The organism is Agromyces sp. NPDC055661, assembly GCF_053618135.1.
This window is the reverse complement of sequence record NZ_JBSHHC010000001.1, coordinates 1,739,612-1,794,709: the sequence shown is the minus strand read 5'-3', so window position 1 is coordinate 1,794,709 and position 55,098 is coordinate 1,739,612. Positions and strand designations below refer to the sequence as shown.

The window sequence follows — 55,098 nt, the reverse complement described above, 5'->3', positions numbered from 1 at the left end:
CCGCCACCGTACGCGAGGGCGCCGAACGTCGCGAGGAGCGCGACGGCGAGGAGCACGGCAGGGCCGAGCACGCGGAAGGAGCGGGGCACCGAACCAGCCTAGACGGCGCGACCCGTGCGCTCGCTCGGAGCGGGCCGCCGCGGCATCCGCCCCACTCCCCCACTCCCCCGCCTCCGACCGCTTCGTCGCCCCAGTGGAATCCCGGTCGCGATTCCGCTGCGCGGCAGGAGCCCGGGCACGGCGAAGGGGCGCACGGCCACGCCGTACGCCCCTTCGGAGGTCGGATGCTACTTGGCGGCAGCCTTGAGCTTCGAACCCGCCGACACCTTGACCGAGTAGCCGGCCGGGATGTCGATGGTCGCACCCGTCTGCGGGTTGCGGCCGGTGCGCGCGGCACGGTGCGTGCGCTCGACGGCGAGCCAACCCGGGATGGAGACCTTGGTGCCCGAACCGACGGACTCGGCGAGCGTGTCGAAGAGACCGCCGAGCACGGCGTCGACGGTGGCCTGGCTCTGGCCGGTCGACGCAGCGATCTTCGCGACGAGCTCGGTCTTGTTCAGCGACTTGTCAGCCATTGAATGTCCTCCTCGGACTTTCCGCTGTTTCGGTACAGCTATCGATGAGTACTCGGGAACGATCGTTCGACCGCCCCGTGGCCGATCAGGCCGCCTTCAAAGTAGCAGAGAACCGCGGAAACACGCGGATTTCCGGGGCGTTCGGCGTCATCGGGGCACGGCGTGTCGCGCCGTCGAGTCCGCTCGGCGGCCGAGTGGATGCATCGACATGCTTCCGAGGCCGTCCGGGGGACGACGAAAGGGGCGCCCCGTTCGGGACGCCCCTTTCGCTCGAGCGATGGTTACCAGCTCGACTTCGTGATGCCGGGCATCTCGCCGCGGTGGGCCATGTCACGGAAGCGGACGCGCGAGACGCCGAACTTCGTGAGCACGCCACGGGGGCGGCCGTCGATCGCGTCGCGCGAGCGGACGCGGACCGGCGATGCGTTGCGGGGGAGCTTCTGCAGGCCGACGCGGGCGGCCTCGCGGGTCTCGTCGGTCCCGTTCGGGTCGACGAGCGCCTTCTTCAGTTCGAGGCGCTTGGCCGCGTAGCGGTCCACGACGGCCTTGCGCTGCTCGTTGCGCGCGATCTTGCTCTTCTTCGCCATGTCTTAGCGCTCCTCTCGGAAGTCGACGTGCTTGCGCACCACGGGGTCGTACTTCTTGAGCACGAGACGGTCGGGGTTGTTGCGACGGTTCTTGCGGGTCACGTAGGTGTACCCCGTGCCGGCCGTCGAACGGAGCTTGATGATGGGACGGATGTCCTGCTGCTTCGCCATTAGAGCTTCACCCCACGAGCCTGGATGTCCTTGATGACGGCCTCGATGCCACGAGCGTCGATCACCTTGATGCCCTTGGCGGACACGTTCAGGGTGACGTTACGACGAAGCGACGGCACGTAGTAGGTCTTCTTCTGCACGTTCGGGTCGAAGCGGCGCTTCGTCCGGCGGTGCGAGTGCGAGATGTTGTGTCCGAAGCCGGGAACGGCTCCGGTCACCTGGCACACTGCTGCCATTGGTCTTTCCTCCAATACCGAGGGGCGGATGCCCCTCCCAAGGTCTCTTGTCTGCTGACGATCCCCATGCCGAAGCCCGCGATCGCTCGCGTTCTCGGTTCGGGATTGTCGCGGTCTGGGCAGTGGAAGTACCCAGCCAAACGTCGAGTCTAACAGACGGGCTGGTCGCGGCCGTAATCGAGCGGATGCCGCGGGCCGGCGGCCGGGCGCGCAAGGTCAGTCGAAGTCCTGCACCGTCCCGTGGAGCGGGTACACCTCCTGCAGGGTCCCCGAGGCCGGCGTGATCACGAGGCGGTCCCCCTCGGAGGCGTCGAAGTCCAGCGTGCCGACCATGGTGAACTCGTCGATCACGAACGGCAGGCTGCGCCCGGCGAACAGGTCGGGACGGTCGAGCAGGCCGAAGTGCAGGTGCGGCCCGAGGGAGGGTCCGGTGTTCCCGAGCTTGCCGATGACGTCACCCGTCGCGACGGTGTCGCCGACCGCGACCGTGATGCTGTCGGCCTGCACGTGCTCGTAGGCGGCGTAGACGTCGTCGTCGATCTCGATGATCACGTAGTTCCCGCCGAAGCCCGTCTTCGCGTCGGGCGACTGGGCGACCAGCGGGGCGGACTCGGCGACGCCCTCGTTGATCGCGACGACGGTTCCGTCGGCGACCGCGTAGAGCTCCTCGCCGAACGTGTAGTACTGCTCGTTCCGGCTGCCGTCGCCCTCGTAGAGACGGTCGTCCACCATCCGGGCCCAGTCGACGGCGAACGTCTCGGCCGTCGCGATGCGGCGTCCGTCGATCGCGAGGCGCAGGTCGCGGTGCACGTTGGGCGTGCAGCAGGCGGTCGTGACCACCCAGTCGTCGCCCGCGACGGGCGGACTGATCACCGTGGCATCCGCGCGGTCGATCGCGACCTCGGGGCCGTGCACGACCGTGTCGTCGACGATCACGGCACCGGCCGAGTCGTCGGGGAGCGTGTAGTCGATCCGGTGCGTCACGCGCGCGGGCACCTCGCCCGGCGGCAGGATCAGGTCGACGTCGACCGAGACCGCCGCCGACGGTGCGACGACTGACGAGGCCGCCTTGGTGAACAGCTCCTGCGTCGCCGCCTCGAGCGTGTCGCCCTCGACCTGCTGGAGCTCTTCGCCGTCGGGACCGATGACCGTCACCCCCGTCAACGTCACCGGATCGCTGAACACGTTCACGACGAGCAGCTCGTACTCGACGTGCTCCATCTCGTCGCTGCCGAGCACCACGAGCGCATCCTGGATCGGCTGGACGAGGATCGCACTGACCTGGTCGGTCGGTTCCGATGGCGGTGCGGATGCCTCGGGCGCCTCGGACGGAGGCGGCTCCGACGCGTCGGTCGTGCCGAAGAAGCCCGTCTGGTCGAACCCCGTGCAGGCAGTGCCCGTGAGCATCACCGCCGCGGCGACGGACGTGATCAGGATCGATCGAGCGCGCATCAGATCATCCCCCAACGAGTGACACGACAGTCGTCATGATACGCGCGCGTCCCACGGGGCTGCGGCGGGGCATCCCCCGGCGTAGCCTCATCGCCATGGCGACGTGGGAGGACGTGCGCGAGCTGGCACTCGCCCTGCCCGAGGCGAGCGAGCACGTGTCGCGGGGCAATGCGCAGTGGAAGGTGCAGGCGAAGGGCTTCGTGTGGGAGCGCCCGCTGCGTCGCGCCGACCTCGAGTCGCTCGGGATCGCCGAGCAGCCGGGCCCGGTGCTCGGCGCGAAGACCGAGGACGAGGCCGTGAAGCTCGCGCTCGTCGCGGAGGATCCGACCGTGTTCTTCACGACTCCGCACTTCGACGGCTACGCGGCCGTGCTCGTGCACCTCGACCGGATCTCGCGCCGACGCCTCGGCGAACTGGTCGCCGAGGCGTGGGCGGCGGTCGCGCCGGCGCGGCTCGTCTCCGAGCACTTCCGGCAGGAGCCCGACTAGCCCTTCGGGATCGTGCGCCGCGAGAGCAGCGCTGCGACGAAGAAGCAGACCGCGCCGAGGGCGGTGCCGGCGTTCGCCCAGATCTCGTTGAGCAGGGTGCCCGAGTCGGGGATCACGTAGGCGCCGACCGCCGAGATGCCGAAGAACACCGACCCCGCGAGGTTCAGCCACGTGCCGTGCCACGTGCGCGCATCCCGATCCCAGAGCTTTCCGCGATCCTTCGTGGCGACGACGGCGAGCGAGCTCGCGACGAGGAACGCGATCGAACCCCAGGCGTCGGGGCGCCAGCCGATGCCCACCGCGTCGGGTCGCGCGATGGCCGCGGCGAGCGCGGCGCCCGTCGAGATGTTGAACAGGAGGGTGCCGGCGAACTGCACGGCCGCAGCCCACCAGTCCGCCCGGTCGGCCTGGTTCATCTTCGCGTGCGGCGCGACGCGCCCGCTCAGGCTGAGCTGGATGAACGCGGCGAGCGTGAAGAAGATCGAGCCGACGAAGAACGTGACGTTCGCGCCGACGACGCCGACCCAGTCCGCGTACCACGGCAGCGCGCCGACGAAGAAGCACAGCGAGCCGACCGCGAAGCCCCAGGCCTCGCGACGCAGCCGTCGCACGGTCGTGACCGGATGCCGCGTGGCGCCGCCCGCGGCATCCGGTGCAGTGGCGCCATCGCGCTCGCCCACCGCGCCTCCGTCGCCCGTCGAGCCCGGATCGCTCATCGAACCTCCGCGATCAGTGGTGGAAGGTCGGACCGATGCCCGGGTGCGGCATCGGCTCCTGGAGCGCGTCGAGGTACGCGGTCTCCGTCTTGATGTCACGCATGAGGTCCTCGGCGAGGTCCCGGCTGAGGCCGTTGCGGCAGACGATGCGCATGACCGTCTGGTCGGCCTGCTTGCCCGACAGCGGGTAGGCCGGTACGAGCCAGCCGCGGATGCGCAGCCGCTCCGAGAGGTGGTAGAGGTTCCACTTGTCGGTGTATCCCGGCTTCAGCCGCCACGCGAACACCGGGATGTCCGAGCCGTCGGTGATGAGCTCGAAGGGGTCGAGCTCGCCGACGCCGTGGGAGAGATAGCGCGCGACATCCTGCGAGGCCTGCTGGATGGCCGTGTAGCCGTCGCGGCCGAGGCGCAGGAAGCGGTAGTACTGCAGCAGCACCTGTGCGCCGGGACGGGAGAAGTTCAATGCGAAGGTCGGCATCGAGCCGCCGAGGTAGCTGACCTTGAAGACGAGGTCGTCGGGCAGGGCGGCGACGTTGCGCCAGACGATCCAGCCCACGCCGGGGTAGACGAGGCCGTACTTGTGGCCCGACGTGTTGATGGACTGCACGCGCTTCACGCGGAAGTCCCACTCGAGGTCGGGCTGGAGGAAGGGCGCGACCATGGCGCCGGATGCCCCGTCGATGTGCATCGGGATGTCGAGGCCGGTCTTCGCCTGGATCTCGTCGAGCTTGGCGGCGACCTTCGTGACGGGCTCGTACGCGCCCGTGTAGGTGACGCCCATGAGCACGACGACGCCGATCGTGTTCTCGTCGACGACGTCCTCGAGTCCCGTGCCGTCCATGAGCGGGTGCTCGTCGGAGGTGTCGATGAACCGCATCTCGACGTCGAAGTAGTTGCAGAACTTCTCCCAGCACACCTGCACCGCGGAGCTCATGATGAGGTTCGGCGTCTCGGTGGACTTCCCCGCCGCCCGGCGGGCGTGCTGCCAGCGGCGCTTCAGCGCGAGCCCGCCGAGCATGCACGCCTCGGACGAGCCGATCGTCGACGTGCCGATGACGTCGTTCCGGTCGGGCGCGTTCCAGAGGTCGGCGAGGATGCGCCAGCAGTACTCCTCGATCGCGGCGGTCGCCGGGTACTCGTCCTTGTCGATCATGTTCTTGTCGAACGCGTCCTTGTAGAGACGGTCGGCGTGCTCGTCCATCCACGTGCCGACGAAGGTCGCGAGGTTGAGTCGCGCGTTGCCGTCGAGCATCGTCTCGTCGCGCACGATGCGGTAGGCGGTGTCGGGGAGCATCGCGCCCTCCGGGATCCGCGTGTAGCGCGCGGTGGTGGCTTCGCCCTCGCGCGTGAAGGTCGGCTCGAGCGCCTCGTCCTGCATGACCATGTCCCCTCCAGGGTCGCTCGGCTCCCGGTCCCGCGTGCACGCGGAACTCGGAAGACTCTCGACCCCGGGAGGTGCCGGAGCCCCCCGGGCCGGTCACCGTCTACAGGGGTGACACTACGCCGCATGTCGGTCGAGCGACATCACGCGTTCTGGGTGGAAACAGCCGGTGAAGCGCGGTGACGCGCTCCTCAGCGCGCGTCGGCGCCGAGCGCCTTCGTGCAGTTCGCGCAGAGGCCGAACACGTCGACGACGTGGGCGGCCCCCGTGAACCCGTGCTCGGCGGCGACCCGCTTGGCCCACGACTCCACCTCGTCGGCGGCGATCTCGACCGTGAGCCCGCAGTTGCGGCAGATCAGGTGGTGGTGGTGGCCGGTCGTGCTGCACGCGCGGTAGAGCGCCTCGCCCTCGGGCGACTGCAGCGAGTCCGCCTCCCCGTTGGCGGCGAGGTCGCCGAGTGCGCGGTAGACCGTGGCGAGGCCGATGGGCGACCCGTTCGCGTGCAGCGAGGAGTGCAGCGCCTGCGCGCTGATGAAGCCCTCGGTCTCGTCGAGCGCCTCGCGAACGGCTTCGCGTTGCCAGGTGTTGCGTTTCATGCGATGCGTGCGTCCTCTGCGGTCTCCACGGGGATGGCGACTCGGTTCAACGGTAGCCCGCGCAGCTTTGAGATTCCCAGCGCGAGCGCGAAGAAGGCGGTCGCCGCGAGCACGATGCTCGGGCCCGCCGCGACGGCGAGCGCCCGCGACGCGAGCACCCCGATGACGCCGGATGCCGCGCCGATGAGCGGCGCCGTCCAGAGGATCGCCCGGTACGTCGGCACGACCATGCGGGCCGCGGCGGCGGGCGCGGCGATGAGCGCGATCGCGAGGATCGCCCCGACGGCCGGCAGCGCGCTCACGACCGTCGCGGCGATGAGCGCGAGCACGAGCAGCTCGATCGGCCACTCGCGGTAGCCGGCGGCGCGGAAGCCCGACGGGTCGAACGTCGAGAACGCGATCTCCTTGCCGAACATGGCGACGAGTGCGACGGCGATGAGGGCCACGGATGCCGCGAGCACGATGTCGGCGTCGGTCACCGTGAGGATCGAGCCCACGAGCAACGACTCCGCCCGCACGGGCAGCCCGGGGACGACCGCCTGCAGGATCGCGCCGATCGCGAACCCGCCGGTGAGCACGATGCCGGCGGCGACCTGCGCGCCCTGCCGCCGCACGCGCGCGATGCCCGCCATCACGGCCACGAGCACCACGGATGCTGCGGCAGCCCCGAGCGGCACGCTCACGCCGAGCGCCGCCGCGGCGACCGCGCCCGGGTACGTGCCGTGGGTCAGGGCCTGCGCGAAGAACGTGCGGCGACGGAGCACGACGAGGGCGCCGACGAACCCGGCGCCCGCGCCGATCACGATCGCCGCGACGAGGGCGCGCTCGAAGTAGCCCATCAGCGCCCCTCCCCCGCGACGACGGCGCGCGCATCGTCGAGCGGCCGCTCGTCGTCCGCTCGAGGCGCGAGCGTCCGCGTCCGCCCGCCCGCCCAGGCGGCGAGCAGCACGAGGGCGTAGCCCAGGACGAAGACGACGACGACGGTGCTGCCGGCCGGCAGGTCGATGCCCCAGCCGACGGACCCCCAGAATCCGACCGCGAGTCCGAACCACGCGCAGAGGCCCGCGAACACCGCCGCCGCCGGGAACAGCAGCCACAGCCGCTGCGTCGCGAGCCGCGCCACCGCGCCCGGCACGATCAGCAGCGCGAGCACGAGGAGCGTGCCGACCGTGCTCGCCGCCGCGACCACCACCAGCGCGACGGCGCCGTTGAGCACGAGGTCGAGCACGAACGCGGAGTTGCCGGCTGCGCGACTGCCGCCCGCGTCGAACGCGCGGAACAGCTGCTGCTTCAGGGTGAGGCCCACTGCGAGGAGCGCGACCGCGCAGACCGCGACGAGCGGCAGCACCTGGTCGGGCGGGATCGTGAGCACGCGGCCGAAGAGGAGCGCCTCGAGCTCGCCCGCGTAGTCGTCGCTGCGCGACACCACGATCACGCCGACGCTGAACGTCGCGGTGAGCACCACCGCGATCGCCGCGTCCGACGTGACGCCGGCCCGATCCAGCCAGGTCAGCACGAGCGCTGCCGCCAGCGCGGCGATCGCGGCGCCCGGGATCAGGCCCGCCGTGCCGCCCACCGCCAGGCCGATGGCGAGGCCGGGGAAGACCGCGTGGGTGAGTCCGTCGCTGATGAACTCGAGGCCGCGCAGGTTGACGAGCACGCCGACCACGCCCGCGACGACGGCGAGCACCAGCATGACGAGCAGCGCCCGCGCCATGAACGGCACCGCGAACGCGCCGAAGAGGGCGTCGAGCAGGCTCATCGACCACTCCCCCGGCCTCGGCGGACGCCCGCCCCGGCAGCTGCAGCGACCGTGCATTCCGCGTGCGGCATCAATGGCCCTCGTGTCCGGGCACGACGAGGGTGTGCTCGTCGATCTCGACCTCGACGCCCTCGAAGCACTCCTGCACGTTGCCCAGGGTCAGCACGTCGTCGACGGGTCCGAATGCGAGTTGCGTGCCGTTCACGAGCACCACGGCGTCGCACACGAGCTTCGCGAGCTCGAGGTCGTGCGTCGAGACGAGCACGGCGACGCCCTGCGCCTTCAGCGCGTGCAGCGTCGCGATGAGCGCATCGCGGTTCGGCTGGTCGAGGCCGTTGAACGGCTCGTCGAGCAGCAGCAGCGCGGGTTCGGAGGCGAGCGCCCGGGCCAGGAGGCCGCGCTGGCGCTGTCCTCCCGACAGTTCGCCGAACCGGCGCTTCGCGAGGTCGGCGAGGCCGACGGTCTCGAGCGCTTGGCGTACTGCCATGCGATCCGCCCGTCGGGGCCAGCGGAGCAGGCCCATGCGGCGGAACCTGCCCTGCATCACGACCTGCTCGAGGCTGATCGGGAAGTCGGGGTCGAGGTCGGCCGACTGGGGCAGGAAGCCGATCATGCCGTTGCGGGCATGCGCATCGCCCTGAGCCTCGCTCGCGGCATCCGACCGGCTCGAGCCGATGACCATGCGGCCGGCCGTCAGCGGCACCAGGCCGAGCACGCCCTTCAACAGGGTCGACTTGCCCGCCCCGTTGGGCCCGATGAGCGCCACCGCCTCGCCCGACGCGATCTCGAGCTCGAGGTCGGCGACCCCGCCCCCGCCCGGATGGGTGAAGGCGGCATGCTCGAGCCGCAGCACGGAGGAGTCGGTCATGCGGTCATCCTCGCAGCAGGGCGGGGAGCGGGGAAGGCGTGACGCCCCACGACTCGAGGATGAGGCTCGCGTTGTGGACCTGGCTGCCGAGGTAGGTCTCACCGGGCGAGCCCGCGACGCCGAGCGAGTCGCCGTAGAGCGCGTCGTCGCCCGAGTAGACGGTCACGCCCGCCTCCGATGCGATCGTCGCGGCGGCCTTCGGCGAGATCGACGCCTCGGAGAACACGGCCTGCACGCCCGTCGCGCGGATCTTCGCGACGAGGTCGTCGATCTCGGCCGCACTCGGCTCGGCGTTGTCGTCGAAGCTCGGGATGACGCTGCCCACGAAGGTGAGGTCGTAGGCGTCGATGAAGTAGGTGAACGCGTCGTGGTTGGTCACGAGCAGGCGCTGCGCCACCGGGACGGTGTCGACGTTCTCCTCGATCCAGTCGTCGAGCGCCTCGAGCTTCGCGAGGTAGGCGTCCTCGTTCGCGGAGACGGCGCCCGCGTCGATGCCCGGCACCGTCTCGAGGCCGTGCGCGATGGTGTGCACCATGTGCTCGGCGAGCTCGGGGTCGGTCCAGATGTGCGGGTTGCCGTCGCCGTGGTCGTGGCCCGCATGGTCGTCGGATGCCGCGTGGTCGTCGTCGTGCGCGTCGTCGTCGCTGGACGCAGCGTGGTCGTCTTCCGCGACATCCGCGTCGTCGCCGTGGTCGTGGTCGTCGGTGCCGTAGAGCTCGATGCCGGTGCTCGCGTCGATGAGCACGCCGTCGAAGCCCGAGGCGCTGACGGCGTCGTCGAGCCAGCCCTCGAGGCCCGCGCCGTTGACCACGAGCGCGTCGGCGTCGGCGAGCGCGAGCAGCTGCGCGGCCGAGGGGTCGAAGCTGTGTGCGCTCTGCGCCGGCGCCAGCAGCTGGGTGACCTCGGCCGTGTCGCCGACGAGCTCGCGGGTGAAGTCGCCGACCTGCGTGGTCGTGGCGACGATCGACGGGCCCCGCTCCCCCGCTGCGCCGGATGCCCCGGGGCTCGCGCACGACGCGAGCACGAGCACGCCCGCCGCCAGCACGGCACCCGTCGCGACGGCGGTGACGGCGCGGCGACGCGAAGCGGGCTGGCGTGAGGTCATGGTACGACGGTAACTGTTATTGATAATGATTGTCAAAACCATCTGGCGCCGCGGCTTCGACGGGCGCGTGGCCGGCGACACCCGGCACAACACCGCTGCCGGCAGCGTCATTCCGCGTCATCGTTCACGGCACGGTTGTGGAGCGTTTCGCCGACTGTCGCACCGGCATGCGAGCATGAAGCACGTGGACCTGACGACGACGCCCCTCACGTTGCACCCGTTCACCGTCGCCGACGCCGAGCGCGTGCTGTCCGGCGAGGTCGACCCGCACGACGGGTGGGAGGGCGGCTACGCCTTCACCGACGAGCCCGAACTCCTCAGCGAGTACGTTCGCGCGGTGCGCGAGACCGGTGACCCCGCGCCCTTCGGTCCGTACCTCGTGCGGCGCGAGCGCGACGGCCTGGCCATCGGGGGAGTCAACCTCTTCGGGCCGCCCGACGCCGACGGCGTGGTGGAGTTCGCCTTCGGGCTCGTGCCCGCCGTGCGCGGCCAGGGGCTCGCGGTCGACACCGTGCTCGAGGTGCTCGAGCTCGCCCGATCGGCGGGTGCCGCCGCGGTGCGTGCCGAGGCCGAGATCGGCAACCTGCCCGCGCGCCGCGCGCTCGAGCGGGCCGGGCTGGTCGAGGCCGAGCGCATCGACGACGCGATAACCTACCAGGCCCGCCTCTGACGAGCGGCGCTCGGCGCCTCACTCCAGGAGGAGCGCCGGCTCCTCGATGATCGACGCCACGTCGGCGAGGAACCGGCTCGCGACGTCGCCGTCGACGACCCGGTGGTCGAACGACGCGCCGATCGTGGTGACGTAGCGCGGGCGCACCTCGCCGTCGACGACCCACGGCTTCTGCTTGATCGTGCCGAGCGCCACGATGGCGACCTCGCCGGGATTGAGGATGGGCGTGCCCGTGTCCATCCCGAAGACGCCGATGTTCGTCACCGTGATCGTGCCGCCCTGCATCTCGGCCGGCTGGGTCTTGCCCTCGCGCGCCGTCAGCGTGAGCTGCTCGAGCGCCGTCGCCAGCTCGACCATCGTCATGCCCTGCGCCTCCTTGACGTTCGGCACGAGCAGGCCGCGCGGGGTCGCTGCGGCGACACCGAGGTTGACGAAGTGCTTGATGATGATCTCGTCGTCGGTCCACTGAGCGTTGACCGTCGGGTTGCGGCGCACGGCCCAGATCATGGCCTTCGCCATGATGAGCAGCGGCGAGACCCGAACGCCCGCGTAGTCGGGAGAGGCCTTGAGGCGCTTGACGTATTCCATCGTGCGCGACGCGTCGACGTCGACGAAGACGCTCACATGCGGCGCGGAGTATGCGCTCTGCACCATGGCGTTCGCGATGGCCTTGCGCACGCCCTTCACCGGCACGCGGGTCTCGCGGTCGATGGGGAGCTCGGGCGTCTGGATGTTGCGGAACACGCTGACCTGGCTCGCATCGCGGATCACGTCGTCGCGCGTGATCTCGCCCATCGCGCCGGTCGGCGCGACGCGGGAGAGGTCGACGCCGAGGTCCTTCGCGAGCTTGCGGATCGGGGGCTTCGCGATCACGGGCACGCGCGGCTCGGGGCGCACGGGACTGGTCGCGGCCGCGGTCGCCGCCTCATCGCCGGCAGCGGCGGGAGCGGGCGCGGGGGTCTCGGCCTCGGTGCGCGCCGCGAGGCGCTCGTGGGCGCCACCGGGGATCGGGTGCCGCTTGCGCCGCGTCGGCGCGGGGCCCGACGAGCCGTGGCCGACGAGGACGGCTCCGCCGCCCTCCGACGCCGCAGGCGCGTGCGACGCGACGGTGCCCGACGGGGGAGCGGGCACGGCCGGCGCCGTCGGCGCGGTGGGCGCCGCGGCCGCCGGCGCGGGCGCCGCGGCATCCGCGTCGGGTGCATCGGTCTGGATCACGAGGATCGGGGTGCCGACGTCGACCGTGCGGCCCTCGTCGACGAGCAGCTCGGAGACGACGCCCTCGAACGCGCTCGGCAGCTCGACGAGCGACTTCGCCGTCTCGATCTCGACGAAGACCTGGTCGAGGACGATGCGGTCGCCGGGCGCGACGCGCCACTGCACGATCTCGGCCTCGGTGAGTCCCTCACCGACATCGGGCAACGGGAATCGGATCTCGCTCATCTCACGCCTCTCTCGGGTCGCGGCCGGAGCCGCGGGTCAGTACGCCAGGGCGCGGTCGACGGCCTCGAGCACCCGGTCGGGGCTCGGCAGGAACTCGGACTCGAGCGCGGCGGGCGGGAACGGCGTGTCGAAGGCCGACACGCGCAGCACCGGGGCCTCGAGCGAGTAGAACGCCCGCTCGGCGACCGTGGCGGCGATCTCGGAGCCGATGCTCACGAAGCCGTACGCCTCCTGCGCGACGACCAGCCGGCCGGTGCGCTGCACCGAGTCGAGCAGCGGGCCGTAGTCGATGGGGGAGAGCGAGCGCAGGTCGACGACCTCGATGCTGGTGCCCTCGCCGGCGGCGATGTCGGCGGCCTGCAGCAGCGTCGAGATCATCGCGCCGTGACCGACGACGGTGATGTCGCTGCCCTGGCGGATGACGCGGCTCGAGTGCAGCGGCATGCCCGAGTGGTCGAGGTCGACCGGTCCCTTCGGCCAGTACCGGCTCTTCGGCTCGAAGAACAGCACGGGGTCGTTCGAGGCGATGGCCTCCTGGATCATCCAGTACGCGTCGTGCGGGCTCGAGGGGCTGACCACGCGCAGGCCCGGGGTGTGCGCGAAGTACGCCTCTGGGCTCTCCTGGTGGTGCTCGATCGAGCCGATGTGGCCGCCGTAGGGCACGCGGATGACGACGGGCATCGAGATCGAGCCGTCGTGGCGCACGGTCTGGCGCGCGAGCTGGGTCGTGATCTGGTCGAAGGCGGGGAAGATGAACCCGTCGAACTGGATCTCGCAGACCGGGCGGTACCCGCGCATCGCGAGGCCGATCGCGGTGCCGACGATGCCCGACTCGGCGAGCGGCGTGTCGAGCACCCGCTTGTCGCCGAACTCGGCCTGGAGGCCCTCGGTCACGCGGAACACGCCACCGAGCGGGCCGATGTCCTCGCCCATCAGCAGCACCTTGTCATCGCCGCGCAGCGCCTCGCGCAGGCCCGCCGTGATGGCCTTGGCCATCGAGAGGGTCTGGATGCCGCGCATGCCGCTCTCGGCATGTTCGTCCTGCGACGTCTCGACGTCGTCGGTTCGGGGCGCGGGCTCGGCGGGGGCCACGACGGTCTGCTGCTCGATCGCGTCGGCCACGGCGCGCTCCTCCTCGGTGCGTGCGCTCATGCCGCGCCTCCTTCGAAGCCCGACTCGTAGGACTCCAGCCAGGCCAGTTCCTCGTCCATCAGCGGATGCGGCTCGCTGTAGACGTGGGCGAAGATCTTCTCGCGCGTGGGCGCGGGCAGGTCGAGCGCGCGACGCCGCACGTCGGCGGCGACATCCGCCGCCTCGCCGTCGACCTCGTCGAAGAACGCGGCGGATGCCCCGCGGCCCTCGAGCCACGCGCGGTACCGCGTGATCGGGTCGCGCTCGGCCCAGTACGCCACCTCGGCGTCGGTGCGGTACTTCGTCGGGTCGTCGGCCGTGGTGTGCGCGCCCATGCGATAGGTCTCGGCCTCGATCAGGCTCGGTCCCTCCCCGGCGCGTGCCTCCTCGAGCGACTGGCGCGTGACCGCGTAGCTGACGAGCACGTCGTTGCCGTCGATGCGCACGCCCGGCATGCCGAAGCCGCCGCCGCGCAGCGAGAGCGGGCTGCGCGACTGGCGCGAGACGGGCACCGAGATCGCCCACTGGTTGTTCTGCACGAAGAACACCTGCGGCGTCTGGTAGCTCGATGCGAACACGAGCGCCTCGCTGGCGTCGCCCTGCGAGGTCGACCCGTCGCCGTAGTAGACGAGCACGGCGGTGTCGGCCTCGGGGTCGCCGGTGCCGGAGAGCCCGTCGAACTGCACGCCCATGGCATAACCGGTGGCGTGCAGCGTCTGCGACGCGAGCACGAGCGTGTACAGGTGGAAGTTGCCGTTCTCGGCGGGGTTCCAGCCGCCGAGGGTCGCGCCGCGCAGCAGCGACAGGATGTTCACGGGATCGAGCCCGCGGATCATGCCGACGATGTGCTCGCGGTACGAGGGGAAGATGTGGTCCTGCGCGCGGGCCGCGTGCGCCGAGCCGACCTGCGCGGCCTCCTGCCCGTGGCTCGGCACCCAGAGGGCGAGCTGGCCCTGGCGCTGCAGGTTCGCACCCGCGACGTCGAGGCGACGCGAGACCACCATGTCACGGTAGAACCGCTCGAGCACGTCGTCGGAAAGCGCCTCGACGAGGGGCAGGTAGGGCTCCGCCTCAGGGGTGGGACGGAGTTCTCCGGTGGGGGTCAGGAGCTGGACCGTCGGCGCGGTGAAGGCTCTCTCGCGGGCTGCCACCGTTCCACGCTACCCGCTAGGCCGGGTGCCCTTCTTGTGAGGCCGGTACAAGCTCACCCAGAATCCGGAGGAGGGTTTCGACAGACTCGGGCTCGCCGACCGAGATGCGAATGCCCTCGGGCGGGAACGCCCGCGTGACGAGTCCTGCGTCGAAGAGCCGCTCGGCGACCTCGACCGTGCGGTCGCCCGTGGGCAGCCACACGAAGTTGCCGTGCGCCTCGGGGACCGGCCAGCCCTGCTCGAGCAGGGCCGCACGCAGTGCCTCGCGGCGGCCCGCGATCGTCTCGACGCGGGCAAGCAGCTCCCGCTCGGCCTCGGGCTCGAGCGAGGCCAACGCCGCTGCGGCCGACGCCGCCGTCACGCTCAGCGGGATCGCGGTCGATCGTGCGGCGTCGAGGATGTACGCGGGGCCGATCGCGTAGCCGACGCGCAGGCCCGCCAGCCCGTACGCCTTCGAGAAGGTGCGGAGGATCACGAGGTTGGGGTACCTGCCGAGCAGGGTGCTCCCGTCGACGGATGCCCCGGGCCCGGTCGGCTCGGTGCGCACGAACTCGATGTACGCCTCGTCGAGCAGCACGAGCATGTCGGCGGGCACCCGGGCCATGAAGGCCTCGAACTCGTCGGCGGTGACGATGACGCCCGTCGGGTTGTTGGGGGAGCAGACGATCGCGACCCGGGTGCGCTCGGTGACGGCGTCGGCCATCGCATTGAGGTCGTGCCCGTGGTCGCCTCGGTTCGACACCTGTATGCTCGTCGCGCCCGAGACCGTGACGAGCCCGGGGTACGCCTCGAACGATCGCCAGGCGTACACGACCTCGTCGCCGGGGCCGGCGGCGGCGGCGATGAACTGCGCGAGCAGCGACACCGATCCGGCGCCCACGATCACCTCGTCCGTCGAGACGCCGAACCGCTCGGCGAGCTTCTCGCGCAGGGCGAGCGCGGTCGCGTCGGGGTAGCGGTTGACCTCGTTCGCGGTGGCGGCCACGGCCTCGGCGACGCCGGGCAGCGGCGGGAACGGGTTCTCGTTGCTCGACAGCTTGTAGCCGTCGGCCGGCGCCGGGCGGCCCTGTCGGTACGCGGGGAGGGCGGCGATCTCGGGGCGGAGGCGCACGCCGGCGGGGGTTGGCTCCGTTGCGGTCACGCGTTCCACCGTACCCCTTCGATCGCAGGGCGCCGTCTGCCAGAGTGGGACCCATGCGGTTCATCGTCAAGGTCATCGTCGTCGCCTTCGCGCTCTGGTTGACCACCTTCATCGTCACGGGAATCCGGGTGGTGCCGTACGAGGACACGACCCTCGCCACGGTGCTCACGTACCTGCTCATCGCGCTCATCTTCGGCCTCGTGAACGCCTTCGTCGGCACGTTCGTGAGGATCGTCGCATTTCCCCTGTACGTGCTCACGCTGGGCCTCATCTCCTTCATCGTGAACGGCCTGCTGCTGCTCCTCGTCGCATGGATCAGCAGCCTGATGGGATTCGGGCTCGTCATCGACGGGTTCTGGTGGGGCGTGCTCGGCGCCCTGGTGCTCGGCCTCATCAGCTGGCTGATCGGGCTCATCGTGCGCCCGTCGCGGGACTGACCTCGCGGGTCGCGACCCAGTCGCTGCGCAGGCCGGTGCCGCCGCCGGTGACCTCGTCGACGAGCGCACGCCACTCGACCAGCCGCGGCTCGTCGGAGTCGTCGACGAGGGCGGCGGTCTGCCGGTAGCGGGCGAGCTCGTGCGCCGGGACCGCCGCCGCGTACTCGCGGTCGGGCTCGAGCACGCTGCGGGCCACCGTGACGCGATCGGGTGACGGATGCCCCGCGCCGCCCGTCGCGGGGACGAGGTCCTCCTCGTGCTCGACGGAGAGCACGCACACGCCCTCGCGGGTCGGCGCGGAGGCGACCGGCCCGCCGAGGTTCAACGCGCCGACCGCTCCGAGCTCGGGATCGGCGGCGAGCTTCGCGGCGATGATGCCGCCACCGGAGTAGCCCACCGCGAGGAGCGGTTCGCCCGGCTGCGCACCCGCCTCGGTGAGCGCTTCGCGCACCGCACGCTCGCCCGCCGCCGAGTCGGCACCCGTGAACCGCAGGCGGTCGAGCTTCGCGTCGTCGGCGACGCCGTGCGTGTTGCTCGTCATGTCGGCGGTCTCGGCGCCGGCGATGAGCCCGAAGTCCGCGGTGCCGCCGACGTAGACGATCCAGCGCGGATCGGCCGCGGTGCCGTATCGCTCGATCCGGATCTGCGGCGCATCGTCGCCCGAGGGTACCCGCTCGGCGAGGTCGCGCACGCCGGCGGGCGCAGCCACGACCTCGCCGAGGTGCGATGCCGCCTGGGCCGGATGCCCAGCGGGTGCCCCATCCACGCCGGCTCGATCGGCAGCGGATCCGCGCGCGCCGGCCTCGACGCGCGTCACACGCACGGGGCCATCGACGAGCACCTTGCTGCCCACGACGCCGAGCAAGCCGGTGGCCGCGAGCACGATCGACGCGCTCTCGGGCGCACCGATCACCGCCCCGAGTCCGCCGGGCACGGGCAGGTGGAACGCGGCCGAGAACGCCTCGTCGGCGTGGTCGGCGGCCAGGCGCACGAGTCGCACGAACCCGGGATCGGAGAGGAGGTCGCGGTGCTCGTCGAGCCACGCGGCGAGGGGCGACGGCCCCCAGCCGAGCGCGCTCCAGATCGCCGACCCCGCCCACTGGCCGCCGGCGGCGAGCACGCCGCCGAGCAGGAGCGCCGGCGCATGAAGCCCGAGCCAGGGCGCCGCCACCGCCGCGCCGAGCTGCCAGAGTCCGTCGACGAGCCGTTCGGTGACGCCGTACCGTTCCGCCGACTCGAGCAGCGACGAGTGCATCGTCAGCGCCAGGTCGCGGGACTCCTCGAGGCGGACGCACCCGACGCCGGCGTGCCACGCCGGCGTAGCGGCATCGACCACTGCGATCGGATCGTCGACGTCGAGCAGGTCGAGTCCACGCCGCAGCACGCCCGCGCGAGCCAGCCAGCCGTCGACGATCGGGACCACCGCGCCCAGGGAAGCGGCCGCGACGAAGAGCTCGTCGACCGCGACGGCGAACGTTCCGCCGCCGGACACGACCAGCCCGCCCGCGCCCTCGTCGCCCGGACTCGAGAACGCGCTCACCGGAACCCTGCCGCGGCCTCCGCCTGGGCGTCGAGCTGCTGCTCCAGCCGCCGGATGCGCACCTCGAGCGCGGCTTCGGCCTCGGCGAGCGCGCCCGCCGCTCCCGCGAGGAGTACCCGCAACTCGTCGAGCCGTGCCGCGTATGCGTCGGCCGCGCCGGATCTCCATGTGCGCGCCGGCTCGGGGAGCAGGCCCGGCCAGGCGCTCCGCACCTCGTCGAGCAGCGAGCGGAGCATGAGGAGGTGCCGGCGCGCGCCCTCGACCTGATCGGCGGTGACGGCGCGACCGGTGAGCGCGGCGAGGAGCAGGTCGTCGTCCATGGCGTCAGCGTCCCAGTGGCGCAGGCCGCCCCACGCCGTCGGCGCGGCATCCGTGCGCACCTCGAGAGCTCGGCGGCCTGTGGAGGACGAGCCGACCGCGGGCGAGCGCAACCGACCCGGCTCAGTCGAGCTGCACCTGCTCGAGCACGTACGACGCCACCCGTCCGAAGTCGCCCGACGGGCCGGTCCGGTCGACGACCGCGCTCGCGATCACCAACGCCCAGCCGCGGGCGCGGTCCCACGTCGCTTCGTCGACGCCGCGCCGCGCCTCGAGCTCGGCGCGGAACACCCGTCGAGCGCGGGCGTCGAACGTGAGCCACGCGGTCGCGAGGTCGGTCGCCGGATCGCCCGCCGTGATGTCGCCGAAGTCCACCACCGCGACGAGCGCCGCCGACGGCGCGAGCAGCAGGTTGTGCGGGTGCAGGTCGCCGTGCAGCCACACGGGCGGGCCCGACCAGGCGGATGCCGCGAGCGCCCGATCCCACACGCGGGCGAGTCCTGCGGCATCCGGGATCCGTCCCCGGGCCAGCCGGGCCCGCACGTCCACGTCGCGGTGCGCGAGCGGGACGCCGCGATACGGATTGGCCGGGGCATCCGCCGGCGCCGGGATCGCGCCGAGCTCCGCGACGAACGCGGCCAACCCGTTCACCGCGACCCCGCGCGTCTCGGCGTCGAACGCGAGCCCGCTGGCCCCGTCGAACCACGGCACGATGCTCCACGGCACGTCGTAGCCGAGCTCGGGAGCGGGCCGTCCGTTCCGGACGGGCGCGGGCACGGCGACCGGCAGGAGCGGCGCGAGCCCGGGCAGCCAGCGTTGCTCGTTCCACATGAGCCCGACCGCCTCGCGGCGCCGCGGCATCCGCACCGCCAGCCGTTGGCCGAGGCGGAACATCGCGTTGTCCCAGCCGTTCGCGACGAGGCGCACCTCGCCGGAGAGGTCGGGGTGCTGGGTCGCTACGAGCCGTGCCGCGAGCGCCTCGTCGACGTGCAAGTCGGGCGCCGGGGCATCCGTCATGCCGACCCCCTTCTCGCACCGACGACCCGGCGTGACGCGGGCCCCAACTGCCACTGTGCTGCACTGCTGATCTCGTCCACAATGGGAGGCATGACGCGAGCGGAGCCCGCGGGGGACGCCGCGCAGCCCTTCCGAGTGTCCTTCGTGTGCACCGGCAACATCTGCCGCTCGCCGATGGCCGAGGTCGTGCTGCGCTCCCTCGCCGAACGCGCGGGGCTCGGCGACCGCATCACCATCGAGTCGGCCGCGACGGGGGACTGGCACGTCGGCGAGCAGGCCGACCAGCGCACCATCGACGCCCTCGAGCGCCGCGGCTACGACGGCACCCATCACCGCGCGCGGCAGTTCGACGCGGCGGACTTCCCGGCGCTCGACCTCGTGGTCGCGTTCGACCGCGGGCAGGCCCGCATCCTGCGCAACCAGGCGCCCTCGTCGGTCGACCTCGACAAGGTGCGGCTGCTCCTCGAATTCGACCCCGAGCTCGCGCCGCTGCAGGACGTGCCCGACCCCTATTACTCCGACGATGCGACCTTCGATCGGGTTCTTGGGATGATAGAGCGGTCGACGTCGGCGCTCTTCCGGCAACTCGCCCCCGCTCTCAGACAAGGAAACCGATGACTCCGCTGCCTCCCCAGCCGCTCAGCCCGCTCGACGGACGGTACCGCGCCGCCGTCGAAGCGCTCGGCGAGTACCTGTCGGAGGCGGGCCTCAACCGCGCCCGCGTGCAGGTGGAGGTCGAGTGGCTCATCGCGCAGACCGACCGCAGGTTCTTCGGCTCGTCGCCGCTGTCGGCCGAGCAGCAGGCGCAGCTGCGCTCGATCGTGACGGAGTTCGGGCAGGCCGACATCGACGAGCTCGCCACGCTCGAGGCGACCACGCGCCACGACGTGAAGGCCGTCGAGTACTACGTTCGCCGCCGGCTCGAGCTGCTCGGCCTCGACGACATCGCCGAGCTCACGCACTTCGCCTGCACGAGCGAGGACATCAACAACCTCTCGTACGCGATCACCGTGCGCGACGCGGTCGAGCGCGTCTGGCTCCCGAAGTACCGGGGCGTCATCGACGCACTGAGTGCCCTGTCGGTCGAACTGCGGGATGCCGCGATGCTCTCGCGCACGCACGGGCAGCCCGCGACGCCCACCACCATGGGCAAGGAGCTCGCGGTCTTCGCCTACCGCCTCGAGCGCATCGCCCGCCAGGTCGAGGCGACCGAGTACCTCGGCAAGTTCTCGGGCGCGACCGGCACGTTCTCGGCGCACGTGGTCGCGGCGCCGGATGTCGCGTGGCCCGACGTGTCGCGCGAGTTCGTCGAATCGCTCGGGCTCACCTGGAACCCGCTCACGACCCAGATCGAGTCGCACGACTGGCAGGCGGAACTCTACGGCAAGGTCTCGCATGCGAACCGGGTGCTGCACAACCTCGCGACCGACATCTGGACCTACATCTCGCTCGGCTACTTCCGGCAGATCCCGGCGGCCGGAGCGACGGGCTCGTCGACCATGCCGCACAAGGTGAACCCGATCCGGTTCGAGAACGCCGAGGCCAACCTCGAGCTCTCGAGCGCCGTGCTCGACTCGCTCGCGGCGACGCTCGTCACGAGCCGCCTCCAGCGCGACCTCACGGACTCGAGCGCGCAGCGCAACATCGGCGTCGGCTTCGGCCACTCGATGCTCGCCCTCGACAACATCGAGCGAGGCCTCGGCGAGATCGACCTCGACCGCAACCTGTTGCTGGCCGACCTCGACGTGAACTGGGAGGTGCTCGGCGAGGCGATCCAGACGGTCATCCGCGCCGAGGTGGTCGCCGGCCGATCGACCATCGCCGATCCGTACGCGCTGCTCAAGGACCTCACCCGCGGCAAGCGCGTCGGCGCGGCTGACCTCGCCGCGTTCATCGAGGGCCTCGAGATCGGCGACGACGCGAGGCGCCGCCTGCTCGCGCTCACGCCCGCGACGTACACGGGCATCGCGTCGGGGCTCGTCGACCGGCTCTAGGGATCGGCGGGCGACGAGCACCCCGCCACGCTGCGTCTCCGGCGCCCGCTCTGCGCCACTTCCGCTCGCTCCGCGCCACCCGTCCTGGCGCGGACGGCGCCGAATTGGCGCGAAGCGACCACGTCCGGTGCCGTCGGATGCCGCGTCCGGCGTCCGCTCTTCCGGCGGGCGATGATCCGCGGGAGGATGTGGGGATGGTGACCGTCGAACGGTCGCATTCCCGGCGCACCGGACGGCGCGTGCTGGCATGGTCGGCCATCGGCCTCACCGCCCTCTGCGCGGCCGGGTACGCGGCCCAGCGCGCAGCGGCGACACGTGACGCACGTCGATTCCCGCCTCCCGGCCGCCTCGTCGACCTCGGCAGCGTCCGCCTGCATCTCGACGTCCATGGCGAGGGCCGGGGAGGGCCGACGGTGGTGCTCGAAGCCGGGCTCGGGTCGTTCTCGCCGAACTGGCACTGGGTCCAGCTGGCGTTGGCCGACCACATGCGGGTCGTCGCGTACGATCGCGCCGGACTCGGCTGGAGCGACCCGAGCCCGGCGCCCCGCGACGGGGCCACGATGGCCGTGGAGCTGCACGGAGCGCTCCGCACCGCCGGGATCGACGGCCCGTTCGTGCTGGCCGGGCACTCCTTCGGAGGCTTGGTCGTGCGCTCATTCGCCGAGCTCTACCCGCACGAGACGGCCGGCCTCGTGCTCGTCGACGCGTCGCATCCCGACCAGTGGGCGCGTTGGCCGGTGCCGCAGGCGCATCGACTTCAGGTCGTCTCGCTGACCGTGTCGGCCGCGCTGGCGCGGTTCGGGCTGTTCCGCATCGTCGATGCGTTCGGCGCCGTCTCCGACGGGCTGCCCGAGCGGCAGGTCGCGGAACTGAACGCGGGCTTCATGCGGCCCTCGACCTCGGCGACCGAGGCGGCGGAGATGCGGGAGTGGGAGGCGACCACTCGACCGTTCCTCCACCGCGCCGCTCCGCTCGGCGACCTGCCCCTTGCCGTCCTCGGAGTCGGCGTCCAGCCCATGGGCGCCGAGACACTCACCGCCCTGCAGGAGGAGCTGCCCGGACTCTCGACGAACTCCGCGCGTCGCGTCGTCGCGGACGCGACGCATGAGGCGCTCATCTCCCACCGCGACCACGCCGACGCCGTCGCGGCGGCGATCCTCGCGGTGGTCGACGCGACGGGCGGCGCGCGCGTGGATGACGCGTGGACGGCGCGCGCGGGCTGAGCTCCCGGTCATGGAACGGGCCTGCTCGTGGCAGCCGCCCTCGGCCGGGTCGGGCATGCGCATCGCCCCCGGGTGCAATTCAGGTACGCGCTCGGCGCGTCGCCGCGACACGCCGGAGGCCGACCGCGCGACACACCTCCCGACCTGAATTGCGCACACGAACGAGGTCGGTGCGCGGGGGTCGGCCGCGGCATCCGTGCGCGCCGTAGCGACGCAGCGGCGCCCCTCAGTGCCCGGGCGGCGGAGCCTGCGGCCCGTCGAGGCCCGGGCCGCCGTCGGCGTCGCCCGGCTCGCGAGGCCCGTCGCGCCCCTCGTGCCGGTGCGCCTCGTCGTCGCGCAGCTCGGCCGACTCCGACGCGTCGGGCTTGACGGCCAGCGCGAACAACGCGAGCGCGACGAGCACGACGATGAAGACGCCGCCGGTCGCGATGAGCGCCAGCGTGAGGTCGCGGGTGACCACGAGCGTGATCACGCCCGTGAAGATCGCCGCTATGGCGGAGCCGCCCACGTACTCGACGGGGCGCAGCACGTCTCGCCGGCTGGGCTTGTAGTCGCCGGGACCCTGGGTCACGAGTGCTGCTCCGATCCGGATGCCGCAGCGCCCGGCGCCGCAGCCCACTTCAACGAGAACCCCCCGATGACGAGGTAGACGCCGAGGATCACGAAGTACGCGCCGAGCAGGCCGACCGCCGTGACGGAGTCGGGCGGCAGCAGCAGGAACACGACCGCGGCCACGGCCGTGAACGCGCCGGCGGCGATCCAGTCGCGCGCCGCCGACGTGCGGCCGCGGGCGCGCAGCCCCGCGTAGAGCTCGACGAAGCCGGTGACGGCCGCCCACACGCTCACGAGGTAGAGCAGGTAGGGGAGGCCGCCGGGGATCGTGACGGCGAGCAGGCCGGCCGCGGTGGTCGCCACGGCGTTCACGAGGAACAGCGAGCGGATGCCGCGGTCCTCGACGAGGCGCAGCGACAGCGCGCCGACGACGAGTCCGGACACGATCGCCCAAGCGCCGAACACGACGAGGCCGAGCTCGGGCGCGTGGTTCTGCGAGAACGTGATCACGGCCGCCGGCACGAGTGCGAGGAGTCCGCGCACGACCGGGACGACCCAGTACTGGGTGCGCTCCGGGGCGGCATCGCGGGCGGTGGCCACGGCGACCTCTTTCACATCGGAGGGGGGTACCGACCCATCCTACGTGGGCTCCCCGGCCGTCCCGAATCGGGCGGATTCCCGTCGCGAACGGCCCCTTCGTCGGGGCCGCTCAGCTGTCGTTGCGATCGACGAGCGCGCGCCCGAGCCGCAGGAGCTCCGCGCGGAGCGACGCGGGCTCCTCGACCTCGACGTACTCCGCCCAGCCGGCAAGCCCCCGGGCGAGCAGCTGATCGGTGGGTGCCGTGATCCGTACCCGCGAACGCATCGCGTCGACGGATGCCTCGTGCACCGCGCGCTGGCCGAACTGCGTGTGCAGCAGCGGCACGATCCCGCTGTCGACGATGACCGTCGCCGACGCGGCCGCCCGCTGCTCCTCGACCTCCGCCGTCACGCGCTCCCAGAGCTCGGCCAGGTCGAGGTCGTCGGGTCGCTCGGCCGGCTCGTCGGTCACGGTTGCCTCGAGCATCCGATCGACGCGGTAGGTGCGCTCGGCTCCGTCGACCGCGCCGAGGAGGTACCAGCGGTCGCGCTTGCGCACGAGCCCCCACGGGTCGACGAGTCGATCGACGGGATCGTGGTTCCACGCGACGTAGCGCACCCGCACGCGTCGCCGCTGCACCACCGCCGCCTCGAGCACGGGCAGGAGCTCGGGCCGCTCGCCGGCGTCGCGCCCCCACTCGCCCGGGTCGATGACGACCGCGTCGGCGGCGGCCGCGGCATCCGTTCGGAAGCTCTCGGGCAGCGCCCGCACGAGCTTGCGCAGCGCGGCCTTGGCATCGGGGTCGACGGATGCCGCGGGCCCCACGAGCAGGAACAGTGCACGCGCCTCGGGCGCCGTGAGCCCCGAGAGGTCGGTGCGGGCGCCGCCGAGCAACTGCCAACCTCCGCCGCGGCCGGCCTGCGGGTAGACGGGGATGCCCGCCGCCGACAGCGCCTCGAGGTCGCGGCGGGCCGTCGCGACCGAGACCTCGAGCTCCTCGGCGAGCTGCGCGGCGGTCACGCGGCCGCGCGCCTGCAGCGTGAGCAGGGTGGCCACGAGGCGGTCGGCGCGCATGTTCCGATTCTCCTCGCAAAAGTAGTCAGAGGGTGAGCACTTCTGTGTTCGAAACTGGGATCACCAGCACGAAGACCGCGACACCGGATGATCCGGTCACACGAGAGGAACCGCAGATGCTCAGGGGATTCGCCACCGTCAGCTACTACGCCGCCGACCTCGAGGCTGCTGCCGCCTGGTACGCCGAGGTACTCGGCATCGAGCCGTACTACCGTCGCCCGGGCTACACCGAGTTCCGCGTCGGCGACACCGGCGACGAGCTCGGGCTCATCGACGCGCAATACCGGCCGCAGGGTCCGGCCGAGCCGGGTGGCGAGGTCGTGTTCTGGCACGTCGACGACCCCACCGGATCCTATGAGCGCCTGCTCGCGCTCGGGGCGACGCCGTACCAGCCGCCGATCGAGCGCGGCCCGGGCTTCGTGACCGCGGTCGTCGTCGACCCGTTCGGCAACCTGCTCGGCGTCATGTACAACCAGCATTACCTCGACGTGCTCGCGACCCGCGCGGTCGCCGCCCCGGTCGTCGAGTAGCGGTCCCGCCCGGTTACAGCGCCTTCACCGCCGTGAGCACCTTCGCGAGCGAGTCCTTCGCGTCGCCGAACAGCAGCGTGGTCTGCGGTTCGTAGAGCAGTTCGTTCTCGATGCCCGCGAAGCCCGGCCGCATGGACCGCTTGAGGAACACCACCTGGCGCGCGTCCTCGACCTCGAGGATCGGCATGCCGTAGATGGGCGAGCCGGGCGTGGACTTCGCCGCGGGGTTCACGACGTCGTTCGCCCCGACGACGAGCGCGACATCCGCCTGCTTGAACTCGCCGTTGACCTCGCTCATCTCCTTCAGCGACTCGTACGGCACGTTCGCCTCGGCGAGCAGCACGTTCATGTGGCCGGGCATGCGGCCGGCCACCGGGTGGATCGCGAACACCACCTCGGTGCCGCGCGCCTCGAGCGCGGCCTGCAGCTCGGCCACCGTGTGCTGGCCCTGCGCCACCGCGAGGCCGTAGCCCGGCACGATGATCACGCGCTGGGCGTAGCCGAGCAGCACCGCGACGTCCTCGGCGCTCGACGAGCGCACCGGGCGGTCGGAGACGTCGGTCGACCCCGCCGTCGAGCCGCCGCGGAACGCCCCGAACAGGATGCCGGAGACGCTGCGGCCCATGGCCGACGCCATCGCGCGGGTCAGGATCGTTCCGGAAGCGCCGACCAGCGTGCCCGCCACGACGAGCAGCACGTTGCCGAGCACGAGGCCCGACGCCGCGACCGCGAGTCCGGTGAAGGCGTTGAGCAGCGAGATCACGATCGGCACGTCGGCGCCGCCCACCGGCAGCACGAGCAGCACGCCCGTGACGAGGCCGAGCACGAGCAGCACGACGGCGAGCCAGCCTGCGCCGGTGGCGATGATGAACCCGGATGCCACGATCGCCGCCAGGAGCGCAAGGCCCATGAGCACCGGCAGCCCGGCGAACACGACCGGCCGCGTGGTCATGAGCTCCTGCAGCTTCGCGAAGGTGACGAGCGACCCCGAGAAGGAGATCGCGCCCACGAGCAGCGTGAACACGATCGCGAGGCGCACCCACGGGTCATCCGTGTGGGGCAGCTCGAGGAGCGCCACGAGCGCCGCCGCACCGCCGCCGACGCCGTTGAAGAGCGCGACGAGCTGGGGCATCTGCGTCATCTGCACGCGACGCGCGACCGGCGCCGCGATCGCCGCGCCCACGGCGATGGCCGCGAGGATCCATGGGATGTTGTCGAGCTTCGTCGAGAGGAACACCGTGATCACGGCCACGAGCGCACCGGCCGCGCCGATGAGGTTGCCGCGGCGCGCGGTCTTCGGCGAGCTCAGCCCCTTCAGGGCGAGGATGAAGCAGACAGCGGCGACGAGGTAGAGGATGGCGGTCCAGGTGGGGGAGAGGATCGTCATCGACCGGACTCCTTCGGGTCGGTGGAGGCGGGTGCAACGGTGCCGCGTGCTCGCTTCGACGAGCTCAGCGAGCGCCTGGTCCCTGAGCCCGTCGAAGGACGGCCGCGGAACATCTCGAGCATGCGGTCGGTGACGACGAAGCCGCCGACGAGGTTGGCGGTCGCGAGCACGACGGCGACGAGGGCGAGCGCGAGCGTCCAGCCGTCGGCTGCTTGGCCGGCGACGATGATCGCGCCGACGAGGATGATGCCGTGGATCGCGTTCGCGCCCGACATCAGCGGGGTATGCAGTGTGCTCGAGACCTTCGAGACCACCTCGAAGCCCACGAACACCGCGAGCACGGTGATGGTGAGCAGTGCGACGCCGTCCATCAGCGGGCTCCTTCCTGTGCGTCCGGTGCGTCGGCGTCCGGTGCGTCGGCGGCCAGCGTCTCAGCGGTCGCCGGATGCCGCACCTCGCCGTCTCGGGTGAGGCACGCGTCCATCACCACCACGTCGCCGAAGTCGGGCTCGACCGAGCCGTCGTGCGTCATGAGCGCGAGCAGGTTGGCGACGTTCTTCGCGTAGAGGCGGGAGGCGTCGGCGGGCATCGTCGACGCGGCATCCTTCATGCCGACGACCGTGATCGTCCCGGTGCCGTCGGCCGTCGGCACCGCGACATCCGATCCGGCCACCGAGCCCTCGACGTTGCCGCCCGACTCGGCCGCGAGGTCGACGACCACCGAGCCGGGGCGCATCGCCCGCACCATGTCGGCCGTGACGAGCAGCGGCGCCGGGCGTCCCGGGATCGCGGCGGTCGTGATGAGCACGTCGGCCTCGGCGATGTGCGGTGCGAGCAGTTGGCGCTGGCGGGCGGCGCGGTCGGCGCCGAGCTCCTTCGCGTAGCCGCCGCTCGCGTCGGCGGCGTCGAGGTCGAGGTTGATGAACGTGCCGCCGAGCGACTGCACCTCATCGGCGGATGCCGCGCGCACGTCGTTCGCCGAGACGCGGGCGCCGAGGCGCTTCGCCGTGCCGATCGCCTGCAGGCCGGCGACGCCCGCGCCGAGCACGAGCACCCGGGCCGGCGGGATCGTGCCCGCGGCCGTCATGTACAGGGGGAAGAATCGCGGCAGGCGCATCGCGGCCTCGAGCACGCAGCGGTAGCCGGCGACGAGCGCCTGGCTCGTGAGCGCGTCCATCGACTGCGCCCGGGAGATGCGCGGCACGAGCTCGAGCGCGAAGGACGTGACGCCGGCGTCGGCGAGCGCGCGCACCGTCGGCAGCTCGCTCGACGGGGAGGCGAGGCCGATCGTGATGGCGCCGCGGCGCAGCCGGGCGGGCGTCGCGGGGTCGAGCGGGCGCACGTGCAGCAGCACGTCGAGGTCGCCGAGCTCGAGCACCTCCTCGACGGTCGCGCCGGCCTCTTCGTAGGCCGAGTCGGCGTGCCCGGATGCCTCGCCGGCGCCGTGCTCGACGAGCACCTCCAGTCCCAGGCCGACCAGCTGGCGCACGGTCTCGGGCGTGGCGGCGACCCGGCGTTCGCCCGCTCGTCGCTCTCTCGCGATGCCGACCCTCACGGGCTCTCCTCTCACACGGGAGTGCAGCGGAGCCGGGCGTGGGGAGACCCATGCGGCGGCACTGCTGCACGTGTCGTCCACAGTACGTGCCGACGCGGCATCCGAGCCATGGTTCGCCCGTTTCAGGGGCGAAAGTTCGCAGGATCTTTCACGCTGCGGAACTGCCGGCGTCGACGGATGCCACGGCGACGCCCTCTGCCCGACGGAACGGGATCGAGCTCGCGAGGCACAGCACCACCAGGCACGATACGGCGAGGATCGCGACCCACGCGCCGCGGGGCTGGTCGAGCGCCAGGCGAAGTCCGCCGATGGCCGGGACGGTCGCGACGATCCCGCCGATCACCGCGAGCGCGAGGATGCCGCACGTGATGCGACCCCAGAGGGCGCCCCGGCCCGACACCGCGAACCCGCCGGCGATGGCCGCCAGGGCGACCGCGACTGCACCGCCGCCGAGGCCCTGTGTGAAGAGCGCGACGAGTGCACCCGGCATCGTCATCGGCAGCACGGCCAACGTCAGCGGTGCGAGGGCGAGCCAGCGCCAGTGCCGACGCCCGCCGGTGCGCCGGAAGTACTCGGCGAGGCCCAGCAGCGCGCCGGTGATCGCGCCCGCGCCGATGATCGCCACGAACGTGCCGTACCAGTCGACCCGTGAGGCGCCGCCGACGATCTCCGACATGTAGGCCCGGAACCCGGCGCCCCAGGCGACGCCGCACACCGCGCCGACCAGCACGAACGCGGTCGCCGCCGGCTTCGTCTTCTTCGATGTCGTGCCACGCGTCGGCTCGACCTGCTCGACGACCATGTCGGCACCTCCGTCCGTCGTGCCGTTGCGGCGAGCCTACGGCTTCGGCGGCTCGCCGACATGGGTGCCAGCCCCCATCGCGGTCGCGGCCTGCCCCGGTGCTGTGCTGCGCACGGATGCCGCGTGCTGCAGCGTGCACGTGCGGCTCACCGAGCGGCGGTCCTGATCACTCGGAGGGCTGGAGGTCCATCGGCGCGAGGTCGTAGCCGACCGTGTACTTGCGCTTCGGATCGAGGGCGTCGATGAGGGCGACCAGCGCGTGCTGGATCTCGATGAGCCGGCGGTGGTCGCCGCGGGCGACGAGCTCCATGCCGCTGTCGACGGGCGTGAACCAGCCGCGGAAGTCGGGGTCGTCGCGGAAGCGCTTCGTGAACGAGGCGTAGCCCAGGACGTGCGGGATGCGTGTGCCCGTGTCGGTCACCGTCTCCCAGGTGAGCATGAGCTCCCCGATCGCCCGCTGCTCGGTCGTGAAGAAGAGGAACCCCTCGCTGTGCTCGCTGCGCCGCAGCGTCTGCAGCACGGTGTCGATCAGTCGCTGCACGGCGATGTCGCGGCCGCCCTCGCCGCTGGAGGAGAGCACGGCCTGCCGGCGGGCCTCGATCCAGCCGAAGTAGTTCGCGAACAGGTAGGCCGTGCTCGTGACCGCGTAGTCGCCGTGGCTCTTGTAGCGCTGCACGAGCGGCACCCAGCCCGACTCGACGATGTTCACGATGCGCGACTGAAGCTCGGCCGCGGCCTGGGCGAGCGGTTCGTAGACGCGCTCGGCGGCCTTGATGGCCGACTGGGTCTCCATCCGCTCCTCGCGCTCGGCGTCGAGCTCGGAGGCGAGCCGTGCGGTGCGGATCGAGAACAGCCCGGTGATGACGACGCTCGCCGCGCTCAGCACGAGCGCGACGATCGTGAGGATGGCGTCCATGCCCATGTCGCCGATGGTACGGGCGGGTGCGCTCGTACCGGCCGGGGCTCGCGGCACCGTGGCGAGCGCCCTCGAGAGCGTCGGGCGTCGCCTCGCGTAGACTCACGAGTTCGCCGGGCGTCGGACCGCGGAGCCGCGCCCCCGTCTCCGAGGAGGAGGAGCGTGCACTCGACCGGCTTCACCCCGACCGGGATCGCCTATGACGTGGCCTCGGGATCCGGCCTTCCCGTCGTGCTGATCCACGCTGGAATCGCCGACCGCCGGATGTGGGACCCCCAATGGCCGGCACTCGCCGCGTCACGACCGGCCGTGCGGCTCGACCTGCGCGGGTTCGGGGACTCGACGGCCCAGCCCGACGGCGAGCTGTCGCACGTCGACGACGTGCTCGAGGCACTCGACCACCTCGGCATCCCGAGGTGCCACCTCGTCGGCGCCTCCTTCGGGAGCGGCGTGGCCGTCGAGGTGGCATTGACCCGGCCCGAGCTCGTCGAGTCGCTGCTCCTCAGCCCGCCCGGCGGCAGCCTGCTCTCCGAGCTGACGGCGGACCTGCAGCGCTTCTTCGACGCCGAGCGTGACGCGCTCGCGCGCGACGACCTCGACTCGGCCGTCGAGGCCAACGTGGAGACGTGGGTGGTCGGGCGTCGGCGAGACCCTGCCGCGGTCGATCCGGCCATCGTCGACGCGGTACGCGCGATGCAGCGACGAGCGTTCGAGATCGCGGCCTCGTGGCGGGAGGACCTCGCCGAGGCACAGCTCGAACCTCCCGCTCTCGAGCGGCTGTCGGAGGTCGCAGCGCGCACGCTGGTGCTGGTCGGCGGTCACGATCTCGATACGACCCACGACGCCGCGGCTCGAGTGGTCGCGGGTGTCCCGGGCGCACGACGCATCGACTGGCCCGACGTCGCGCACCTGCCGTCGCTGGAGCGGCCTCAGGGGTTCATCGACCTCGTGCTCGAGTGGACGGCGTAGCGACCTACGCGGCCGCCACGACCTCGGGCGTGAGCTCGCGGATGGAATCGAGCACGACGTCGGCGAGGGCGAGTGCGTCGGCGGCGGGCGGGTACGCCCGGTTGGGCACGGCGACCACCCGCATGCCCGCGGCGTGCGCCGAGCGGAGCCCGTTCGAGGAGTCCTCCACGGCGGCGCAGGCCTCGGGCGCGACGCCGAGTCGCGACGCCGCCTCGAGGTAGACGTCGGGAGCCGGCTTGCCGCGATCGACCTCCTCGCTCGAGACGACCGCCCCGAACAGGTCGGCCAGTCCGGCGAGGTCGAGCGCGAGCTCGATCAGCTCCCGGTTCGACGACGAGGCCACCGCGAGCGGATAGCGCTCCGCGAGCGCGCGGACGGTGGCGACGACACCGTCGATCAGGGGCAGGTCGGCGCGGTACGACGCCTCGATCTGCGCGACGACCCGGCGGCCGATCTCGGTCGGCGTGCCGGGGACGCCGAGCTCCTCGTGCAGGTACGCCTCCCACTCGGGAGCGCTCATGCCCTGCATCCGGCGCGTCGCCTCCTCGGGGTAGGGACGACCTGCGTCGAGGACGAGCTGTCGGCGGACGGCCTCCCAGCGCTGCTCGCTGTCGACGATCACGCCGTCCATGTCGAACACGACCGCCTCGATCATCACGTGCCTCACTCTGTCTCCGGCGGCAGGAGCGGCGTGTCGCCCCCGACGATGATCGGATGGCGGAAGCGGCGAAGCTCGTCGACGAGGTCGACGCTCATCGAGAAGATCAGCACGGCGAGACCTCCGCTTACACCTGCACCATGTCGGCGAACCGCGAGAAGTGCCCGTGGAAGGCGACCGTGATGGTGCGCGTGGGGCCGTTGCGGTGCTTGGCGACGATGAGGTCGGCCTCGCCCGCGCGGGGGCTGTCGCGCTCGTAGGCGGACTCGCGGTGCAGCAGGATCACCATGTCGGCGTCCTGCTCGATCGAGCCCGACTCGCGCAGGTCGGAGAGGGCGGGCATCTTGTCGGCACGTTGCTCGGGTCCACGGTTGAGCTGCGACAGCGCGATGACCGGCACCTGGAGCTCCTTCGCGAGCAGCTTCAGCGCACGCGAGAACTCCGAGACCTCCTGCTGGCGGCTCTCGACGCGCTTGCCGCTCGTCATGAGCTGCAGGTAGTCGATGACGACCATCTTGAGCCCCACCCGCTGCTTGAGGCGCCGGCACTTCGCGCGGATCTCGACGAGCGTCATGTTGGGCGAGTCGTCGATGTAGAGCGGCGCGTCGTTGATGCGCCCGCGGGTCGCCGCGATCGTGGTCCAGTCGCGCGAGTCGACCGTGCCCTTGCGCATCATCTGCAGCGGCACGGATGCCTCGGCCGAGAGCAGACGCATGGCGATCTCGCTCTTGCCCATCTCGAGCGAGAAGAAGATCGAGGGGAGGTCACTGCCGATGGCCGCCGCGCGCGCGAAGTCGAGCGCGAGCGTCGACTTGCCCATCGCGGGACGCGCGGCGACGATGATCATCTGCCCGGGGTGGAAGCCGTTGGTCAGCTCGTCGAGGTCGGCGAATCCGGTGGGCACCCCCGTGAACTTGCCGTCGGTGTGCTTGGCCGCCTCGATCTCGTCGATCGCCGCGGTGACCGCCTCGGTGAGCGGGACGTAGTCTTCGCTCTCGGTCGAGCCTGTGACCGAGTAGATCTCGGCCTGGGCGTGGTTCACGAGCTCGGTGACCTCGCCCTCGCCGGCGTAGCCCATCTGCACGATTCGCGTGCCGGCTTCGACCAGGCGGCGCAGGAGCGCGCGCTCGGCGACGATCGACGCGTAGAACCCCGCATTCGCAGCGGTGGGCACGAGGCTCGTGAGCGTGTGGAGGTACTCGACACCGCCGGCGCGCTGCAGCTCGCCGGTCTTCGTGAGCTCGTCGGTGACGGCGATCACGTCGGTGGGCTCGCCGTGCGAGTAGAGCGAGAGGATCGCGTTGAAGACGACCTCGTGCTTCGGCACGTAGAAGTCGATGCCGCGCACGGTCTCGATGACGTCGGCCACGGCGTCCTTCGAGAGCATCATGCCCCCGAGCGCGCTCTGCTCGGCGAGCAGGTCGTGCGGCGGAGTGCGTTCTCCGCGCCGGGCGTCGTCGTCGGCCGGTTCGGCGAGTCCGATGTGCGCGATCGACAACTCCATGACCTCCGATTCGGCTTTCGCCGGCAGCGTGGTGGCGCCCGCACTTCAGTGTGGCCGGAGCCTCTGACATGGCAACCCGACCGGGGGACACCCGCTGATCGAAGGACGCTGCTTCACGATATGGAAGCCTCGTCCACAGCACAACCCAGCCTGTGGATAACTCTGGGGACAAACTGCGCGAAACGCCGCGGAAGGTGTGTACATCCCCTGTGGAAAACTGTGGAAATCTGGGGAATTACACGGGTTGAATTTCAGAACGATCAGGCATTTCGCGTTTCCACACCTGTGGGGGAAAACTTCTTCGAGATTCCACGGATGCCGCGTGCTCACCTGTGCACAACCATCACAGGAAGTCCACAACCTCCACTTGCGGGCGCGTCGGCCACGGTGTAGACCTGTGCAATCGAAACGGGGGGATCCCGGCCGGCGAGGGGGACGGCTGGGCCGATGGAACACGCCCGCTGCAGCGCGTCGCCGAGACGACGGAACGGCGGCCCGGGCCGGAGCCCGAACCGCCGTTCTCGTGTGCGCGCGAACTACTTCGCGGCGACCACCTGGATGGTGATCGTGGCCGAGACCTCGTCGCGGAGGCGAACGGTCGCCTCGTGCTCGCCGACCGCCTTGATGGGGGTCGGGATCTCGATCTTGCGCTTGTCGAGCTCGCCGAGGCCGGCGGCCTCGACGGCCGACGCGACATCCGCCGTCTTGACCGAGCCGAAGAGGCGACCACCGAGGCCGGCCTTGACGGCCAGCTTCACCTTGGTCGACTCGAGCTTGGCCTTGAGGGCCTGTGCGTCCTCGAGCGAGTGGAGCTCGCGAGCCGCGCGGGCGGCCTTGATCTGCTCGACCTGCTTCTCGCCACCGCGGGTCCACGGCGTCGCGAAGCCCTGGGGGACCAGGTAGTTGCGCGCGTAGCCGTTCTTGACCTCGACCACGTCGCCGGCGGCACCGAGGCCGGTGACCTCGTGCGTGAGAATAACCTTTGCCATTGTCGTGCTCCTTAGCGGCCGGAGCCCGAGTAGGGCAGGAGCGCCATCTCGCGCGCGTTCTTCACGGCACGGGCGATGAGGCGCTGCTCCTGCACGGAGACACCGGTGATACGACGGGCGCGGATCTTGCCGCGCTCCGAGATGAACTTGCGCAGGGTGGCGACATCCTTGTAGTCGATGACGCCGACCTTGATGGACTTCGCCGGGGCGGCGTTCTTCGCGCCCTTCCCGCGGCTCGGCTTGCGGCGGTCGCCGCTGCTCTTTCCAGCCATTGTTGATCCTTTGATGAGTGCTCGCCGGTCGTGGGACCGGCGTGGATGTTAGAAGGGGGTCTCGTCGCCGTAGTTGGTGCCCGGCGTGTTCCAGACGTCGCCGCCGGCGGCCGCGCCCGACTGGGCGGCAGGCGCGCTCGGAGCCCATGCGTCGTCGGACTGGCCGCTCCCGAAGGAGCCGCCGCCCACGCCGCGGTTGGACTGCGCACGGGTGACCTGGGCGGTCGCGTACCGGAGCGAGGGGCCGATCTCGTCGACCTCCAGCTCGATGGTGGTGCGCTTCTCGCCTTCCTTGGTCTCGTAGGAACGCTGCTTGAGACGCCCGGAAGCGATGACCCGGGAACCCTTGGTGAGTGAACCCGCGACGTGCTCGGCGAACTCGCGCCAGCAGCTCGCGCGCAGGAACAGCGCTTCACCGTCCTTCCACTCGTTCGCCTGACGGTCGAACGTGCGGGGCGTGGACGCGATGGTGAAGTTGGCAACCGCCAGCCCGTTCTGCGTGTAGCGCAGCTCGGGGTCTGCAGTGAGGTTGCCCACCACGGTGATGATGGTCTCGCCGGCCATGGGGACTAGGCGTCCTTCGCTTCGAGAGCCTCAGCGCGACGCTTGGCCTCAGGGGCCTTCGCGGCGGCGGCGGCCTTCTTCGCGGCGCGCTCCTCCTGGGCCTTGGCAGCGGCGGCCACCTGGGCGATGGCCTCCTCGGCGCGGAGCACCTTGGTGCGCATGACGGCCTCGCTGAGGTTCAGCTGGCGGTCGAGCTCCTTGGTGGTCGCAGGCTCGGCGGTGAAGTCGACGACGGCGTAGATGCCTTCGCTCTTCTTCTTGATCTCGTAGGCCAGGCGACGGCGTCCCCAGATGTCGACCTTGTCGACCGTGCCGCCATCGTTGCGGATGACGTTGAGGAACTTGTCGAGGCTGGGAGCAACGGTGCGCTCGTCGATCTCGGGATCGAGGATGACCATCAGCTCGTACTGGTGCATGACAGACCCACCTCCTTCGGACTCAGGCGGTCACAGACGGTCTGTGACAGGAGGGTGTACATGCGTCACGCCGAGGAGGCCGCGAATGCGGCGCTCGGGCAACCTGTCAATGGTAACGGATGCCGCGTCGGCGCGCCATTCGACGCTGAGGATGCCTCGTGGTCGATCGTCGGCCCTCGGCGCACCAGTGCACGGTCACGCCCGCTCGCGCGCCGCCCACCACTCGAGCAGGCGCTCCTTCGCGGCATCCTCGCCGATGGGCCCCTCGTCGAGCCGCACCTCGAGGAGGTACCGGTACGCCTCGCCGACCACCGGACCGGGCTTCACGTCGAGCAGCTGCATGATCTGCTGCCCGTCGAGCTCCGGGCGCACGGCGGCGAGCTCCTCCTCCCCGGCGAGCACGGCGATGCGCTCCTCGAGGTCGTCGTACGCGAAGCCGAGCCGGTCGGCCTTGCGGCGGTTGCGGGTGGTGACGTCGGCCCGGGTCAGGATGTGCAGGCGCTCGAGCTGGTCGCCCGCGTCGCGCACGTAGCGACGCACGGCGGAGTCGGTCCACGCGGCATCCGCGTAGCCGAAGAAGCGCAGGTGCAGCTCGATGAGCCGGGAGACGGCCGCGACCGTGTCGTTGTCGTAGCGCAGTGCGCGCAGGCGCTTGCGGGCGAGCTTCGCGCCGACGAGGTCGTGGTGGTGGAAGGACACCGCACCGCCCGGCTCGAGTCGGCGGGTGGCCGGCTTGCCGATGTCGTGCAGCAGCGCCGCGAGCCGGACCACGAGGTCGGGGGAGTCGAGAACGCCCCGTGAGACCTCGTAGTCGATCGCCTGGTCGAGCACGGTGAGCGAGTGCTCGTACACGTCCTTGTGGTGGTGGTGCTCGTCGACCTCGAGGCGCAGGGCCGGGATCTCGGGCAGCACCCGATCGGCGAGTCCGGAGTCGACGAGCAGGCGGATGCCGCCGCGAGGCGCCGAGGTCAGGAGGAGCTTCGACAGCTCCTCGCGCACCCGCTCGGCCGAGATCCGGTCGATCTCGGGGGCGAGCTCGGCCATGGCTGCGCGCGTGCCGGCTTCGACCTCGAATCCGAGCTGAGCCGAGAACCGGGCGGCCCGCAGCATCCGGAGCGGGTCGTCGCCGAACGACTGCTCGGGCGCGGCCGGGGTGCGCAGCGTCCGGGAGAGGAGGTCCTCGACGCCGCCCGACGGATCGACGAGCGCGAGCTGGGGGAGTCGCAGTGCGAGCGCGTTCACGGTGAAGTCGCGGCGCGTGAGGTCGTCCTCGAGGCTCGAGCCGAAGACGACGTCGGGCTTGCGGGATGCCCCGTCGTAGGCGTCGGCCCGGTAGGTGGTGATCTCCACGGTCTCGCCGGCGATCTTCGCCCCGATGGTGCCGAACGCGCGGCCGATGTCCCAGTGCGCCTCGGCGATGGGCTTCACGATCGCGAGGATGCGGTCGGGCGTGGCATCGGTCGTGAAGTCGAGGTCGTTCGTGGGGCGGCCGAGGAACGCGTCGCGCACCGGGCCGCCGACGAGCGCGAGCTCGTGGCCCGCGGCCGCGAACGCCTCGGCGAGCTTCGCGACGGTCGGCGAAGCGGCCAGCTCGCCCAGCCGGTCGAGGGCCGCCGCGACACTCTGCATGCCCCCTATGTTAAGCGGGACGCGGCCGTCGACCCGCGGCGGCGGGCCTCCTTCGGGGGGTCTGGATGCGCTGTGGACGTCGAGCGGGCGCTCGGACCCCAACCCGTAGAATCGCCTGCATGGTGCCCGAGTCGAACCCCGCGCTTCAGCGTGCCGACTCGACCGACTCCACCCCCCGCCGCACCCCCCGACGCTCCCGGCTCGTCTTCGCGGGCCTCGCCCTCGCCGCCCTCACGGGCGCCGTCGCCACCCCGCTCGCAGCCAACGCGGGGGTCGACCCGGCATCGAGTCTCCAGGCGATGCTCGGCCTCGGCGACCCGGCTCCGGCGACCGCGACGAGCCTGACCACGTCCGCCCCGGCGCAGGCCGTCGGCGACGAGACGGCGGGCCTGCGGGTGCGCGTCTCGCCGACGATCTCGACGACCATCTCGCCCGGCGAGCCCGTCGCCCTCTCGGTCGAGATCGAGAACGCGACCGGGGAGGCACTCGCCCCCGGCACCGTGCGCCTCGTGCGCGCCGACGGCGCCATCGACGACGAGGCCGAGCTCGACGAGTGGCTCGCCGCCGACGCCCAGGACAGCACCGGCATCGCCGGCGACGCGGTGACGCTGGGCGAGGCCGAATCGCGCGGCCTGGCCGCCGGCGGTGCGACGCTCGTGTCGTTCACGGTCCCCGGCGAGGCGTTCGGCGAGCTCGCCGGCTCGCCCGTGCTCGGCCTGGGCGCCGAGCTCCGAGTGGGCGACACGGTCGTGGCGGCGGGCACTGCCGCCTACGCCAACGCGGATGTCCCGGCCTCGGGCTCGGTGGCGGTGGCACTCGCCGCGCCGCTGACGACGCCCACCGGCACGGTCCCGCTCGGGCTCATCCCCGCCGACCAGCTGGCGAACTGGACCTCCCCGACGGGGCTGCTCACGCGACAGCTCGACGCCCTCGCGGGCCGCCGCGTCGCGATCGGGCTCGACCCTCGCATCGTGGCATCGATCCGGGTGCTCGGCACGAGCGCGCCGGCCTCCGCGACCGCCTGGCTGCAGCGTCTCGCCAACGTGCCGAACGAAGTATTCCCGCTCGCGTATGCAGACGCCGACGTCGCGGCTCAGGCCCAGCTCGACCTGCCCGGCCTCCTCGCGCCGACCTCGTTCGGCGACGTGCTCGATCCCGCGGACTTCGCCACGACGCCCGAGGCGGCCGATGAGGACGACGGCTCGGCGGTGGGCACTCCGGCGACCGACGAGCCCGTCGAGCCCGAGCCGACGCCCGGCGGGGTGCCGACCACCGACGAGCTGCTCGCCTGGCCGTACACGCGCGCGGACCTCGCGTGGCCCGCCGACGACACGGTGGCCGCGGGCGACCTCGGCTACCTCGATGCGGCGGGCCTCACCACCACGATCCTCGCGCCCGGCAACGTCGAGCCCGTCGACGGGCCGGCCTCGTCGTCGGCGAACGTCGACGGCTCGACCGCACTCGTCGCCGATGCCGAGCTCACGGAGCCCCTGCGCGCGGCATCCGACGCCTCGACCGACACCGAGTGGCGCGAGGCGACCGGGCGCCTGCTCGCCGAGCTCGCGCTCGACGCCGGCAGTGCGCGCACGACCGTGCTCGCGACGTTCGATCGTGGCGACGCGTCGCAGTCCGCACGGGTCTCGGCGGTCATCGATGAGATCGCCGGCTCCGGATGGTCGTCGCTCGCGGGCCTCTCCGACGCGATCGGCGCACCGCCCGAGTCGCGCACGCTCGTCGACGAGCCCGAGTCGGAGGGCCGCCTCTCCGCGATCGGCCGGATGGTCGAGACCGAGGCGCGCCTCGCCGAGTTCGCGACCGTGCTGACGGATGAGAGCCTCATCACCGGCCCGACCCGTCGCCAGCTCCTCTCGCTCCTCGACGTCGCCTGGCTCGACGACCCCGACGCCTGGGAGTCCGAGGTCGGCGACTGGCTCGCCGAGCAGCGCGCCACGCTCGGATCCGTGTCGGTGGTGCCGAGCAGCACCATCAACGTCGTGTCCACCGAGACGGGCGTCCCGACGACGATCGAGAACACGCTGCCCTATCCCGTCACGGTCGTCGTCGACGTGGCTCCGTCCAACGGGCGCCTCATCGTCGAGGACCAGGTCGAGGCCACCGTCGAGCCGCAGTCGCGCTCCACCGTGCGCGTGCCGGTCGCCGCGGGCGTCGGCAACGGCGAGGTGTCGCTCGCCGTGTCGCTCACCTCGACCGCGGGGGTGCCGATCGGCACCACCGTGACGATCCCGGCCAACGTGCAGGCCGACTGGGAGGGCCTCGGCGCTGCCATCCTCGCCGTGATCGTCGTGCTGGTCTTCGGCATCGGCCTCTGGCGCAACATCCGCCGCCGCCGTCGGGCGCGGCTCGCGGCCGCCGAGGGTGCTGCCGCGGGTGATGCGGATGCCCCGAATGACGCGGATGCCGCGACCGACGCTGATGCCGCGACCGTCGCTGATGCCGCTGGTGATCGCGATGCGACCGGTGACGCCGGTGACGACGCATCCGCTGCGCCCGCTGCAGCCGACGCAGCGGCAGGCGACCCGGCCGCACCGGCCGCGGACGCTCCCGATACCACCGCGACCGAGAGCGCAGACCCGACAGGACCCGAGCGTGGCTGACACCGACCGGATCGGCCGCGCGAGCGCCTTCCTCGCCTCCGGCACGATCGTCTCCCGCGTCCTCGGCTTCGTGAAGGCCATCGTGCTGGCCGCGGCCATCGGCGTCGTCGGATCGAGCTCCGCCGACGCATTCGCGGTCGCCAACGGCCTGCCCAACACCGTCTACGTGATCGTCGCCGGCGGCGTGCTCTCGGCGGTGCTCGTGCCGCAGATCGTGCGTGCCAGCACGCACACCGACGGCGGCAGCGCCTACATCAACAAGCTCCTGACGCTGGCGCTCACGGTCATCGGCGCCGCCACGATCCTCGCGACGGCGCTGGCCCCGGTGCTCACCTGGGTCTACGCGGGCTCGAACTCCGAGATCCTCCCGCTCGCCGTCGCGTTCGCCTGGTGGTGCCTGCCGCAGATCTTCTTCTACGGGCTCTACACGCTGCTCGGCGAGGTGCTGAACGCCCGCCGGAGCTTCGGCCCGTTCACGTGGGTGCCGGTGCTCAACAACGTCGTCGCGCTCATCGGCCTCGTGATCTTCGGGGTCCTCTTCGGGTTCGACCCCGACGGCACGCGCGCGATCGACGACTGGACACCCGGCATGGTCGCGGTCCTGGCCGGATCCGCAACGCTCGGCATCGTCGTCCAGGCCGTCGTGCTGTTCTGGTTCTGGCGTCGCATCGGCCTGCGGTATCGTCCCGACTTCCGCTGGCGCGGCGTCGGCCTCGGGGCAGCCGGGCGCATGGCCGGGTGGACGTTCGGGATGCTGCTGCTCACGACGTTCGCCGGCATCGTGCAGACCCAGGTCGTGCTGCAGGCCTCGGGCGCGGGGGCATCCGTCGCGGCGATCGACAACGCCTGGCTCGTGTTCATGCTGCCGCACTCGGTCATCACGGTCTCGATCGCGACCGCGTACTTCACGCGCATGAGCGAGCACGCGCACGCCGGGAACCTCGACCGGGTCCGCGACGACCTCTCCAGCGCCGTCCGCGGTGTCAGCGTCATCCTCGTGCTCGCTGCGGTCGTGCTCATGGTCGTCGCCTACCCGTTCGGTGCGGTGTTCCAGCCCGGCCTCGCGCTGGCGTCCGCACTCGGCAACGTTATCATCGCGTTCGCGATCGGCCTCGTCGGGTTCAGCATCCTGTTCGTCGTGCAGCGCACGTTCTATGCACTGGGCGATACCCGCACGCCCTTCTTCTTCACCCTGTTCCAGGTGGTCGTCTTCACCGCCGCCGCGCTCTCGTGCATCCTGCTCCCGCTCGAGTGGACGGCGGTCGGCATCGCCCTCTCGACGACGCTCGCGAGCACCGCGCAGCTCGTGCTCGCGCTCGTCCTGCTCCGCCGTCGGCTCGGTCGACTCGACGGGCGACGCATCGCCGTGAGCCTCGGGCGCGACCTCGCGGCCGCGGTGCTTCCCGTCATCGCCGGCGTCGTCCTCCTCGTGGTCCTCGGCGGCACCACCGAGGGCGGATTCGCCGTCACGAGCCGGGTCGGCGCGATCCTCTCCATGGCGATCATCGGGGCCGTCATGGCCGTGCTCTACTTCGGGGTGCTCTGGGCCCTGCGATCGCCCGAGCTGCGTGGATTCGCCGAGCCGCTCGTGGCGCGGGTGCGGCGACGCTGAGGCATCCGACTCGCGAGCGCCCGGTCGGCCGCGGAATACCCGCCGCCTAGACTGTGTTCACCTTGACGTGCCCATCCAGAACGTCGGGGGTGCCGAAACACCAGTGACCACAGGAGTGAAGTTGCGCGACATCATCATCATCGGCTCTGGCCCGGCCGGGTTCACGGCCGCGATCTACGCCGCGCGCGCGGAGCTGAAGCCCCTGCTCATCGCCAGCTCGGTCGAGATCGGCGGCGAGTTGATGAACACCACCGAGGTCGAGAACTACCCGGGCTTCCCCGAGGGCATCATGGGCCCCGACCTCATGGCGAAGTTCCAGGCGCAGGCCGAGCGGTTCGGCACCGAGGTCGTGTACGACGACGTCGTGGAGCTCGAGCTCGAAGGTCCTGTGAAGCGCGTGAAGCTCGGCAACGGCGAGGTGCACGAGGCGTCCGCCCTGATCTACGCGACCGGCTCCGCCTACCGCAAGCTCGGCCTGCCCGAGGAGGAGATCCTCTCGGGTCATGGCCTCTCGTGGTGCGCCACCTGCGACGGCTTCTTCTTCCGCCAGAAGACCATCGCGGTCGTCGGCGGCGGCGACTCGGCGATGGAGGAGGCCACCTTCCTCACGCGATTCGCCGACAAGGTCTACGTCATCCACCGTCGCGATTCGCTCAAGGCGTCCAAGATCATGCAGCAGCGTGCCTTCGACAACGAGAAGATCGAGTTCATCTGGAACGCCGAGGTCACGCAGATCCACGGCACCGAGCAGGTCTCGGGCGTGACGCTGCGCGACACGGTGACCGGTGAGCTCCGCGCGCTCGACCTCGACGGCCTGTTCGTCGCGATCGGCAACGACCCGCGCACGCACCTCGTGCACGGCAAGCTCGAGCTCACGCGCGAGGGCACCATCCACGTCGAGGGCCGCTCGTCGCGCACCTCGGTTCCCGGCGTCTTCGCCGCCGGCGACGTGATCGACCCGTTCTACCGCCAAGCCGTCACGGCCGCCGGGACGGGCACGGTCGCCGCACTCGACGCCGAGCACTACCTGGCCGCCCTGGCCGAAGCGCCGTCGCCCGAGATCGCCGAGATCGAGGCCGAGGCGATCGAAGAGGCCGAGGCTGTCGAGAACTTCGCCCGCACGCGCTGATCCACCGATCGCGCCGAGCGAGACATCCGCTTCACCAAAGGAGAAACACATGACTGCACGTACCGTGAACGAGGCCACCTGGGAGCAGGAGGTCCTGAACAACGAGAAGGCCGTCCTCGTCGACTTCTGGGCCGAGTGGTGCGGCCCGTGTCGCATGGTCAGCCCGATCCTCGACCAGATCGCGACTGAGCACGCCGAGAAGCTCGACATCGTCAAGCTCAACGTCGACGAGAACCCGAACCTCGCGATGAAGTACCAGATCACCGCGATCCCCGCGTTCAAGGTCTTCGAGAAGGGCGAGGTCGTCAAGACCGTCGTCGGCGCCAAGCCGAAGCCCGCACTCGAGGCCGACCTCGCCGCCTACATCTCGTAGTCGGCCGCCTCGCACACGCAGAGACCCGTCCGGCAGTCGCCGGGCGGGTCTTTCGCGTATCCGCGGGGTCGAACCGCCTGCCCGCCCGCTCGCCGCTTTCCAGTGCGTCGCGGTCGCGGTCGCGGTCTGCCGAGCGGATGCCCGGGGCGTGACGTCACGCGAACGGACCGCCCGAACCAGATGACTAGCATGGAAATCCTGAGCAGAAACGGAAGCGACGTGACCTCTGACGTCCCCCAGCGGACCGGCAACAACCTCGACCCTTGGTACGCGAACTACGCCGAGCGAGCCTCGGGCCTCGCCGCCTCCGAGGTCCGAGCCCTGTTCGCCGTCGCGTCGCGTCCCGAGGTGGTCTCGCTCGCGGGCGGCATGCCGTACGTCTCGGCGCTTCCGCAGGAGCTCATCGTCTCCTCGATGGAGCGCGTCATGCGCACGCAGGGTCCCACCGCACTGCAGTACGGCTCGGGGCAGGGCATCCCGCAGTTGCGCGAGCACATCCTCGACGTGATGGCCCTCGAGGGCATCCGCGGCTCGGTCGACAACGTCGTGACCGCCACCGGATCGCAGCAGGCCCTCGACCTCGTGGCGAAGCTCTTCATCGACCCGGGCGACGTGATCCTCGCCGAGTCGCCGAGTTACGTCGGCGCGCTCGGAGTGTTCCGGTCGTACCAGGCAAGCGTCGTGCACGTCGCGATGGACGACGACGGACTCATCCCCGAGGCGCTGCGGCAGACGATCGCGCACCTTCGCGGCCAGGGACGACGCATCAAGTTCCTGTACACGATCCCGAACTTCCACAACCCGGCCGGCGTGACCCTCGCCGCGGCGCGGCGCCCCGAGATCCTCGAGATCTGCCGCGAGAACGAGATCCTCGTGCTCGAGGACAACCCCTACGGCCTGCTCCACTTCGACGAGCCGGCGCCGAACGCCCTGCGCTCACTCGACGAGGAGCACGTCATCTACCTCGGCTCCTTCTCGAAGACACTCGCCCCCGGATTCCGGGTCGGCTGGGCGCTCGCACCGCACGCCATCCGCGAGAAGCTCATCCTCGCCGCGGAGTCCGCGATCCTCTCGCCGAGCTCGTTCAGCCAGCTCGTCGTCTCGGAATACCTCTCGAGCACCGACTGGCGCGCCCAGATCGACACGTTCCGCGGGGTCTACCGCGAACGCAAGGACGCGATGATCGAGGCGCTGGGGGAGTATCTTCCGCAACTGCGGTGGACGAACCCCAACGGCGGGTTCTACGTCTGGGTCACCATGCCCGACGTGCTCGACTCCAAGCAGATGCTGCCGCGCGCGGTCAAGGAGCTCGTCGCGTACACGCCCGGCACGGCGTTCTTCGCCGACGGCCGCGGACGCCACGCGATGCGCCTGTCGTTCTGCTATCCCACGCCCGACGCCATCCGGGTCGGCATCCGTCGCCTCGCCACGGTCGTGAACGGCGAGCTCGACCTGCTCGACACGTTCGCCGGCACGGGTCCGCTGCAGCTGCCGCCGAGCGCCGACTACGACTCCGCCCCACCGTCCGACCTCAAGTGACCACACGGATCACAGTTTGGAGAAAGCCCGGATCATGAGCGATTCCAGTGGTCTGTACGTGGTCGTCCTGGCCGGCGGCATCTCGCATGAGCGCGATGTCTCGCTGCGTTCGGGTCGGCGAGTCGCCGATGCCCTCGCCGAGGCGGGCCATCGGGTCGTGCTGCTCGACCCCGACGCCGGACTCCTGCCCTTCCTCGCGAGGGAACGACCCGGCGTCGTGTTCCCGGCGCTGCACGGGTCGAGCGGCGAGGACGGGTCACTGCTCGACCTCCTCAACGCGCTCGGCGTGCCGACGGTCGGCTCGACCGGCGCCGCCGCTCGGCGTGCGTGGTCGAAGCCGGTCGCCAGTTCGCTCGCATCGCATGCGGGCCTGGCCGTGCCGCGCTCGATCGTGCTGTCGAACGAGGCGTTCCGTGAACTCGGCGCCTCGAGCGTGCTGCGCGTGGTGCGCGAGTCGCTCGAGGGCGATCTCGTCGTGAAGCCCGGATCGGGTGGGTCCGCGCAGGGCGTCACGATCGTCGACGAGCCCAATGAGCTGCCGCGCGCGATGGTCGAGGCGTTCACGTACGACGACGTCGCCGTGGTCGAGCACCGCGTGCACGGCACCGAGATCGCGGTCGCCGTGGTCGACACCGGCGACGGACCGCGCGCGCTCACCCCGGTCGAGATCGAGCCGAGAACCGGCGTCTATGGATTCCAGGCCCGGTACAACGCGGGGGAGACCACGTTCTACGCGCCGTCGCGGCTCAGCGATGCGGTCAGCAGTTCGGTGGCGGATGCCGCGGTGCACGCGCATCGCACGCTCGGGCTGCGCGACCTCTCGCGCATCGACTTCATCGTCGACGCCGAGGGCACGCCTTGGTTCCTCGAGGCGAACGTGATCCCCGGGCTCACCGAGACGTCGCTGGTGCCGCTCGCGATCGAGGCCTCGGGCACGGATGCCGCGACGATCTACAGCGGTCTGGTCAAGGCCGCTGCGGCACGCGCCGCCGTCTGACCGCGGGGTCGGCGCCGAGCGGGTGAGGCTCGTCGTCGACCCCTCTGCCAGGTTGGTCGGGAGCTCCTCGAAACAGGGTGTTCCAGTTCACCAGGAGCGATTCTCCGGGCGGCGCAGGTTCACACGCCTTCGAGTTCCTCGCCGAGGTCGCTGAGAATGCGGCGGAGATCCTGAACCGTCGCGAAATCAATGCTGATCTGGCCTTTCCGCGCGCCGAGTGCGATCTTCACGCGGGTGTTCAGCCGGTCGCCGAGGCGCGTGGCCAAGTCGTCGAGGAAGTCCTGTCGCTTGCCGGCCGCCGGCTTCGCGCGTGACGGCTTCGGGCTGCTCGCCGCAAGTGCTTCGGCTGCGCGGACCGACAGCTCCTCGTTCACGATCTTGTCGGCGAACCGCTGCATCTCCTCGGGGTCGTCGCTCACGGCGAGGATCGCCCGGGCGTGGCCCGCGCTCAGCACACCGGCCGCGACCCGGAGCTGGACCGCCTCGGGCAGCTTGAGCAGGCGGAGCGTGTTCGAGATCTGCGGACGAGATCGGCCGATGCGGGAGGCGAGCTCCTCCTGGGTGATCCCGAAGTCGGCGAGGAGCTGCTGGTAGGCGGACGCCTCCTCGAGTGGGTTGAGCTGCGAGCGGTGCAGGTTCTCGAGCAGCGCATCGCGGAGCATGTCCTCGTTGGCGGTGTCCTTCACGACCGCCGGGATGGTGTCGAGGCCGGCGGCCTTCGTCGCGCGCAGTCGACGCTCGCCCATGACCAGCTCGTACTTGCCGGGCTCACCGGGGTGCGGGCGGACGACGATCGGCTGCAGCACTCCGAACTCGCGAACGCTGTGGACGAGCTCCTCGAGGTCCTCGGCGTCGAAGACCGTGCGCGGCTGCTGCGCGTTGGGGACGATGTCGTCGGGGCTCAACCGCGCCAGCCGCGCACCGGGTACCGTCAACAGGCCCTCGGTCGCGGCGGCCTGCTCGACCGCGGCGATCGCCGTTGCGGGCGTCGAGTCGACGCCGGGGAAGAAGACATCGACCGGACGAGTCGCCCGGTTCGCGTCGTCGGCCGTGGGGATCAGGGCGCCGATTCCGCGGCCGAGGCCGGTGCGTTTAGTGGCCATCTCGGGTGTCCTTACTGGGTGTTCTGGGTCGCGAGACCCCGTCGTGCGATCTCCGCCGCGGCTTCGCGATAGGAGAGCGAGCCGGTCGAGGCGAAGTCGTAGCTGATCACGCTCTGCCCGTAGCTGGGAGCCTCGGAGACCCGAACGGAGCGGGGGATGATCGTTCCGAGGGTCTGCGTCGGGAAATGATCCCGCACTTCTTGCGCGACCTGCTGCGCGAGGTTCGTGCGCGAGTCGTACATCGTGAGGAGGATCGTCGACAGTCGGAGGTCGGGGTTGAGGTGCTTCTCGATCAGCTCGATGTTGCTGAGCAGCTGGGAGAGGCCCTCGAGCGCGTAGTACTCGCACTGGATGGGGATGAGCACTTCGCGCGCCGCGACGAAGGCGTTGATCGTGAGCAGGCCGAGCGACGGCGGGCAGTCGATGAACACGTAGTCGTACGGGCGATCCATCGCCGCGAGGTGAGCGTCGAGCGCACGACGGAGGCGCTGTTCGCGAGCGACCAGCGACACCAGTTCGATCTCCGCGCCGGCGAGGTGGATGGTCGCGGGAACGCAGTCGAGGCGCTCGTGCTCCGTCGACGGTTGCACCACCTCGGAGAGGGGCAGGTCGGCGACGAGTACCTCGTAGACGCTCTGCTGCTCCGAACGGTGGTCGACGCCGAGTGCGGTGGACGCGTTGCCCTGCGGGTCGAGGTCGATGACGAGGACATGCGCGCCCGTGCGCGCCAGCGCAGCGGCGAGGTTGACGGTCGTCGTCGTCTTGCCGACGCCACCCTTCTGGTTCGAGATCGTCATGATGCGCGTGCGCGCCGGAAGCGGGAGGATCTCCCCCTCGAGCGCCTGGCGCCGTCGCGTCTCGTCGGCGAGTTGATCGGCCAGGGGAGTTCCTCCGTACTGAGTGGACGTTTCACGTGAAACGCCGGTCGCGAGCTCCTGCGCGGTGGTTTCACGTGAAACGGACGCCGGAATGTCGATCGTGGGGAGGCTCGGCGGGTCCGTCTGGATCCGGTCCAGCGGCGGTTCGTCGGGCGATTCCCGAGGATCAAGCGTACCGGGCACGACCGTCGACGATGACGCCGGTGGTGAGGCCGGCGCTGCTTCACTCGTCAGAGCCTCGGCGGGTGTCTCATCGGAGGGCGGCGTGAGCCGGGTGTCCGGGGTGAACGAGGTGCGTGCTGCCGATTCGGTGACCGCGGGGCTCCACTGATGAGCATCAACCTGAGTCGTCGAAGTCATTTCGGTGGCGAACTCGGGAACGGAGTATCCCGGTTCAAGGTTGTGCTCGCCCGAAGCGCCAGGTTCACTCGAAGCGCCAGGGATGGCGGTGCTGTCCTGGTCGAGTTGCGGTGACACGGACGGGGACGCGGTCTCGACAGGTTCCTCCGCACGGATCGCGGGTTCCCTCGTCTCCTGCGACGGTAGCTCGCCGCTCGACACAGTGGGTGACTCGCTCGCACCCGCACGCGGCGTCTGGAGTGACGAGACCGTGTCAGCCGCGGCGTCGCCGACGATCTCCCGGATGAGGTCCTCGAGGAGGCGATCGGGTGAGGTCTTCGGAAGCGAGTGGGGCAGCGTGGTCTCGGTCGCGCCCTCGTCGTCCGTGAGCGCCGCGGCCGTCGCGACATCCCAGTCGATGCTCGTCGTCGGGGATGGAGAAGGCGGGGTGCGCGCTGGCTCTGCGGCGGGCGCGGAAGACGAACTCGATGCCGACGTCGTCGGAGACGTGGCAGAAGTGGGGGAGGAGTGGCCGTCGGGCTTGGGGAGACTCCCACTACCGGTCACCGACGCGGTCCGCGACGTCTCCTGTGCCGAAGCGTCAGAAGTCACAGCTGCGGATCCTGCAGGCGTCGGCGCCGCGGTTTGCGAAGGAGCCCACTCCTGCGCGGCTGGCCGCTGGTCGGGCCGGGGGTTCGATCCCGCGGTCGCCACGGGAGCAACCTCGGGCGATTGGCTTGTTTTCGGAACCGGCGGGGCCTCGGGTCGGACCGGTGTGGCACTGCGCACTTCGGGGCTCCACTGCGCGTTGTCGTTGGCCACCGCAACGGACGCCTGGGTCGGAAGCGTGCCCGGATTCCACGACGAACCGAGGTTCGACGCCTCGCCCAACGCTCCGACGGGGGCGTGGCTGGAGTCAGGGGTCGCGGGCCGGAGCGTACTGGCGTGCGTCGTGCCGTTGTCGGCCTCAGGCTCGGGCTGCTGTCGCTTCCGGTGGAACCATCCGCGACCTCCACCCTGTGCCATACGCGCTGCTCCCCGTCGTTCCGCGGTGGCCGGTCGTCGTGCGATCGGCTCAAGAATCCAGCCTAACCGCCTCGCGCGCCGACGCCATGGTCGGATTCGAGTGTCCGCCGGATGCGTGGAATTGATCCCTGTTGAGGACACGTCGTGGCGGAGTTCTTCGCCTTCCACATGACTTGAACACTCGACTTCGGGCACATCGTGGTGGGGTTGTGGCTGTAGGAAGACTGACGGGCGCGACCTGGCGGTCGGCCTGGTCGCGTTGACGGACCGACTGTCTCTTTCTCGCGGGTTGGCGTCAGGTCGGGCAAGATTCCGACGGTCACCGACGGGGCTGTCGCCTTGACGATCGACTGATGGGTTCCACGTACATCGCGTCAGTCCTCAACACAGCCGGCCACCTCGCCCATGCCGTGTCCATCGCCGACAACGCGGAATCGCGTCGACGGTTGAGGTCAAAGGCTGCCGTTTCACGTGAAACTTGATGATCGTTGTTGCGAGTGAGGCGGCCGCTGCGAAGCCGCCTCGTCGCCCGACGACAATGGTCGAGGTTTCACGTGAAACATCAGTTGGAGAGGCGGGGGCGTCCGGGCAGCTGGCGCGGCTTGCCGGTCGGGATACCTCCGCCTTCCGACCTGATCCTCTTGCGGGATCGTGGTGGTCGGGGAAGCAACAAGGCACTGGATCGTGAACCGGCGGTCGGTGTGATCAGACGAACGGCCGCCCGGTGGCGATGCTCCTTCCTCAGCGGACCATGCCGCGCTCGCGCCTAGCCATGCCCGGCGGTGCGCATCGTCGTAGACCGAAGTTGCGACCCACATCGCGGAGGCGGGTCGATCGTCACTCGCAGGCGAATCGACGACACGACGCTTCGACCGACTCGATCGAGAGGAAGTGTCCGAGCCACACGTCGAGCCGCGGCACCGACCCGGGGAGTGATTTACATCCACGGTCGCTCCGGGCGCGACGGGGTCCCCATCGCAAACGAGAACCACCAGCCCAGCGAACGTCGACCTCCCCCTTCCATTGCGAAGCACCGCGCCGGTCCATGCCGGCGCACCATGTCTCGGTGCATGCCGGTGCACCGTGTCGGCCGCCGGATCACCGTGTTCGTCCATGCCCCCTGCAGTGCAGGGGGCGGTCCACGTCGGAACACCAGCGTCGGTGCCACGTCAGGGCTCCATGGCGATCCGCGCGCCGGAGCGTCGTCGGTCGCCGCCAGAGAAGGGGCTCGGTCCGCGTCGGAGCAACATTTCCGGGTGTCTGACCGAGCACAGCGTCGTTCATTGCCACGCACTGTGCGCGTTCTCCGGACGCTCGAATCGAGGAGAACGGGGATGCGACCGGTGCTCTTCCTCGCCACTGAGTGTGGGGGTTGATCTCGAGGCCGTCGTTCACGCCGTCGTCGCTCACAAGGGGAACAGTCGGCTCATCGCGGAATTCGGCGAACGCCCTCACCCCAGGCGACCAACGATCGTGACATCGATGGTCACGAGATCCATGTGCGGCCTCACCCTTGTCTGCGTACGGCCCAGGCGCGTCCGCGCCGATCGGTCGAAGGGGTGGGCGGGGCGCGAAATGGAACGGTGGGGGATGCGCAATGCGTGTCCGCTCGCCGGCCGCTGCCTGGAACTATGGGGAGGAAACGCAGCTCGGTTCAAGCGAAGAGCCAGGGGAGTGCGACAAACCACAACGCCTCGTACAAGCACACACATCCCGACGGCCAGAATCCACTGCATCCGTGGAGCGGTCTCATGATGGGCGCCTTCACAACGGTGCGCTCAGCTCGTGGGTGGAATGACTGCCCCAGTCCGGACATCATGTTTCACGTGAAACGCGCTCAGAACTTTGACGCACTGCCCACGAGTCGGCCGGCGGACTCCCGCCGTTGAACCGGGCGACGCCGATCCTCAGCAGTCCGGCCGCCTCGCACGTCCACGACGTGCCTTCCAGGCGCAGACGCCGAGGAAGCTCATAGCGAGCGCACCGAACGAGCGGCACACCACGAGGACCGACCCGACTGGACTCAGCCCACGGTGGCCCGGAACACCCGCGTGACCTCGCTCACGACGCCCTCGCCCAGAACGAGCACCTCGGGATCGTGCACCTTGTACTTGCGGATGGCCTTCTCCGCGGCGCCGATCTCTCCGTCGACCCCGGCGCCCTTCATCAGGACGAGCTCGCCACCGGGGCGAAGCAGGGGAGCGGTGATCGGAATGAGCGTTCGCAGCGCGCTCACGGCTCGAGCGGTCACCTGATCGAGTGCACCCTTGAGCTTCGCCTCTTCGGCGCGGGCTCGAACGACCTCGACGTTGGAGAGCTCCAACTCAGCGGCCTGGCTCTCGAGCCACGCGACACGTCGCTCCATCGGCTCGATGAGGACGAACGAGACGTCGGGGCGCATGATCCCGAGCACCAGCCCTGGGAGCCCGGCGCCCGATCCGACATCGCCGACTCGGCCCGGACGCAGCAGGGGCGCAACGAGCGCGCTGTTCAGGACGTGGCGCGTCCACAGGCGGGGAAGTTCCAGTGGCCCGATGAGCCCGAGCTCCTCGCCGTGCCGGGCAAGCGCCTCGGTGAACTGGCGCCCCTTGGCGAGGTGCTCACCGAACAGTTCGGCCGCAGCCGCAGGCTCCGACTCGAGACCGTCGATCATCGTTTCACGTGAAACGTCGTCGTCGGAATCAGGCACTACGCGTGATGACCGTGTGCCGGTCGGCGCCCTCGCCGCGGGACTCCGAGTAGAAGCCGCGCTCACTCACGAGGTCGTGCACGAGCTTGCGCTCGTACGACGACATCGGGGGGAGGGCTGCCTCGGCGGCACCGCCCTCGATGCGCTCGACTGCGCGGGACACGAGACCGGCGAGCTCATCGCGACGCGCGTCACGGGAGCCACCGATATCGAGGATGAGGCGCGAGAATGCCCCGGTCTTCGTCTGCACCGCGAGGCGCGTCAGCTCCTGCAGCGCACTCACCGTCTCGGGCTTCGAGAGCAGGCGAAGGTTCGCGGTCTCGCCGGCATTCACGGAGACGTAGGCGCGGCCGTTCCGAGCGTCGATGTCGATGTCACCGTCGAGGTCGCAGATGTCGAGGAGCTCCTCGATGTAGTCCGCGGCGATGTCGCCTTCCTCTTCGAGCTGGGCGATCGAGCGGTTCTCGGCCTCGTGCTGCACGTTCGTCATGGTCTACTTCCCGCCCTGCTTCTTCGCACGGGCCTTGCTGATGGGCTGCTGACGCTGCGTGGTTGTCGGCTTCTTCGGCTCCGCGACGTCGTTCTCGTGCTTCTCCTCGACGACGAGCTTGCCCTTCTTCGCCAGGCGAGCCTCGCGGGCGCGGGCCGCTTCGGACCCGGGCGTCGGCATGTTCCGGATGACGAGGAACTGCTGTCCCATGGTCCAGAAGTTCGAGGTGAGCCAGTAGAACATCACGCCGAGCGGGAAGGCGACACCCGACACCGCGAACACGAGCGGGAGCAGGTACAGCAGGATGCGCTGCTGGCGGAACATCGGGCTCGCCTTGGTCTCGGGCGACATGTTCTTCGAGACGATCTGCAGCTGTGTGATGAACTGCGACGCCGTCATCAGCACGATCATCGTGAGCGCGATGATGAGCGTCGACGCGCTGAACGGCTGGCCGGCGATCATGAGGTTCCACTCGCCGATGAAGGTCGACTTGAGCGGGGCGCCGAGGAACTCCGAGTTCGCGAACGAGTTCGCGAGCTCCTGCGTCATGGGGCCGACACCGGGCTTGTCGTGCTGGGCGTCGTTGAGCACCGAGAAGAGGCCGAAGAAGATCGGCATCTGGAGCAGCAGCGGGAGGCACGAGGAGAGCGGGTTGGTGCCGGTCTTCTTGTAGAGCTCCATCGTCTCGCGCGACATCGCCTCGCGCGAGAACTGGTCCTTCTTGCCCTTGTACTTGTCCTGGATCTTCTTCAGCTGCGGCGCGACCTCGAGCATGCGGCGCTGGTTCTTGATCTGGCGCACGAAGATCGGGATGAGCGCGGCACGAACCACGAGGACGAGGCCCACGATGGAGAGCACCCAGGTGACGCCCGCGTTGGGGTCGAGGCCGAAGAAGTCCCACATGGTGTGGAACGCGACGAGGATCAACTCGATGGCCCACTTGATGGGCCAGAGGATCAGTCCGATGAAGTCCATTGGAGCGAGTCAGTCCTTCCGGGACAGGTTGGGGGAGGAGTTCGCGAGCACCGGCTCGGCGGTGGGGGAATCGGTGGCTCGATGCTCGAGCTCGTGCGCGAGGTTGGCGGCCGCGGCATCCGCTTCGGCCTTCGGGAACATGCCGGCCGGCACGACCCACCCGAATCGGGTGATGCGGTAGCGGTCATGGCGCGCGGCGCGCACCTCGTCGAAGCCGCCGGCCGTCCACGGGTTGCATCGGACGATGCGCCACGCGGCCAATGCCGAGCCGACGACCAGTCCGCGCTGCTGCACGGAACCGAGTCCGTACGCGGAGCACGAGGGGTAGTACCGGCAGACGTCGCCGTAGAGGGGGGAGATGACGGCGCGGTACCCGCGAAGCAGCAGGACGCCGAGGTTCCGCGGGATCAGCAGGATGAAGAGGGCCAGGTCGCGCATCTCAGCCGCCCTTCGCGGCCGAAGCCGACACGGACGCACTCGCAACGGCGTGGACCGACCGACCGACGGGGCGCCCCGAGCGGCGGGTGAGCGCATCGAGCACCTCTTCGCGGAGCTCGAGCCACTGGACCTCGGCCGCGCCGGGCAGTGCTCGGACCACCACGTCGACGCCCCGGACGCCATCGCCCAGGGCTTCGTGGCAGACGGCCTTGAGCCTGCGGCGCAGGAGGTTGCGTCGCACCGCCGTGCCGACCTTCTTGGAGACGATGAAGCCGAAGCGTGCGTCGGTGCCCGACTCCCGTGAGCGCAGATAGCTCACGGTGTGGGCACCGGCGACCTTCGCACCTCGGCGCACGACGGCTCGGTAGTCGTCGGCGCTCGTGATGCGATTGGCTTTGGCGAGCACCGAGAGACTTACGCGGAGAGTTCGGTGCGACCCTTGGCGCGGCGTGCCGACAGGATGGCGCGGCCCGCGCGGGTGCGCATGCGAAGGCGGAAGCCGTGCTTCTTGGCCCGGCGACGGTTGTTCGGCTGGAACGTACGCTTGCTCATTCTTCTTCTCCGGCTGTCGGAATCTCCGCGCCGCGCAGCGAGTGCGATGCTCCGGAGGGAAACTGGGTGCCCGAAAGGGCTGGGGTCAACCTATTAAAACTACGGCCTCCGGGACCCGTGGTCAAACCAGGCGAAGTCCGGAGCCGGAATGGTGCGAACGGAAGAGTATCCCGCATACCTCGGGATACCCTGTGGATCGACACGCGCGGGCCGTCGAATCCCTCCTCCGGCATTTGTTCCGAGGGGCGAGTTTCGCTAGCGTGTGAGACCAGTTATCCCCAGCCTCGCACGCGGAATCCCGGGCGTCGCACCCAATCTGCACACAGCCGGTGGATAACCTTGAACACTTCGCCTCGCGCCGCTCGTTCCATCGATCGGGGGATCGATGAGCGGCACACGACGGCACCGAGGGATTGCGGGGAACGATGACAGAGCAGCCCATCTCCGATACATGGGCCACCGTCCTCGACCGACTGAACGACGACGACGCGATCACCCCGATGCTGCAGGGGTTCCTCAACCTGGTCGAGCCCAAGGGCATCGCCGCCGGCACCTTCTACCTCGAGGTCCCGAACGACTTCACCGCGAGCATGCTCAACCAGCGGATGCGCGTCTCCCTCCTCTCCGCGATGAGCGCCATCGAGTCGCCATCGTCGGTGACCTCCTTCTACGTGGTCGTGAACCCCGAGCTCGAGGAGACCAGGGCGCCCGAGCCGAAGCCCGCCGCGTTCGACGACTACCCGAATCCGGTCGAGCTCCCGGCATCCCCGCAGTCGGTGTTCGAGAACACGAGTCCCGACCGTCCGCGCGACGCACGGCTCAACCCGAAGTACTCGTTCGACAGCTTCGTCATCGGACAGTCCAACCGCTTCGCCCACGCGGCTGCGGTCGCCGTGGCCGAGGCGCCGGCGAAGGCGTACAACCCGCTCTTCATCTACGGCGACTCGGGCCTGGGCAAGACGCATCTCCTGCACGCGATCGGACACTACGCGCAGAGCCTCTATCCCGGCATCCGCGTTCGGTACGTCTCGTCGGAGGAGTTCACGAACGACTTCATCAACTCGATCGCGAACAACCGCGGCTCGCTCTTCCAGCAGCGCTACCGCAATATCGACATCCTGCTCATCGACGACATCCAGTTCCTGCAGGGCAAGGCGGAGACGCAGGAGGCGTTCTTCCACACCTTCAACACGCTCCACGACCACAACAAGCAGGTCGTGATCACGAGCGACGTGCCGCCGAAGCACCTCACGGGGTTCGAGGACCGCATGCGCAGCCGGTTCGAGTGGGGCCTCATCACCGACGTGCAGGCACCCGACCTCGAGACCCGCATCGCGATCCTCCGCAAGAAGGCGCAGTCCGAGCGGCTCCAGGTGCCCGACGAGATCCTCGAGTACATGGCGTCGAAGGTGTCGTCGAACATCCGGGAGCTCGAGGGCACCCTCATCCGTGTCACCGCATTCGCGAGCCTCAACCGCACGCCCGTCGACATGCCGCTCGTGCAGACCGTGCTGAAGGACCTCATCACGGACGACACCGACAACGTCGTTGCGCCGGTCGACATCATCACGGCCACGGCCGACTACTTCAAGCTGACGGTCGACGACCTCTACGGGTCGAGCCGTTCGCAGGCCGTCGCCATCGCCAGGCAGATCGCGATGTACCTGTGCCGTGAACTCACGAACCTGTCGCTGCCGAAGATCGGGCAGCTGTTCGGCAACCGCGACCACACCACCGTGATGTACGCCAACAAGAAGATCTCGGAACTCATGAAGGAGCGCCGCTCGATCTACAACCAGGTCACCGAGTTGACCGCGCGCATCAAGCAGAACGCCCGCTACCGCTGACGGATGCCACGAGCCGGCGTCGAGCAGAGGTGCTCGCGTCGGCATCGCACGGATGCCACGCCTCCGCGCTGCACCTCCCGGTGCCACTCGGTCGCGAGGC

The 55,098-nt window shown here is 70.6% G+C and carries 58 protein-coding genes (1 of these 58 running past the window's edge); 15 read left to right on the top strand and 43 right to left on the bottom strand.

Features of this window, described 5'->3' with window-relative positions; all coding sequences use genetic code 11:
- The 6 genes from ACWGO8_RS08210 to ACWGO8_RS08185 all read right to left on the bottom strand — a co-directional run.
- Positions 1-89, bottom strand: partial view of a cytochrome c oxidase assembly protein gene (locus ACWGO8_RS08210; RefSeq protein ID WP_452042582.1) — the 5' portion only. It extends 1,894 nt beyond the left edge of the window; only the first 89 of its 1,983 coding nucleotides appear in the window; the start codon lies at positions 87-89; its stop codon lies off the left edge, out of view.
- A gap of 198 nt (positions 90-287) precedes the next feature.
- Complete coding sequence (locus tag ACWGO8_RS08205; protein ID WP_148733083.1) at positions 288-575, bottom strand: HU family DNA-binding protein; 288 nt, start codon at positions 573-575, stop codon at positions 288-290.
- Between the two features lie 281 nt (positions 576-856).
- Positions 857-1,162: a 30S ribosomal protein S14 gene (gene rpsN, locus ACWGO8_RS08200; RefSeq protein ID WP_148733081.1), complete on the bottom strand. Its 306-nt coding sequence runs from the start codon at positions 1,160-1,162 to the stop codon at positions 857-859.
- A gap of 3 nt (positions 1,163-1,165) precedes the next feature.
- On the bottom strand, positions 1,166-1,333 hold the full coding sequence (gene rpmG / locus ACWGO8_RS08195; protein ID WP_021760158.1) for a 50S ribosomal protein L33: 168 nt from the start codon (positions 1,331-1,333) through the stop codon (positions 1,166-1,168).
- Positions 1,333-1,569 carry a 50S ribosomal protein L28 gene (gene rpmB, locus ACWGO8_RS08190; RefSeq protein ID WP_056727420.1) on the bottom strand — a complete coding sequence of 79 codons (237 nt, stop codon included), beginning with the start codon at positions 1,567-1,569 and terminating at the stop codon, positions 1,333-1,335. The genes rpmG and rpmB overlap by 1 nt, the downstream gene beginning before the upstream one ends.
- Before the next feature lie 216 nt (positions 1,570-1,785).
- Positions 1,786-3,021, bottom strand: coding sequence for a M23 family metallopeptidase (locus ACWGO8_RS08185; RefSeq protein ID WP_452042581.1), 1,236 nt, complete (start codon positions 3,019-3,021; stop codon positions 1,786-1,788).
- A gap of 95 nt (positions 3,022-3,116) precedes the next feature.
- On the opposite strand from ACWGO8_RS08185, the gene ACWGO8_RS08180 reads away from it, so the two are divergent.
- Positions 3,117-3,509: an MmcQ/YjbR family DNA-binding protein gene (locus ACWGO8_RS08180; RefSeq protein WP_452042580.1), complete on the top strand. Its 393-nt coding sequence runs from the start codon at positions 3,117-3,119 to the stop codon at positions 3,507-3,509.
- Here the strand turns inward: ACWGO8_RS08180 and ACWGO8_RS08175 are convergent.
- The 7 genes from ACWGO8_RS08175 to ACWGO8_RS08145 all read right to left on the bottom strand — a co-directional run bounded on the left by ACWGO8_RS08175 (position 3,506) and on the right by ACWGO8_RS08145 (position 9,937).
- Positions 3,506-4,225 carry a hypothetical protein gene (locus tag ACWGO8_RS08175; RefSeq protein WP_452042579.1) on the bottom strand — a complete coding sequence of 240 codons (720 nt, stop codon included), beginning with the start codon at positions 4,223-4,225 and terminating at the stop codon, positions 3,506-3,508. The genes ACWGO8_RS08180 and ACWGO8_RS08175 overlap by 4 nt on opposite strands.
- A 13-nt stretch (positions 4,226-4,238) precedes the next feature.
- Positions 4,239-5,609, bottom strand: coding sequence for a glutamate decarboxylase (locus ACWGO8_RS08170; RefSeq protein ID WP_452042578.1), 1,371 nt, complete (start codon positions 5,607-5,609; stop codon positions 4,239-4,241).
- A gap of 188 nt (positions 5,610-5,797) precedes the next feature.
- Complete coding sequence (locus tag ACWGO8_RS08165) at positions 5,798-6,202, bottom strand: Fur family transcriptional regulator (RefSeq protein WP_376952971.1); 405 nt, start codon at positions 6,200-6,202, stop codon at positions 5,798-5,800.
- Positions 6,199-7,041: a metal ABC transporter permease gene (locus ACWGO8_RS08160; protein ID WP_452042577.1), complete on the bottom strand. Its 843-nt coding sequence runs from the start codon at positions 7,039-7,041 to the stop codon at positions 6,199-6,201. The genes ACWGO8_RS08165 and ACWGO8_RS08160 overlap by 4 nt, the downstream gene beginning before the upstream one ends.
- On the bottom strand, positions 7,041-7,964 hold the full coding sequence (locus tag ACWGO8_RS08155; RefSeq protein WP_452042576.1) for a metal ABC transporter permease: 924 nt from the start codon (positions 7,962-7,964) through the stop codon (positions 7,041-7,043). Before ACWGO8_RS08155 ends, ACWGO8_RS08160 begins: the two co-directional genes overlap by 1 nt.
- Before the next feature lie 70 nt (positions 7,965-8,034).
- Positions 8,035-8,832, bottom strand: a complete 798-nt coding sequence (locus ACWGO8_RS08150) for a metal ABC transporter ATP-binding protein (RefSeq protein ID WP_452042575.1) — start codon at positions 8,830-8,832, stop codon at positions 8,035-8,037.
- Positions 8,833-8,836: 4 nt separating this feature from the next.
- Positions 8,837-9,937 carry a metal ABC transporter substrate-binding protein gene (locus ACWGO8_RS08145; RefSeq protein WP_452042574.1) on the bottom strand — a complete coding sequence of 367 codons (1,101 nt, stop codon included), beginning with the start codon at positions 9,935-9,937 and terminating at the stop codon, positions 8,837-8,839.
- Between the two features lie 184 nt (positions 9,938-10,121).
- On the opposite strand from ACWGO8_RS08145, the gene ACWGO8_RS08140 reads away from it, so the two are divergent.
- On the top strand, positions 10,122-10,607 hold the full coding sequence (locus tag ACWGO8_RS08140) for a GNAT family N-acetyltransferase (protein WP_452042573.1): 486 nt from the start codon (positions 10,122-10,124) through the stop codon (positions 10,605-10,607).
- An 18-nt stretch (positions 10,608-10,625) separates the two neighbouring features.
- Here ACWGO8_RS08140 and ACWGO8_RS08135 read toward each other — a convergent pair whose 3' ends face one another.
- From ACWGO8_RS08135 to ACWGO8_RS08120, 4 genes are all read right to left on the bottom strand, one after another.
- Complete coding sequence (locus tag ACWGO8_RS08135; RefSeq protein WP_452042572.1) at positions 10,626-12,047, bottom strand: dihydrolipoamide acetyltransferase family protein; 1,422 nt, start codon at positions 12,045-12,047, stop codon at positions 10,626-10,628.
- A 36-nt stretch (positions 12,048-12,083) separates the two neighbouring features.
- The gene (locus ACWGO8_RS08130) at positions 12,084-13,067 is read right to left on the bottom strand and encodes an alpha-ketoacid dehydrogenase subunit beta (RefSeq protein ID WP_452043535.1); all 984 of its coding nucleotides are present in this window, start codon (positions 13,065-13,067) and stop codon (positions 12,084-12,086) included.
- A gap of 128 nt (positions 13,068-13,195) precedes the next feature.
- Positions 13,196-14,329 carry a thiamine pyrophosphate-dependent dehydrogenase E1 component subunit alpha gene (locus ACWGO8_RS08125; protein WP_452042571.1) on the bottom strand — a complete coding sequence of 378 codons (1,134 nt, stop codon included), beginning with the start codon at positions 14,327-14,329 and terminating at the stop codon, positions 13,196-13,198.
- Between the two features lie 16 nt (positions 14,330-14,345).
- Entirely contained in the window at positions 14,346-15,470 is a 1,125-nt protein-coding gene (locus tag ACWGO8_RS08120) for a histidinol-phosphate transaminase (protein WP_452042570.1), read from the bottom strand.
- A 53-nt stretch (positions 15,471-15,523) separates the two neighbouring features.
- On the opposite strand from ACWGO8_RS08120, the gene ACWGO8_RS08115 reads away from it, so the two are divergent.
- Positions 15,524-15,907, top strand: coding sequence for a phage holin family protein (locus tag ACWGO8_RS08115; protein ID WP_376952962.1), 384 nt, complete (start codon positions 15,524-15,526; stop codon positions 15,905-15,907).
- Here ACWGO8_RS08115 and ACWGO8_RS08110 read toward each other — a convergent pair.
- The 3 genes from ACWGO8_RS08110 to ACWGO8_RS08100 all read right to left on the bottom strand — a co-directional run bounded on the left by ACWGO8_RS08110 (position 15,882) and on the right by ACWGO8_RS08100 (position 18,782).
- On the bottom strand, positions 15,882-17,447 hold the full coding sequence (locus ACWGO8_RS08110) for a hypothetical protein (RefSeq protein WP_452042569.1): 1,566 nt from the start codon (positions 17,445-17,447) through the stop codon (positions 15,882-15,884). The genes ACWGO8_RS08115 and ACWGO8_RS08110 overlap by 26 nt on opposite strands.
- Positions 17,444-17,767: a hypothetical protein gene (locus ACWGO8_RS08105; RefSeq protein ID WP_452042568.1), complete on the bottom strand. Its 324-nt coding sequence runs from the start codon at positions 17,765-17,767 to the stop codon at positions 17,444-17,446. Before ACWGO8_RS08105 ends, ACWGO8_RS08110 begins: the two co-directional genes overlap by 4 nt.
- Positions 17,768-17,888: 121 nt before the next feature.
- Positions 17,889-18,782 (bottom strand): aminoglycoside phosphotransferase family protein, encoded by an 894-nt coding sequence (locus tag ACWGO8_RS08100; RefSeq protein WP_452042567.1) that lies wholly within the window; start codon positions 18,780-18,782, stop codon positions 17,889-17,891.
- 90 nt (positions 18,783-18,872) lie between these two features.
- Here ACWGO8_RS08100 and ACWGO8_RS08095 point away from each other — a divergent pair, with 90 nt between their 5' ends.
- From ACWGO8_RS08095 to ACWGO8_RS08085, 3 genes are all read left to right on the top strand, one after another.
- Positions 18,873-19,400 carry a low molecular weight protein-tyrosine-phosphatase gene (locus tag ACWGO8_RS08095; RefSeq protein WP_452042566.1) on the top strand — a complete coding sequence of 176 codons (528 nt, stop codon included), beginning with the start codon at positions 18,873-18,875 and terminating at the stop codon, positions 19,398-19,400.
- Positions 19,397-20,776 carry an adenylosuccinate lyase gene (gene purB, locus ACWGO8_RS08090; protein WP_452042565.1) on the top strand — a complete coding sequence of 460 codons (1,380 nt, stop codon included), beginning with the start codon at positions 19,397-19,399 and terminating at the stop codon, positions 20,774-20,776. Before ACWGO8_RS08095 ends, purB begins: the two co-directional genes overlap by 4 nt.
- Before the next feature lie 194 nt (positions 20,777-20,970).
- Positions 20,971-21,999, top strand: coding sequence for an alpha/beta hydrolase (locus tag ACWGO8_RS08085; protein WP_452042564.1), 1,029 nt, complete (start codon positions 20,971-20,973; stop codon positions 21,997-21,999).
- A 226-nt stretch (positions 22,000-22,225) separates the two neighbouring features.
- Here ACWGO8_RS08085 and ACWGO8_RS08080 read toward each other — a convergent pair whose 3' ends face one another.
- From ACWGO8_RS08080 to ACWGO8_RS08070, 3 genes are all read right to left on the bottom strand, one after another.
- Complete coding sequence (locus ACWGO8_RS08080) at positions 22,226-22,570, bottom strand: hypothetical protein (protein ID WP_452042563.1); 345 nt, start codon at positions 22,568-22,570, stop codon at positions 22,226-22,228.
- The gene (locus tag ACWGO8_RS08075) at positions 22,567-23,151 is read right to left on the bottom strand and encodes a DUF308 domain-containing protein (protein WP_452042562.1); all 585 of its coding nucleotides are present in this window, start codon (positions 23,149-23,151) and stop codon (positions 22,567-22,569) included. The genes ACWGO8_RS08080 and ACWGO8_RS08075 overlap by 4 nt, the downstream gene beginning before the upstream one ends.
- A 109-nt stretch (positions 23,152-23,260) precedes the next feature.
- Entirely contained in the window at positions 23,261-24,205 is a 945-nt protein-coding gene (locus tag ACWGO8_RS08070) for a helix-turn-helix transcriptional regulator (RefSeq protein ID WP_452042561.1), read from the bottom strand.
- A 116-nt stretch (positions 24,206-24,321) separates the two neighbouring features.
- On the opposite strand from ACWGO8_RS08070, the gene ACWGO8_RS08065 reads away from it, so the two are divergent.
- On the top strand, positions 24,322-24,735 hold the full coding sequence (locus ACWGO8_RS08065; RefSeq protein WP_452042560.1) for a VOC family protein: 414 nt from the start codon (positions 24,322-24,324) through the stop codon (positions 24,733-24,735).
- A gap of 13 nt (positions 24,736-24,748) precedes the next feature.
- On the opposite strand, the gene ACWGO8_RS08060 is transcribed toward ACWGO8_RS08065, so the two are convergent.
- The 5 genes from ACWGO8_RS08060 to ACWGO8_RS08040 form a co-directional block, all read right to left on the bottom strand.
- On the bottom strand, positions 24,749-26,122 hold the full coding sequence (locus ACWGO8_RS08060) for an NAD(P)(+) transhydrogenase (Re/Si-specific) subunit beta (RefSeq protein ID WP_452042559.1): 1,374 nt from the start codon (positions 26,120-26,122) through the stop codon (positions 24,749-24,751).
- Positions 26,119-26,493, bottom strand: a complete 375-nt coding sequence (locus ACWGO8_RS08055) for an NAD(P) transhydrogenase subunit alpha (protein WP_452042558.1) — start codon at positions 26,491-26,493, stop codon at positions 26,119-26,121. Before ACWGO8_RS08055 ends, ACWGO8_RS08060 begins: the two co-directional genes overlap by 4 nt.
- Positions 26,493-27,677 carry a Re/Si-specific NAD(P)(+) transhydrogenase subunit alpha gene (locus tag ACWGO8_RS08050; protein WP_452042557.1) on the bottom strand — a complete coding sequence of 395 codons (1,185 nt, stop codon included), beginning with the start codon at positions 27,675-27,677 and terminating at the stop codon, positions 26,493-26,495. The genes ACWGO8_RS08055 and ACWGO8_RS08050 overlap by 1 nt, the downstream gene beginning before the upstream one ends.
- A gap of 148 nt (positions 27,678-27,825) precedes the next feature.
- Positions 27,826-28,479 (bottom strand): hypothetical protein, encoded by a 654-nt coding sequence (locus tag ACWGO8_RS08045; protein WP_452042556.1) that lies wholly within the window; start codon positions 28,477-28,479, stop codon positions 27,826-27,828.
- A 166-nt stretch (positions 28,480-28,645) separates the two neighbouring features.
- Positions 28,646-29,401, bottom strand: a complete 756-nt coding sequence (locus tag ACWGO8_RS08040; RefSeq protein ID WP_452042555.1) for a hypothetical protein — start codon at positions 29,399-29,401, stop codon at positions 28,646-28,648.
- Positions 29,402-29,557: 156 nt separating this feature from the next.
- Here ACWGO8_RS08040 and ACWGO8_RS08035 point away from each other — a divergent pair, with 156 nt between their 5' ends.
- Positions 29,558-30,364, top strand: coding sequence for an alpha/beta fold hydrolase (locus ACWGO8_RS08035; RefSeq protein WP_452042554.1), 807 nt, complete (start codon positions 29,558-29,560; stop codon positions 30,362-30,364).
- Positions 30,365-30,368: 4 nt separating this feature from the next.
- Here the strand turns inward: ACWGO8_RS08035 and ACWGO8_RS08030 are convergent, their stop codons facing one another.
- The 7 genes from ACWGO8_RS08030 to ACWGO8_RS08000 form a co-directional block, all read right to left on the bottom strand.
- Positions 30,369-31,019, bottom strand: a complete 651-nt coding sequence (locus ACWGO8_RS08030; RefSeq protein ID WP_452043534.1) for an HAD family hydrolase — start codon at positions 31,017-31,019, stop codon at positions 30,369-30,371.
- A gap of 130 nt (positions 31,020-31,149) precedes the next feature.
- Positions 31,150-32,520: a replicative DNA helicase gene (gene dnaB, locus ACWGO8_RS08025; protein ID WP_452043533.1), complete on the bottom strand. Its 1,371-nt coding sequence runs from the start codon at positions 32,518-32,520 to the stop codon at positions 31,150-31,152.
- Positions 32,521-33,062: 542 nt separating this feature from the next.
- Positions 33,063-33,515, bottom strand: coding sequence for a 50S ribosomal protein L9 (gene rplI, locus ACWGO8_RS08020; protein WP_452042553.1), 453 nt, complete (start codon positions 33,513-33,515; stop codon positions 33,063-33,065).
- An 11-nt stretch (positions 33,516-33,526) separates the two neighbouring features.
- Positions 33,527-33,787: a 30S ribosomal protein S18 gene (gene rpsR / locus ACWGO8_RS08015; RefSeq protein WP_056727560.1), complete on the bottom strand. Its 261-nt coding sequence runs from the start codon at positions 33,785-33,787 to the stop codon at positions 33,527-33,529.
- Between the two features lie 48 nt (positions 33,788-33,835).
- Positions 33,836-34,351, bottom strand: coding sequence for a single-stranded DNA-binding protein (locus ACWGO8_RS08010; protein ID WP_452042552.1), 516 nt, complete (start codon positions 34,349-34,351; stop codon positions 33,836-33,838).
- A 5-nt stretch (positions 34,352-34,356) separates the two neighbouring features.
- Positions 34,357-34,767 carry a 30S ribosomal protein S6 gene (gene rpsF, locus ACWGO8_RS08005; RefSeq protein ID WP_452042551.1) on the bottom strand — a complete coding sequence of 137 codons (411 nt, stop codon included), beginning with the start codon at positions 34,765-34,767 and terminating at the stop codon, positions 34,357-34,359.
- A gap of 195 nt (positions 34,768-34,962) precedes the next feature.
- Positions 34,963-36,396 (bottom strand): CCA tRNA nucleotidyltransferase, encoded by a 1,434-nt coding sequence (locus ACWGO8_RS08000; protein ID WP_452042550.1) that lies wholly within the window; start codon positions 36,394-36,396, stop codon positions 34,963-34,965.
- Positions 36,397-36,515: 119 nt separating this feature from the next.
- Here ACWGO8_RS08000 and ACWGO8_RS07995 point away from each other — a divergent pair, with 119 nt between their 5' ends.
- From ACWGO8_RS07995 to ACWGO8_RS07970, 6 genes are all read left to right on the top strand, one after another.
- Positions 36,516-39,011, top strand: coding sequence for a DUF6049 family protein (locus tag ACWGO8_RS07995; protein ID WP_452042549.1), 2,496 nt, complete (start codon positions 36,516-36,518; stop codon positions 39,009-39,011).
- Positions 39,004-40,623, top strand: a complete 1,620-nt coding sequence (murJ, locus tag ACWGO8_RS07990; protein ID WP_452042548.1) for a murein biosynthesis integral membrane protein MurJ — start codon at positions 39,004-39,006, stop codon at positions 40,621-40,623. The genes ACWGO8_RS07995 and murJ overlap by 8 nt, the downstream gene beginning before the upstream one ends.
- 121 nt (positions 40,624-40,744) lie before the next feature.
- The gene (trxB, locus tag ACWGO8_RS07985; protein ID WP_452042547.1) at positions 40,745-41,752 is read left to right on the top strand and encodes a thioredoxin-disulfide reductase; all 1,008 of its coding nucleotides are present in this window, start codon (positions 40,745-40,747) and stop codon (positions 41,750-41,752) included.
- Positions 41,753-41,801: 49 nt separating this feature from the next.
- Positions 41,802-42,125 carry a thioredoxin gene (gene trxA, locus ACWGO8_RS07980; protein WP_376952939.1) on the top strand — a complete coding sequence of 108 codons (324 nt, stop codon included), beginning with the start codon at positions 41,802-41,804 and terminating at the stop codon, positions 42,123-42,125.
- A gap of 189 nt (positions 42,126-42,314) precedes the next feature.
- On the top strand, positions 42,315-43,664 hold the full coding sequence (locus tag ACWGO8_RS07975; RefSeq protein WP_452042546.1) for an aminotransferase-like domain-containing protein: 1,350 nt from the start codon (positions 42,315-42,317) through the stop codon (positions 43,662-43,664).
- A 34-nt stretch (positions 43,665-43,698) separates the two neighbouring features.
- A complete protein-coding gene (locus ACWGO8_RS07970) occupies positions 43,699-44,661 on the top strand; it encodes a D-alanine--D-alanine ligase family protein (protein WP_452042545.1) in 963 nt (320 codons plus the stop codon).
- A gap of 119 nt (positions 44,662-44,780) precedes the next feature.
- Here ACWGO8_RS07970 and ACWGO8_RS07965 read toward each other — a convergent pair whose 3' ends face one another.
- The 8 genes from ACWGO8_RS07965 to rpmH all read right to left on the bottom strand — a co-directional run bounded on the left by ACWGO8_RS07965 (position 44,781) and on the right by rpmH (position 53,151).
- A complete protein-coding gene (locus ACWGO8_RS07965; RefSeq protein ID WP_452042544.1) occupies positions 44,781-45,764 on the bottom strand; it encodes a ParB/RepB/Spo0J family partition protein in 984 nt (327 codons plus the stop codon).
- Positions 45,765-45,775: 11 nt separating this feature from the next.
- Positions 45,776-46,645, bottom strand: a complete 870-nt coding sequence (locus tag ACWGO8_RS07960) for a ParA family protein (RefSeq protein ID WP_452043532.1) — start codon at positions 46,643-46,645, stop codon at positions 45,776-45,778.
- A 3,385-nt stretch (positions 46,646-50,030) separates the two neighbouring features.
- Positions 50,031-50,660, bottom strand: a complete 630-nt coding sequence (gene rsmG / locus ACWGO8_RS07955) for a 16S rRNA (guanine(527)-N(7))-methyltransferase RsmG (RefSeq protein ID WP_452042543.1) — start codon at positions 50,658-50,660, stop codon at positions 50,031-50,033.
- A gap of 28 nt (positions 50,661-50,688) precedes the next feature.
- On the bottom strand, positions 50,689-51,186 hold the full coding sequence (locus ACWGO8_RS07950) for a Jag family protein (protein ID WP_376952935.1): 498 nt from the start codon (positions 51,184-51,186) through the stop codon (positions 50,689-50,691).
- Positions 51,187-51,189: 3 nt separating this feature from the next.
- Positions 51,190-52,161, bottom strand: coding sequence for a membrane protein insertase YidC (gene yidC / locus ACWGO8_RS07945; protein ID WP_376952934.1), 972 nt, complete (start codon positions 52,159-52,161; stop codon positions 51,190-51,192).
- A 9-nt stretch (positions 52,162-52,170) separates the two neighbouring features.
- Positions 52,171-52,599, bottom strand: a complete 429-nt coding sequence (gene yidD, locus ACWGO8_RS07940; protein ID WP_452042542.1) for a membrane protein insertion efficiency factor YidD — start codon at positions 52,597-52,599, stop codon at positions 52,171-52,173.
- A gap of 1 nt (position 52,600) precedes the next feature.
- Positions 52,601-53,005, bottom strand: a complete 405-nt coding sequence (gene rnpA / locus ACWGO8_RS07935) for a ribonuclease P protein component (RefSeq protein WP_452042541.1) — start codon at positions 53,003-53,005, stop codon at positions 52,601-52,603.
- An 8-nt stretch (positions 53,006-53,013) separates the two neighbouring features.
- Positions 53,014-53,151, bottom strand: a complete 138-nt coding sequence (gene rpmH, locus ACWGO8_RS07930) for a 50S ribosomal protein L34 (RefSeq protein ID WP_022889115.1) — start codon at positions 53,149-53,151, stop codon at positions 53,014-53,016.
- A gap of 425 nt (positions 53,152-53,576) precedes the next feature.
- On the opposite strand from rpmH, the gene dnaA reads away from it, so the two are divergent.
- Positions 53,577-54,998 carry a chromosomal replication initiator protein DnaA gene (gene dnaA, locus ACWGO8_RS07925; protein WP_452042540.1) on the top strand — a complete coding sequence of 474 codons (1,422 nt, stop codon included), beginning with the start codon at positions 53,577-53,579 and terminating at the stop codon, positions 54,996-54,998.
- Positions 54,999-55,098: the final 100 nt, after the last annotated feature.

Coding starts and splice junctions, on each gene's coding strand:
- ACWGO8_RS08115 (WP_376952962.1), top strand. CDS start 15,524: ATGCGGTTCATCGTCAAGGTCATCGTCGTCGCCTTCGCGCTCTGGTTG.
- rsmG (WP_452042543.1), bottom strand. CDS start 50,660: ATGATCGACGGTCTCGAGTCGGAGCCTGCGGCTGCGGCCGAACTGTTC.
- ACWGO8_RS08130 (WP_452043535.1), bottom strand. CDS start 13,067: ATGCGCGGCATCCAGACCCTCTCGATGGCCAAGGCCATCACGGCGGGC.
- ACWGO8_RS07965 (WP_452042544.1), bottom strand. CDS start 45,764: ATGGCCACTAAACGCACCGGCCTCGGCCGCGGAATCGGCGCCCTGATC.
- ACWGO8_RS08000 (WP_452042550.1), bottom strand. CDS start 36,396: ATGCAGAGTGTCGCGGCGGCCCTCGACCGGCTGGGCGAGCTGGCCGCT.
- ACWGO8_RS08205 (WP_148733083.1), bottom strand. CDS start 575: ATGGCTGACAAGTCGCTGAACAAGACCGAGCTCGTCGCGAAGATCGCT.
- ACWGO8_RS08160 (WP_452042577.1), bottom strand. CDS start 7,041: ATGGGCTACTTCGAGCGCGCCCTCGTCGCGGCGATCGTGATCGGCGCG.
- ACWGO8_RS08145 (WP_452042574.1), bottom strand. CDS start 9,937: ATGACCTCACGCCAGCCCGCTTCGCGTCGCCGCGCCGTCACCGCCGTC.
- ACWGO8_RS07970 (WP_452042545.1), top strand. CDS start 43,699: ATGAGCGATTCCAGTGGTCTGTACGTGGTCGTCCTGGCCGGCGGCATC.
- ACWGO8_RS08010 (WP_452042552.1), bottom strand. CDS start 34,351: ATGGCCGGCGAGACCATCATCACCGTGGTGGGCAACCTCACTGCAGAC.
- ACWGO8_RS08150 (WP_452042575.1), bottom strand. CDS start 8,832: ATGACCGACTCCTCCGTGCTGCGGCTCGAGCATGCCGCCTTCACCCAT.
- ACWGO8_RS08100 (WP_452042567.1), bottom strand. CDS start 18,782: ATGACGGATGCCCCGGCGCCCGACTTGCACGTCGACGAGGCGCTCGCG.
- purB (WP_452042565.1), top strand. CDS start 19,397: ATGACTCCGCTGCCTCCCCAGCCGCTCAGCCCGCTCGACGGACGGTAC.
- ACWGO8_RS08060 (WP_452042559.1), bottom strand. CDS start 26,122: ATGACGATCCTCTCCCCCACCTGGACCGCCATCCTCTACCTCGTCGCC.
- dnaA (WP_452042540.1), top strand. CDS start 53,577: ATGACAGAGCAGCCCATCTCCGATACATGGGCCACCGTCCTCGACCGA.
- ACWGO8_RS08085 (WP_452042564.1), top strand. CDS start 20,971: ATGGTGACCGTCGAACGGTCGCATTCCCGGCGCACCGGACGGCGCGTG.
- rpsF (WP_452042551.1), bottom strand. CDS start 34,767: ATGCACCAGTACGAGCTGATGGTCATCCTCGATCCCGAGATCGACGAG.
- ACWGO8_RS07975 (WP_452042546.1), top strand. CDS start 42,315: ATGGAAATCCTGAGCAGAAACGGAAGCGACGTGACCTCTGACGTCCCC.
- rplI (WP_452042553.1), bottom strand. CDS start 33,515: ATGGCAAAGGTTATTCTCACGCACGAGGTCACCGGCCTCGGTGCCGCC.
- trxA (WP_376952939.1), top strand. CDS start 41,802: ATGACTGCACGTACCGTGAACGAGGCCACCTGGGAGCAGGAGGTCCTG.
- ACWGO8_RS08135 (WP_452042572.1), bottom strand. CDS start 12,047: ATGAGCGAGATCCGATTCCCGTTGCCCGATGTCGGTGAGGGACTCACC.
- ACWGO8_RS08170 (WP_452042578.1), bottom strand. CDS start 5,609: ATGGTCATGCAGGACGAGGCGCTCGAGCCGACCTTCACGCGCGAGGGC.
- rpsN (WP_148733081.1), bottom strand. CDS start 1,162: ATGGCGAAGAAGAGCAAGATCGCGCGCAACGAGCAGCGCAAGGCCGTC.
- ACWGO8_RS07995 (WP_452042549.1), top strand. CDS start 36,516: ATGGTGCCCGAGTCGAACCCCGCGCTTCAGCGTGCCGACTCGACCGAC.
- ACWGO8_RS08105 (WP_452042568.1), bottom strand. CDS start 17,767: ATGGACGACGACCTGCTCCTCGCCGCGCTCACCGGTCGCGCCGTCACC.
- ACWGO8_RS08165 (WP_376952971.1), bottom strand. CDS start 6,202: ATGAAACGCAACACCTGGCAACGCGAAGCCGTTCGCGAGGCGCTCGAC.
- ACWGO8_RS08045 (WP_452042556.1), bottom strand. CDS start 28,479: ATGGTCGTCGAGCAGGTCGAGCCGACGCGTGGCACGACATCGAAGAAG.
- ACWGO8_RS08095 (WP_452042566.1), top strand. CDS start 18,873: ATGACGCGAGCGGAGCCCGCGGGGGACGCCGCGCAGCCCTTCCGAGTG.
- ACWGO8_RS08030 (WP_452043534.1), bottom strand. CDS start 31,019: ATGATCGAGGCGGTCGTGTTCGACATGGACGGCGTGATCGTCGACAGC.
- ACWGO8_RS08175 (WP_452042579.1), bottom strand. CDS start 4,225: ATGAGCGATCCGGGCTCGACGGGCGACGGAGGCGCGGTGGGCGAGCGC.
- rpmH (WP_022889115.1), bottom strand. CDS start 53,151: ATGAGCAAGCGTACGTTCCAGCCGAACAACCGTCGCCGGGCCAAGAAG.
- yidC (WP_376952934.1), bottom strand. CDS start 52,161: ATGGACTTCATCGGACTGATCCTCTGGCCCATCAAGTGGGCCATCGAG.
- rpmG (WP_021760158.1), bottom strand. CDS start 1,333: ATGGCGAAGCAGCAGGACATCCGTCCCATCATCAAGCTCCGTTCGACG.
- ACWGO8_RS07950 (WP_376952935.1), bottom strand. CDS start 51,186: ATGACGAACGTGCAGCACGAGGCCGAGAACCGCTCGATCGCCCAGCTC.
- ACWGO8_RS08040 (WP_452042555.1), bottom strand. CDS start 29,401: ATGGGCATGGACGCCATCCTCACGATCGTCGCGCTCGTGCTGAGCGCG.
- rpsR (WP_056727560.1), bottom strand. CDS start 33,787: ATGGCTGGAAAGAGCAGCGGCGACCGCCGCAAGCCGAGCCGCGGGAAG.
- ACWGO8_RS08155 (WP_452042576.1), bottom strand. CDS start 7,964: ATGAGCCTGCTCGACGCCCTCTTCGGCGCGTTCGCGGTGCCGTTCATG.
- ACWGO8_RS08055 (WP_452042558.1), bottom strand. CDS start 26,493: ATGGACGGCGTCGCACTGCTCACCATCACCGTGCTCGCGGTGTTCGTG.
- ACWGO8_RS08070 (WP_452042561.1), bottom strand. CDS start 24,205: ATGCGCGCCGACCGCCTCGTGGCCACCCTGCTCACGCTGCAGGCGCGC.
- rpmB (WP_056727420.1), bottom strand. CDS start 1,569: ATGGCAGCAGTGTGCCAGGTGACCGGAGCCGTTCCCGGCTTCGGACAC.
- ACWGO8_RS08180 (WP_452042580.1), top strand. CDS start 3,117: ATGGCGACGTGGGAGGACGTGCGCGAGCTGGCACTCGCCCTGCCCGAG.
- ACWGO8_RS08065 (WP_452042560.1), top strand. CDS start 24,322: ATGCTCAGGGGATTCGCCACCGTCAGCTACTACGCCGCCGACCTCGAG.
- yidD (WP_452042542.1), bottom strand. CDS start 52,599: ATGCGCGACCTGGCCCTCTTCATCCTGCTGATCCCGCGGAACCTCGGC.
- ACWGO8_RS08185 (WP_452042581.1), bottom strand. CDS start 3,021: ATGCGCGCTCGATCGATCCTGATCACGTCCGTCGCCGCGGCGGTGATG.